Below are 57,671 nucleotides of genomic sequence, written 5' to 3' on the forward strand. Positions count from 1 at the left end.
CCTCCGCCAGAGCAGACAACACGGCACAATAACCACCACCACGTGGCCTACTTTTCACCGTCGCTTCTGGCCTAGTTTTCGACCGTCGTCAACAGGCACGGTCAGCTCGCCAATGTATACCTCCTTCCTGGGCCTGTGCTGAGGGGTTGTGTTGGGTCATACCCAGTTGGCGCATGAACATGGCTTTGGCGCTGCGGATCATGCGGCGAGGGCGCCGATCTTGATGAGCGTGTGGCCGGTGCAGATTCGGGTTCCTTCGGTGCCGTCGATGCACCGGTTCGGAGCGCATCGGCCCAATTCGCGGTGGCGTTCTAGAGCTGCCAGCTGGACGGCCATTGAAGCTGCCAGATACCGCCCAACACTGCTTGCCTGAGAGGCCGCCTAGACCTTCTGCAGCACCTTCGACGCGTCGTAGGAATACCTCGGCTTGCGCTGCCGGCCAGGCCCTTTGGCAACCGGCCTTCCTCGGCGGCCGGGCCACAACCGTCAACCGCCGCCGAGCATTGTCACGCGACCAGCCGGCTACCTTTCCCCCCTGCCAGACCCTGATCCTTATCCGCCTTCGAGGCCTTCACATACGCCTGGGTGTAACGAGACATCAGGTCGGTTGCAGTCGGCTGATCGGTGGGAAGCCACCGAGTGCGCTTGTGACGGCGTCGAGTGTTGTAGTTGTCGAGCCAGGGTTGCGAGGGCGTTGGTGCGCGGTGTTGGTGGTGAAGGCCTGTCGGTGGGCCCGTTCGGTTGTCAGGGTGCGGTTGAGGCGCTCTACCTTGCCGTTCTGCCATGGGCAGTGTGGTTTGACCCAGCGTTCCGGTCTGGGCCACTACGGACTAACCGCATCAAAGATCCGTTGGGCCAATCCGAGCCCGCCAAACGCGCCGCCAATAGGTCAACGTCGTGGCACGAACCGCCCCCGTCGTGACCGGAAATCCGCAGGCCTTCCACCGCAGATCAAAGGTGACCGCATCGACGGTCTCGCTATCGGACAGGCTCTGCAACGCCTACAGCGTGATCGCCGCCGCCATCACATCGGCCAGCACGCTGGGCCGGCCCCGACCGGTGGGGAACAGATCGGTGAACATCTCATCAGGGAACAGCTCCTGACGATGCGCCGCCAAGAACGCAAAAAACACTGTCCACCTTCAGACGATGACCCGCCACCGACTCCGCATCCGGCAGCTCCCGCTGACACTCCGAGCGACCCTGCACATCAAAATCATCGCGGACGATCACGGCCTACGGCCGACCGCCTCGCCGCTTTATTCAGGAGGCCCCTAGGCGAACTTGACGCTGTTCTCGGCACGACAATACATCGACAGCCCACTCGCCTTGCCCGGCAAGGATCGCCGCTTTTGCGGGCATTCTTACGTGATGCTTGCCACAGTATTGACACCGGAGCGAGATCAGTTTAGCCTCTCCACAGCGGAGCAGGTATCTGCCGAGCAGAACTTTTGCCTTGACGGTCAGCCCTTAATTCAAGGGGAGACGAGCTACACGAGGGGGATTCGATGAGCTGTACCGCCAACGCCGATCGTGTCACTCGTGGGTCGGCGAGGAGTTCACCGGCAACGAGTTGCTTAGTTGGATAACGCTTTATGGCGCTTCGTATTACGGCTATGAAAGTGCCGGCAGCAATCCGGGCCGGCGCAGCAGCGCTGAAACCGCTGCACGGCATCGGTGCATTTTTTGCGATGACGCTGGACACGTTCGTCGCGCTGTTCACACCCCCATTCGCATGGCGTGAGTTCCTCGAGCAGAGCTGGTTCGTGGCACGGGTTTCACTGGTCCCGACACTGATGTTGTCGATCCCTCTGGTGGTTATGACTTCCTTTACCTTCAACTCGTTGCTCGTCGAATTCGGTGCTGCCGACTTCTCCGGCACCGGGACTGCGCTCGGAGCGGTCAATCAGATCGGCCCTTTCGTGACGGTCCTTGTCGTCGCGGGAGCGGGCGCTTCGGCGATGTGCGCAGATCTGGGATCGCGCACCATCCGTGAAGAGATCGACGCCATGCGCGTCCTGGGCCTTGATCCAATTCGTGTACTCGTAGCACCCAGGGTGCTGGCAACCACTGTGGTCGCGGTGTTGCTCTCGTCATTGGTGACCTTGACGGGTCTCACTGGCGGTTTCCTGTTCTCGGTGTACTTCCAGCACGTGACAGCTGGTGCGTTTGTGGCGAGCATGACGCTCATCACGGGGCTGAGCGACGTCTTGGTGTCCCTGGTCAAAGCAACCCTGTTCGGTTTGATAGCTGGCCTGATCGCCTGCTACCGGGGCCTTAACGTGAAAATGGGACCGGCGGGGGTCGGTAACGCGGTCAACGAGACGGTTGTAATCGCCTTTCTGCTTCTGTTCGTCATCAATGTTTTCGTCACAGCCGTCGGATTTGAGGTGACGAAGTGAGCGCGAGTCTCGTTTTTCGACAAAGGTTTCCCTGGACAGCGCGCTTCCTGCGTTGGTGGCGGACCGGCTGGCAGCATCTCGGCGAGCAGGCTCGCTTCTACGGTCAAACAGTCGGCTCAATCGCCGACGCCGTAATTAATTACAGAGCCGAGGTGCTGCGGCAGATTGCAGTGATAAGCCTCGGCGCTGGATCGCTAGCGGTGATTGGCGGGACCGTCGCGGTGGTCGCTTTTCTGAATTTATCGACGAGCGGCGCCCTGGCGAGTCAGGCCTTCAACCAGATGTCTGAAGTCGGGGTGGAAGCGCTGGCGGGCTTTACCTCCGCATTCGTCAACGTTCGGCTTGTAACCCCGGCCAGCTCCGCGTTCGCGTTCGCCGCCACGATCGGCGCCGGCACCACCGCGCAGCTCGGCGCGATGAGAATCAACGAGGAAATCGACGCACTTGAGGTCATGGGCATTCGCTCTATTGCCTATCTGACCTCCACCCGGGTGGTGGCCGGCATGGTCGTGGTTGTCCCCTTGTATTGTGTCGCGTTGCTAATGTCGTTCTTCGTCGTCCGGTTTGTCACCACTGTCTTCTACGGGCAAGCCTATGGAGTTTTCGACCATTATTTCGACACATTCCTGGACCCGTTGGCTGTGTTTTTCTCATTCGTCGTCACGATTGCCGAAGTGATAGTGATCATGCTGATCCACACATATTACGGATTCACTGCGACCGGTGGACCGGCGGGTGTGGGTGAGGCGGTCGGACGTGCCACCCGAACGTCATTAATCGCCGCGGAGTCTGTGATTCTTTTCGTCACGTTGGCGCTCTACGGTCAGACCGGCAACTTTAACTTCGGAGGATAAAGCGGTGTCGGCCAAACAGGGTACTCGCCGGATCCCCTCCGAGGTATGGGCGGTGTTATTGATCGCGGTAATTGTAGTTGCGGTGCTAGTGAGTCTGGGTTCATTCACTCGAGCCTTCACGCCGATAGTTCCGGTGACACTGATTTCTGACCGTTCTGGTCTGGTGCTGGAACCGAACGCGAGGGTCAAGTTGCGCGGGGTGCAGGTCGGCAGGGTCAGCACAATTAAAAGAGGCGCCGATAGGGTGGACATAAAACTGGCAATCGACCCCTCCCAGATCAGTTACATCCCGGCCAACGTGGAGGCGCGTATCCAGTCCACGTCGCTGTTCGGCTCGAAATTCATCGACCTTGTGTATCCCAGCGATCCCAGCCCGCAGCGGCTGTCGGCTGGGGCGGTGTTGAAATCACGGAACGTCGGCGTCGAGGTCAACACGGTGTTCCAAAACGTGGTGGAGTTGATCAAGCAGATCGACCCGTTCAAACTCAACGCGGTGTTGGCCGCCCTCGCCGAGGGTGTACGGGGTCAGGGTGAGAGAATCGGTGAGGCGATCACCGCTAGTAACGAGGTTCTGCTCGCGCTGAATTCGCGCAGCGACACCATCCGCGGCGACGTGCGCGCGCTGAAAAGCGTCAGTGACGCCTACAGCACCGCGGCGCACAACATACTTGACACCCTGGATGCCGCGACCACGACCAGCGTGACGGTCACCACCCACAGCAAGCAACTCGACGCGCTGCTGCTCAACGTCGCGAGTGTTTCTCGCAGCGGAATCGGCTTACTAGGCCCCAGCAAAGACAACTTGGTGAAATCGGCCAAGTTGCTGGAACCTACAGCGAACTTGTTGATGAAGTACAACCCCGAACTCACCTGCCTGTTTGTAGGAGCCAAGGTAACCCTGGATACCGGTTACGCCGACATGCTCGGGGGTAACGGCAGGTCGCTCCTCATGGACGCCCAACTGTTGCCGGGTTATGACGCGTACCGGTATCCGGATAATCTGCCAATCGATGCGGCCAAGGGCGGACCAGGTGGCAAGCCCGGATGTGGCTCGCTGCCCGACGTCGGTAAGAACTTCCCGGTGCGGATGCTGATCGCTAACACCGGCTTCGGTACCGGATTGGATTGGCGGCCCAATCCCGGCATTGGGTTCCCCGGATACGCCGACTACTTGCCCGCTACTCGGGCCGTGCCCCAACAACCGAGCATCCGCCATCCGGGCGGACCGGCTCCCGGTCCCGTCCCTTATCCCGGTGCTCCACCCTACGGTGCGCCCCAGTATGGCCCCGATGGCACGCCGCTCTACCCGGGCGTTCCGCCGCCGCAATCGGGACCTACCCCGCCATGATCGGTGCTACCCCAGATCCCCAACAGACAGCAGCACAAGCCCAGGGAGGTAATCGCCGTGCGCGGTAACTTGTCGGCCCTCCTATGGCGTCTCGCAATCTTTGCGGTCGTGGGTTTGCTGGGAATGTTTACTCTCATCACCGCCTTCGCGCAGCTGCGCTTCGGGCGGGAGCAGACCTACAACGCCGTATTCACCACCGTGAGCGGGCTGGAGAATGGGAATTTCGTCCGTATCGCGGGCGTCGAGGTGGGCAAGGTTACAAATATCAAGATCAAAGGTGACTCCTCGGCGCTGGTGGCGTTCGGGGTTGACGACTCGGTCGTACTTACCGAGGGCAGCAAGGCTGTCATCAAGTATGACAACCTCATTGGGGGTCGCTACCTGGCGCTTGAGGAAGGCGCGGGCGGAACCAAGAAACTCCATCCCGGTGACACGATCCAGTTAGATCACACCGCGCCGGCGTTGGATCTGGACGCCGTAATCGGCGGGTTCCGCCCGCTTTTGCGCGCGCTGGACCCCACCCAAGTCAACGCGCTGACCGGTCAGCTCATCGCGGCCTTCCAGGGTGAAGGCGCGGCTGTCGGTTCGATACTTAGCCAGATCGCGGCCCTGACGAGCACTCTGGCCGACCGGGACCAGTTGATCGGGCAGGTCATCGTCAACCTCAACACGGTGCTGGGGTCACTGGGCGATCACAATAACCAGTTCGGCAAGGCGATCGACTCGCTCTCGGAACTGGTGCACGGACTTCAAGCCCGCAAGCAAGACATCAGTAACGGGGTGGCGTACGCCAACGAGGCGGCCCGCTCGATCGCCGACCTGCTGGAGCAAGCACGACCACCGCTGAAAAAAACGGTCCAAGAGACCGAACGCACAGCGGCGACCGTGCTTGCTGATCGCGACTATTTCGACAACCTACTCAACACGCTGCCGGACGCTTACCGGGTACTGCTGCGGCAAGGGCTATACGGAAACTACTTCACTTTTTATTTGTGCGAGTTGGTGCTGAAGGTTAACGGAAAAGGGGGCCAACCGGTGTACATCAGATTGGCCAACCAAGCCACGGGCAGGTGCGCGCCAAAGTGAAAGCCTTCAGCGAACGCAACCTTATCGTCATTGGCGCCATCGGTGTCGTGGCCAGCATCGCGCTCGTATTAGGCGCGTTGAACTACGACAAGCTGCCCTTCTTCTCCTCGGGTAATAGCTATTCGGCGTACTTCGATGAGGCCGGCGGACTCACCACCGGTGCCCCGGTGCGCGTGTCTGGTTTTCGAGCCGGGAAAGTGCAAAGCATCACCCTAGACGGGCAGTGGGTGTTGGTGACATTCACAGTGGACGACAGCATTCGGCTGGGGGACCGCACCGAGGCCTCGATCAAAACGACAAGCGTGCTCGGGAACAAAGTACTCGACCTCACCCCCCGGGGAGAGGGATCCCTCTCCAGCACCATCCCGGTCGGGCGGACCACCTCGCCGTATCAGCTGCCCGACGCCATCGGGGACCTCACGACGACCATCAGTGGCCTGGACACCGACCAGCTGTCCAAGTCATTGAAAGTCCTCAGCGAGACGATCCAAGGTACGCCCGCCAACCTGAGGATCGCCGTCGCGGGTGTCACTCGTTTCTCTGAAACCCTGAACAAGCGCGATGCCCAATTGCGCGATCTGCTGTCGAACGCCTCCAAAGCCACCACTGTCCTGGCCCAACGTACCAACGAAATCGTTCGGCTGATCACCGACACCAACTCGGTATTGGCTCAGCTGCGCACCCAAAGCGCTGCCCTGGACGCAATCTTGACGAATATCTCCCGCCTCAGTCAGCAAATCGCCGGTTTCATCGCAGACAATAGGGCGGCCCTTAAACCCACGCTCGACAAGCTCAACGAGGTCCTCGCGATCCTCGACAACCGGAAGGTCCAGATCCAACAGTCCATCAAAGGCCTCGCGGCCTACGCGATGCAGTTCGGCGAGACGATCTCGGCTGGCCCGTTCTTCAACGCCTACCTCGCCAACCTGCTGCCCGGTCAGTTCGTCCAACCGTTCGTCGACGCCGCATTCTCCGATCTAGGGTTGGATCCGCATGTGCTCCTGCCCTCCCAGCGCACCGACCCCCAGGTAGGCCAGCCCGGCACTCCCCCACTGCCGGTTCCGTACCCCCGAACCGGCCAGGGCGGCGAGCCTAGATTGACTTTGCCCGATGCAATCACCGGGAACCCTGGCGATGCTCGGTACCCCTACCGCGAACCGCCACTGCCACCTGCGCCTGGTGGCCCTCCACCCGGGCCGCCAGCGCAGCTACAGCCGAGCCCGACCGATTCCCCGCTCCCAGCAGGCGGACGATGATGAACTCCCGGACCATTCGAATCGCCCTGGCAGTCACCTTGGTGAGCCTCACCGCTGGAGGATCACTTGCCGCGGCGCGCGCCGCGGAAGAGACAAAGCGCACCCACGTCGTCGCGTACTTCGACAACAGCAACGGCATATTCGTCGGTGATGACATCCGAATCAAGGGCGTACCCGTCGGGAGGATCGAAAGTATCGAACCGCAGCCCAAGCGAGTCAAGATCACCTTCTGGTTTGACGACAAGTACAAGGTGCCGGCCGCGGCTAAGGCCGTGATCCTGTCACCGACACTGGTGGCCACCCGCGCGATCCAGTTGACCCCCGCCTACACCGGCGGCCCGACCCTACAGAACAACGCGATCATACCGGAGGACCGCACCGCCGTGCCGGTGGAGTTCGATGCCTTCCGCCAACAGCTCGAACGGCTCACCGCATTGCTGCAGCCGACTGAGCCCCAAGGAGTCAGCGCGCTGGGAGCCTTGGTCGACACCGCCGCCGATAATTTGCGCGGCCAAGGCCCGGCAATTCGCGAGGCCGTCGTCAAATTGTCACAGGCAGTTTCCGCGCTTGCCGACCACAGTTCGGACATATTCAGCAGCGTCAAAAACATCTCGACTCTGGTGTCGGCGTTGCGGGACAGCACAGAGCTGATCCGTCGGCTAAACCAGAACCTCGCGTCGGTCACCGGGCTGCTGACAAACAATCCCACGGAAGTGGCTGACGCCGCCAAGAATCTGAACGACGTCGTCGGTGACCTGAAGAGCTTCGTCGCCGAAAATCGGGAGGCTCTTGGTACAACGTCGGACAAGCTGGCATCGGTGTCGCAAGCACTGACGGACAGCACCGATGACATCAAACAGCTGTTGCATATCGCGCCGACGACGCTTTCCAATGCCCAGTACCTCTACAAGCCCGCCCAGGGCACACTGACCGGAGTGCTCAACATCGGCAACTTCTCGGATCCGATTACATTCCTTTGCGGCGGAATACAAGCCGCATCGCGATTGAACGCAGAACAATCGGCAAAGTTGTGCGTGCAGTATTTGGCGCCCATCATCAAGAACCGGCAGTACAACTTTCCTCCGCTCGGCGTCAATCCTTTCGTCCAGGCGAGCGCTCGGCCCAATGAGGTCACTTACAGTGAGGACTGGATGCGACCGGACTACATCCCGCCGCAACCACCTTCGGCGGCCGGCGCACCGGCGCCCACCCAGAACGCGCCGCCTGCCGCCGAAGCTCCCGCTCCGATCGCCGGCCCGACCTACCAGCAGACCGACCCGGCCGCCGGCCTGTCTGGAATGATGATTCCGCCCGGGGGCGGGGCATGACGGGGACTCGATGCAGCCGCGCCGCCGCGGCCGTCATGCTAGCTCTCACAGTCGCCGCGCTGCCGGGATGCGAATTTCGCGGCCTGAACTCCCTTCCGCTACCCGGGACACAAGGCCACGGCCCCGGCTCGTTCATGATCCAGGCCGAGATGCCAGACGTCGAGAACCTCCAGCCGAATTCACGGGTCCGAGTGGGCGACGTCAACGTTGGCACCGTAACCAAGGTCGAGCGTCGAGGCTGGCATGCGCTTCTCACGATCGCGCTCGACGGCGACGTCGACCTGCCCGCCAACTCCACCGTCTCGCTGGGTCAAACCAGCCTGCTGGGGTCGCTGCATATTGAATTGGCACCTCCGACCAAGGTTCGGCCTGCTGGAAAACTCCATGCCGGTTCATTGATGCCGCTCTCGTCAGCTCAGATGTACCCGTCTACCGAACAGACCCTGGCCTCGGTCTCCCTGCTGGTGAACGGCGGTGGAATCGGACAAGTCCACGACATCACCAAAGTGCTCACCACCGCATTCGGCGGGCGGGAGGACGAACTACGCAGCCTGATCACACAGGTAGACACCTTCATCGCCAACGTCAACGACCAAATCGATGACATCATCGCGGCCAGCGACAGCCTCAACAAACTGGTCGCGCAGTTCGCGGCCCAAAAACCGGTCATCGACAAAGCACTCGAAACAATTCCTGAGGCGTTAGCTGTGATCAGCGACGAGCGGCAGCACCTTGTGGACGCTGTCGACCAGCTTGGTAAATTCAGCGCACTCGCTGCCGACGCTGTCCGGCAATCCCAAGAGCCTTTGATTCAGATCCTGAACGACCTGGGACCGGTGCTGGAATCTCTTGCAAATGCAGGTCCCGCGCTGACCCGGTCACTGAATCTATTCACGACAATTCCATTCGTTAAGGATAACTTGACTAAATGGTGGCGCGGTGACTACGCGAACATCACCACTATCGTCGACCTAACACTGAGCCGGATTGACGCGTCGCTGTTTACCGGCACTCGGTTCGAAGGCAATCTCACTGAACTGGAAATGCAGTGGGGCCGCACTATTGGCCAGCTGCCCAGCCCATACACTGCCAGAAATCCGCTGATTGCGCCCTACCGGCTAGACCAAGGACCGTGAGATGCACTTGAGCAGGCGAATCCGGTTGCAGCTAGCGATCTTTGGGGTGGTCACGCTGTTGGCTGGGGGACTCATGGCCTTTGGCTACCTTCGGTTGCCAGGTCTCCTATTCGGAGTCGGGCATTACCAGGTCACTATCAGTTTGCACGAAGCGGCAGGACTTTACAGAAACGCCAACGTCACCTATCGGGGTGCTCAAGCGGGTCGGGTCGAAGACGTCCGCCTGAGTAACAGCGGCGTCGACGCAGTACTGTCTCTGCAATCAAGCGTCAAGATCCCGGCAGACCTTGATGCGCAGATTCACAGCCAAACCGCGGTCGGCGAGTTGTTCGTTGAGCTCGTGCCGCGAACCGGCGACAGTCCACCGCTGAAGAACGGCGACGTGATATCCGCCGACCGCACCTCAGTCCCCCCCGACATCAACACATTGCTCAGCGCCCTCAACACCGGCCTAAAAGCGATACCGCGCGACAGCCTGAAGACGGTGATCGACGAGTCATACACCGCTTTCGGCGGTCTTGGCCCCGAGCTCTCACGTCTCACACAGGGAACCACGACCCTGGCCATAGACGCCCGCGACAATCTGCCGGCCCTTACCACCCTGATCGATCAGTCCAAACCGATCTTGGACACACAAACCGACACATCCAGCTCAATCCAGAGCTGGGCGGCACACGTCGCGCAAATTACCGCTCAGCTCCGCGACCAGGACCGAGCGGTCCGCGGCATCCTGGACACGGGCCCGGGAGCTGCGGATGAAGCGCGTCAGTTGTTGGAACGAGTGCGACCGACGTTACCCATCGTGCTGACCAATTTGGTCAGCCTGGGTCAAGTGGCGATCACCTACCAACCCAATCTTGAGCAAATCCTTGCTCTGTATCCGAACGAGATTGAAGGACTCCAGGGTGCCACACTGGCCAACCGGAACACCAAGCAAGGCTACAAGGGGCTGTTTTTGTCCTTCAACCTGAACTTGAATCTGCCCCCGCCGTGCCGAACGGGATACTTGCCGGCCCAACAGCAACGCGCTCCCGGCGAGCTGGATTACCCGGATAAGCCGCCCGGCGACTTGTACTGCCGGATACCACAGGATTCTTCGCTCACAAACGTTCGCGGTGCCCGCAACCTGCCCTGCGAAACGCGACCGGGAAAGCGCGCGCCGACGGTGAAGATGTGCGAGAGCGACGAAAACTATGTGCCGCTCAACGACGGCTACAACTGGAAAGGTGACCCGAACGCGACGCTGTCCGGCCAACCGGTTCCACAGCTACCGCCAGGAACATCACCTGCGCTCCTTGCTCCTGCGGCTCCGCCGATCGCGATCGCCCAGTACGACCCCAGCAACGGAACCTATATCGGACCCGACGGTCAGCAGTACACGCAGGCGAACTTGGGCCAAGACGCGACTACGGGGCAAGCCTGGCAGGACATGCTGCTTCCACCGAAAGGACACTGAACCTTGTCAGACGAAACCGCCAGTAGTACAGAATTTTCTAGGCACGACGAGCCCGCGCCGCCGTCGACTGCTCTCGACGACGCCGTAGAGGTTTCGCTGGACACGAGCGCCAATCAATCTGACGTTGACACCGACGGAGGTGACTCTAGCGAGGGCGTCGACGACGAACTGGATGAGGTCAATGCAGACACCTCAGCCAAGCCGGTACACCGACTAGCGCTGGTGATGGGGCTGGTGACGGTCATCGCTATAAGCGCGCTGGCAGGTTGGCTTGGCTACCGAACGTACCAGTCGCACCAAGCCTCCGAACAACGCCACCTGTTTGTGCAGATTGCCCGCCAAGGCGCGCTGAATCTGACCACGATCAATTGGCAGCATGCCGACGGCGATGTGCAGCGCATCCTCGACTCGGCCACCGGAACCTTCTACGACGACTTCTCCAAGCGGTCACAGCCGTTCGTCGATGTAGTTAAGAAAGTGAAATCAAAATCGGTGGGCACCATCACGCAGGCCGGTCTGGAGTCCGAATCCCGTGACGCGGGCCAGGTGTTGGTCGCTATCAGCGTGAAGACAGCGCTCGCAGATGCGCCAGAACAAAATCCGCGAGCGTGGCGAATGCGAATCACTGTGCGGAAAGTCGGCAGCGACGTGAAGATCTCTGACGTGGAGTTTGTGATATGACCAATTCAACGACGGAAGTCGCGTTCGACGACATTGACCACCCGCCGTCCGCCGAGACCGACAACCAATCCGCATCACCGGCGGAAACTTCGGCCAACTCAACAGGATGCGAGGCCAATGTTGCGCAGGAAAGCACAAGCGCCGACGATAACGTCTCCACAGGCAGACATACGCGCACGTGGGTTCGGGTCCTCGGATTGTGGATTTTACCGCCTATCGCGCTCCTGCTGGGGCTCGGCGCGGCATACCTGAAGTATCAAGGAGCGACCGCCAGCGCCGCGGACCGCGCTCGCATCGAAACCGTTCAGGTCGCCACAGAAAGCACCATCACGATGCTTTCATACACTCCTGACAAAGCAGACGCTCAGCTCACGGCTGCGCGCGAACGACTGACGGGAACTTTCCGCGATTCATACACAGAACTGACCAAGGAAGTCGTGGTTCCCGGGGCACAGCAGAGACACATTTCGGCCGCTGCGAGGGTGCCAGCCGCCGCCTCCGTGTCCGCGAGCTCGAACCATTCCGTTGTCATGGTATTCGTCGACCAGGTCATCACTGTAGGAAACGACGCGCCTACAGACACTGCCTCGGTTGTTCAAGTCACCCTCGACAAAATCGGGAACCGTTGGCTAATCTCTGGTTTCGAGCCAAAATGAGTCTTAGCCCAACTTCCTTGGTGGCGGGCGCGTCAGCGCCTTTGGCACTCTCGGCGCTGGTAGGCCCATCCGACGGGCGCGCCGACACGGTAACTGTATGGCCATCGTCACTGCCTGGCCGGATTACAACGTCCCTAATGCTGACGATGCGGTCCAGCACGTGCAGGGAATCTACGAGAAGATCCGCTTCGGACGTGCCTACGCACAATCCGTCAGCAGTATCGAGGCAGACTCCGGCATCTCTGACGAACGCCGGGCGTCATGCTCGATCCCTCAACCGTTGGACCAACTGTGTTCCGGGCGTCTCTGGCGGCTGCAGAATCGCAGCGGGAGAACAAGGGTAAAGAATTGAAGACTAACATGCTGTATCCTCCGGTGACCCTGACTGCACTGGCCTCCATGGCTATCGGCGGGGTGCTCGGCACGCCCGCCGCACATGGCGACAACAAGCGACTCAACGACGGTGTCGTGGCCAACATCTATACCATTCAGCATCAAGCAGGCTGCGCCAACGACGTAAAGATCAGCCCTCAGCTGCAGCTAGCGGCTCAACGGCACGCACTCGATGTGCTGAACAACCGCAACCTTGATAGCGACATCGGGACGGACGGGTCAACACCTCAGGATCGCGCCACGGCGGCCGGATTTCACGGCAAGGTAGCCGAAACCGTGGCGATCAATCCCGCCCTGGCGATCAATGGCATTGAGATCCTGGACCAGTGGTATTACAACCCGGCCGACCGCGCCATCATGTCCGACTGCGCCAACAGCCAAATCGGGGTGTGGTCGGAAAACAGTCTGAATCGCACCGTGGTAGTGGCCGTTTACGGGCAACCACAACTACCAGCCGACACTCGCACAGGTGCAGGGGAAAACATTCCGATCGACCCGAGCCCCGATTATGACGCCAGCGACGAGATCGAGTTCGGCATCAACTGGTTGCCCTGGATCCTAAGGGGGGTGTATCCGCCGCCCGCCTATCCGCCGCAATAGGCGATTGTACGTCAATCAATACAGACTGGGCTCGAATTTACCTTTCGGCCCTGCTTCGCTCGCCTCCATGCAGCAGACCCGAGGCCTCGCGCCACGATAGGCGTGCCCACAGCAGACCAATCGAAGAAGGCTTCACGCCAGATTTCTCCACACGTAACCGTGCGACCGTTGGGCATGGTAGTTGGTCGATTCGACCCCCCGATCGACTGCATCCCCGAATCTGGGAACAGTGCAGGGCCTCAAAACAGCCGGCAGTCTCAACCAAAACATGGAGCGGCTACACCAAATACTGGGAGCTTCGCATCGCATCGCCAGGCGACTCCGCAGTTCGACCACGTCCCTGTCGCTGAGATCAGCCGTACCAACATGCCACAGCTCGTTGACGTTCCCACCGTTGGTCCTTTCTCCACACGCCGGTTTCTTCGCTCAGTCTTAGAGATGGCCCGCGAGGACGGCCGCATCCACACACTCGTCCCGGCCGGATCTGATTAATCGCCGACGGATAGCCCGTATCGGTTTCGCGACATCTCAACAGTGCGCTTGAGCTGCATCAAGGCATGTTTGATCGGCGGGTGGGGAACCAGCCGGGTTACGAAACCTCAGCCGCGAACACAGCTATTTGCCGCCCAACGGGAACATACTCAATCAGCCGCTTAACGATTGCGCGACTGATCCATGCGTCCTCGCTCGGTTCTCTCCAACCAGTGCAAACCGCAACAATCACGGCGCGTTTGTCGGCGGCGGCTGAAAATTGACCCCTGGCGGCGCCGGGGTCAGAATTCACGTGCCGCCGACACGCGTTGACCATCCAGCACAGCGCCGTACACGAACATGTCTCTGGGATGGGCGGCCGACCTAATCGCTATCGCCGCGACTTAGCTATCCCTGTGCTCGCACTACCTCGAAATCATGGACATCCTCCGTTATCCATGAACAATGTCGCTCATCCTCGAGACGCCCGCCATAGTGGGCGCTCCCTGGCTAATGGCGAATCGTCGGCCAGAGTATGGGGATAACAGGGAGTGTTCCGAGGCGACACTTCGAGTCAGCGCCTAGGCCGGGCTTTTTGGCGCGCTGAGCCTTCGCGGCACACAACCCGTCGACTTTCTGTTCGGGTCACCAACGGCCGGATGCCGCAACTACTTGCCCACCGCGACACCGGAGCAAGGCGCGCGGGTTGCGCACCGATTGCTTGTCGGTACGGCGTGCGATGCTGATGCTTCAACGGAGGAGGCAATGTGTGGGATGACGCCGACCGCGACCTCGAATACGAGCGCGCCCGACAAGCCCTCAGCCAGCTGCTCAGCGCGCGCGATGAACAGAACGCCGCCGCCCTGGTCGCGGTGTCGGCGTATCGCGATGAGTACGTCGACGGCCTTGACGGCGGCCAGTACGAAGCCATCCTGGCCGTTCCGCCGGAGCTCTACGATCACGCGCGCGGCGAGTTTCGCGAGGTCATCGACTCCGCCTGCGCGGATATCATCGGCCCGGACCATTACGCAGGGTTGCGGATTTCCGTGCGACGACCGCCTTACGACCCGGACTGGGTTGCCAAGGTTGTTGGGGCGCTGAGCCCGCGGTGGGTTCCGTCCGAGCGGGCAGGCGGGCCGTCACTGGATCAACAAGGGGCCTAACCTGCCGGACTGCGACACGCGTTCGGTCGCAGCAAGTCGTGGACGATGGTTGCTGTGTTGCGGTAAAGAATGTCTATGCGCATCCAGCGGTTACGTGTCCGAAATTTCCGAAACCTCGCCGACATCGATCTTCAGCTCGATCCCGGTTCGGTGATCGTCGGTGAGAACCGTTCGGGCAAGTCTAATCTCATTCATGCGCTTCGCCTCGTGCTGGACACGTCGCTGTCGATCGCTGACCGCCAGCTTGATCGCGATGACTTCTGGGATGGACTCAACGACGGATCGGAGGACTGGGATCCGCTTGCTGACGGGCACGTCATCGAGGTAGCGATCGACATCGTCGGTTTCGCCGACAACCCACGCGTGCTGGCCGCGCTAGCCGATGCCCTGCTGGCCGAGGATCCGCCGCGGGCGCGGATGACGTATCGGTTCGGGCCGGTCGACATGGGCGATGATGCGATCCCGGTCGCCTCCCGATATCAGGGCCGAGTGTATGGCGGAGACAACTACACCCGCGACATCTCGACCTCGGTGCGCCGACAACTGCACTTTCATCTGCTGCCAGCCCTCCGTGATGTAGAAAGCGAGATCGCACGCTGGCGCGGCTCCCCGCTGCGCGAGCTCCTGGAACGCGTCGCGCGGGAGGTTCCCGAGGTAGATCTCACTCGGGTGCGCGAGGCGATGCGCTCAACCAACGATCGGGTCAACGACCTCGACCAGATCAGAGATCTCAGCGGGCGCATCACGACTCGTGTGACCGAGATGGTTGGGCCGTACCAATCCGTCGACACCGACCTCGCCGTTGCCCCCGATGATCCGATGCGGCTGATCCGCAGCATGCGGATCTTCGTTGACGGGCCGGTCCGGCGCCGGTTGTCCAGCGCGAGTCTCGGCACGTTGAACATCATCTATCTGGCGTTGCTTGATCTTGGTCTGCAAGACCGGTTGTTCGAGCAAACCATCGCCCACACCCTAGTGGCCATCGAGGAGCCCGAAGCTCACCTGCACCCTCACTTGCAACGCGTCATCTTTCGTCAAGTCCTGGCCGAGGCCAATGACGAACGCACCGTCACCGTGACCACGCAGTCGCCGCACATCGTCAGTGTTACCGAGCCGAGAAAGCTCATCATGCTGCGATCGGTCGACGGGCAGACCAAAGCCAGCGCCGCTGCTGGCGCCGAGTTGAATAGCAGTGAGTGGAACGACATCGCCCGTTATCTTGATGCCACCCGCGCCGAAATCGTATTCGCGCGAAAGGTGTTGCTGGTCGAGGGATTTGCCGAACAGGTGCTCGTCCCGATCATGGCCGCCCAGCTGGGAATGAATCTCGACAAGCTGGGCATCTCAGTCTGCGCCATCCACGGCACGCATTTCGGATCGTATGTGCAGTTCTGTGCAGCGTTGTCGATCCCGTGGGCGGTGCTCACTGACGCTGACGGGACATCGCAGGGCGACAAGCGCGCCGGCCAGCTGATCGCCGCGCTCGGGCTGGCTGGCACGCCGGCATCGCACGGATGCTTTGTGGGACAAACCACCTTCGAATACGACCTGGTGACATCCGAACCCCTTAATGTCGCGGCCGCGTTCGATGCCTTATCCGAACTATCGGCCGCACCGTCGAAAACAGTGATCGCGGGATGGGGCGGTCACGTGCCGGACCAGGACACGTTTCTGCGGGCGGTCAAGAACGCCGGCGGAAAAGGCCGCTACGCTCAGCGGCTGGCGGAATCCACGATTCACCCGCCGCAATATGTGGCAGAGGCGCTGCGGTATATGGCGGAGAACTAGATGGCCTCGTTGTCGGAGTCGATCGCGCGGCTGCGCACCAACGACAAGCAGTGGCAGGCATTCGGCACCCAGGGCCATTGTGTGGTGATCGCACCACCGGGCAGCGGCAAAACCGAAGTCCTGACAACACGATTGGCCTTCGATTTACTGCACCACACTCCCCAGCCATGCGGTGCGGCCTGCATCACGCTGACTGTCGCTGCGGCAGAACAACTGCGCACCCGAGTGCACGATTTACACAGTTTCCGTCGGCCGAACATCTTTATCGGCACCGTGCACAGTTTCCTGCTCAATGAGATCGTCATACCATTCGCCCCGCTGGCCGGCAGAGACGACCTGGACACCATCACGATCGTCGGACAGGGCCAGGCCAAGGCAATGCTCGAAAGCATTGTTTACGACGTCTACGGCCCTACGGCCGACATCTGGAACGTCCCCTCGACGGTCGAGATCAACCGCCGACGCATGGCCACCGACGAGCAGTGGGCCCGTCACGACCCGCGGATGAAGATGATCGCCGACAGGTATGTGGCCCAACTGCACGCCGAGGACCTGATCGACTTTACCGAGCTGGTCGCGCTGGCCATCGACCTGACCGAGCGCACCGACGTTGTCCGAAAAGCCTTGACCGCCAAATACCCCCGCCTCTACGTCGATGAATACCAGGACCTCGAGCCCGGCCTTGACCACGTTGTGCGAGCGCTGTGTCTAGACCCTGGTGCCGCAAGTCAACTGTTCGCCGTCGGCGACCCCGACCAGGCGATCTACGGATTCACTGGCACCATGCCCGAACTGCTCGAGCGCTTGGCCACCCATCCCCTGGTCACGCCGGTCGTCCTGGAAACGAATTATCGGTGCGGACGCCAGATCATCGCCATGGCCCAAGCGTTCAAGGAAAGCGCAGCGGTCGTCAGCGGCCACCGTGCCGGCGGCACGGTCAACACATTGTTCTGCCCCAACGGATTCTCTCAACAATGCACCGATGCTGCCCAGTGGATCGTTGACGCCCGCGACCGCTACCCGTTGCACGAGATCGCGGTGCTCTGCCCGACCAACGAACAGTGCGAACAGGCCGCCGACACCCTGCGGCAAGCCGGCATACCAGCGTTATACCGCAGCAACGACGACTACCGACCCACCCGGGTGACATTGTTCATCGAAGCCTGCGCGGCTTGGTGCTGTTTCGGCAAGGAGACCAGCCATTATCGATTAGCTGACCTGCTGCGCACGTGGCGGTACATGTTGGGCGATCAGTGGACCGCGCAAGCCGATGCGACGCTGGTCGCGGTCTTGCTTGAACAGGCGCGCGTAGCGGCGTCGACATCGGCGCTCGACTTCGTCGAGGCCCTCAACAGCGCCGGAATGCAATCGGCACTGACCCGTCCGGCGATGGCGATTGACGAGCTCGAGATACCCAAGCTGCTAATGGTCTTCGGCGGTGATGCCAACGGAGCTTCTCCGCTGACGGACCTTGCCGAGCGGGCGCGCCTGACCGATCGGGTGGAAGTCCGCACGATGGTCACTGGCAAAGGACTGGAATACGATGCGATCGTTGTGCTCGGGCTCGACGAGGACCGAGTGCCCCATTTCGCAGCCGACAAAAGCTCCAGCCAAATGCGTGAGGAGCGGCGAAAGTTCTACGTTACGTTGACCCGCGCTCGAGACGAACTTCTGCTGGTGTACTCCGGGTTTGTCGAGTGGAAGTCCGGCAAGACCAACTACTCGGGACCCAGCCGCTTCCTCGACGAGCTGGGCCTCACCGACCGCACCGACTACTGGTAACGACGCCGCGACCATACTCCGTTTGCATCTGCGCAACATCCGCCTCGCACAGCGCTTTCGGATGCGTGTCTGGTCTGCACAGGATGACGCTGGCTCGCCCCAAACCGCCTGGCGGACATCATTTGTGAGTATCAGCTCCGAAGCTCACCGTCGCGTCGCTAGCCCGTTTGTCCGGCGTTGTTTTCTCGTTGTTTCCGAGACGCGGCCAGTTCGCGTAGGGATATTCGGTGACTCGAACAAACTATCCATGGGCCGGGGCACGGTTGTGGATAACCGTTGTGATCCATCGGGATGCGTCTATGCCTCCGCTCCCCCCGCGCCGTCGTTAGCAATGGCGCGACACGCTGGGGGGCAGTTCATGCATAACTGCTGTTATCCATGATTGTGCGACCATTGCACCATGACGCCGGTGCCACGTGCCCTCAGTGACGATGAATCGCGGTACCCTGGTTGGTTTTTGGCGTTTCTGGCGGACCGGGCTGTGCGCAAGCCTTCACCGCACACCGTGAAGGCCTACCGACAGGACTTCGTCGCGATCGCCACACAGCTCGCTGGTGCCGGCGACCGGGTTGTGCATTTGGCGCCGGACGCAATTACCAGGGAGGCGATGCAGGCCGCCTTCGCCGCCTATGCCGACACCCACGAGGCCGCATCGATCCGGCGGTGCTGGTCAAACTGGAACACGCTGTGCGACTTCCTCTACACCGGAGAACTCATCACAGGCAACCCGATGCCGCTAGTCGGCCGGCCCAAAGTCGCGAAGACACTCCCGAAAGGGCTTGGCGCCGACACGATCTCGGAACTGCTGACGGTGATCGAGGAAGACCGCGGTTCGGTGCGCCGCTCCGACTGGGCCGAACGCGACCGGGTCATCGTGCTGACGGGGGTGCTCGCCGGCCTTCGCGCGGACGAACTTGTGCGCGCCGATGTCGGGGACATCCGACCGACGAATGAAGGCGGTGTCGTTCACGTGCACGGCAAGGGCAACAAGGACCGCCGGATACCGGTGGAACAGCCCCTGATTCACGAACTCGAGGCCTACCTGGACTCCCGCGCGGCCCGCTTCCCCGGGAGCACCAAACGCCGACCCATTACCGGTGGCCTGGCCGCGTGGCCGGCCAGTTCCCCACTGTTCGTCGGCAGTGACGGTCACCGCATCACCCGCGGCGCGCTGCAGTACCGGGTGCTACGTGCCTTCAAGAAGGCCGGGCTGGACAGCCAGCGCGCGCGAGGAGTCCTACTGCACGGCTTCAGGCACAGCTTCGCCACCGAATTGGCCAATGCGGATGTCAGCGTGTATGCGCTGATGAAGCTTCTCGGGCACGAGTCGATGGTGACCTCGCAGCGCTACGTCGATGGCGCCGGGACCCAGAACCGCGCGGCAGCTGCCCAAAACCCGCTGTACCGCCTGATCGAACAGTCGCGGGAACCGTAGCGAGCACACGCGGGTCACGCCGCGCGCCCTTCTCAGTAAAGGATCCAACGTGAGACGGCGTGATCAGCTCGGATGCGTTGCGTGCGCCGGTTGTCGTGTTGCCTGGTCGATGACCTTGGCGATTTCCTGGGGGTGAGCGACGTGGGTGTTGTGTCCGCCGGGGACCTCGACCGGTTCGACGCCGAGGCGCTCGCGGGCCATGTGGAGCATTGCCGCGCGGGTCAGGATGCGGTCGCTGACCGGCAGGAGGTAGGTCGAGGGCCGCGCGGCGGGATCGACCGGCGGGGTTTCGGCGTAGATCGCGGTTAGGTCGCAGCGGGCCACGGTGGGGAGGGCCTGCCGCAGGGTGGCCAGGTCGGCGTCGTGGAACAGGAAGTAGGTGGCCAGCACCGGATCACTGGAGGGGTCCACACCGATCCATTCCTCGTGAAAGATCGCGGTCGGGTCGGCGTGGATCTCGGCGAGCAGGCTGCGCCCGCCGGCGTAGTCGGCCACGGCGGCGGCCAGCCACACCAGGTGAGCGGCGTCGAGCCGCTCCGCCAGGGCGGGCACAAGCAGCCCCGCCGCCGAATGCGCCGCGATCACCGGTCGGTGCAGATCTGCGGGCAGCTGTGCGGCCAGCAGCTCGGCGTAGTCGGTGCTGGTGGCCGCGGCCGCGCCGGGCACCTGGACGGTCAGCGCCCGGTGCCCGCGCCGGGCCAGGGCCTCGATCAGCCACCAGAACCCGGCTGCGGACTGGGTGCTACCGTGCACCAGCACCACGTCGCTCACCGCCGGCCCCCACGACTGGCGGTGACCAGCTCGATCGGCCGGACATAGCCGGTGATGCTATTGATCGTGCGATGCGGAGCATGGTTGAGCGCATCGATGTCGCAGCGGGCCAGACCGCCACCGGCGGCGATGACATGCTCGGCGGTGACCGCCAAATCATTCATGGTGCCCAAAATGCGGCGGTCGGCAGTCTTGGCCACGGTGACCTGGTGGGCATCAAGGGCGCCGAGCGCATCGACAGCCAGCCCTTCGGCTCGCAGCGCGGCCTCGATCGCCGAGACGACGGGCGGACCGATCGGACGTAGCGCGGCGGCCGTGACATTCGGCACGAACACCGAAAGCAACGTCCCGGCGTGGGTCACCAGTAAGCACTTGCGCCGATCGACCCAGACCAGGTGGGCATACCAGTCCTGCTCGCAGGCCTCGCCGACGACCGGCGTAGACACCCCCAACAGCGCCAACACCTTGCCGGTGCACCGCAGCATCACGCTCACGATCGTAGGAAGCTAACGAACAGGCACAACGCAAAGGGGCCAATCAGCGATCCCGCTGCGGACAGCTGGGCCGCAGATACTCGCGGCCGTGGCGCGGATTGGCAGCCCTGTGCCTACGCGAAGCGATTCGCGTCAGACGATGTCTAAATCCAAACGTGGATCGCTCATATCGACGGCGATCCGCACATCCTCGACGTTGTGGAGCTCGTCGCGTGCGTTAGGGAGCGCAGTGTATGCCGTTGACTGGCCCAGGAATCCAGGGTGCTCGTCAAGTGGAACGAGACCGGCCTTGCGCCAGTACCGGTTGAGCGCATCGATCGCCTGGATCTCTGAAACATCTTCGGGAGTTTCGCCGGCCGGGTGCGGATAGAGCAGAACCAGCGTGTCCGATACGCTCGCCATTCGCGCGATCACCTCTGCGGCGAGCCACGCCCCGAGGTCGTGGCCCCGTAGGGGTTCCGCGACGAAGACGGTGAGCAGGATGAGGATGGTGTTGAAAGGCTCTGGGAACTGCTCCTGAACGGAATCGGCGACGTACTTTCCGTCGAACAGGCCAGCGAAGTTCTCAGCGTCTTGCGACAGCGAGTCCAACATCTCCGCGATGGGGTGCTCGCCCAACCGTATCGTCAGAAAATCGGCGTACCCGCCAAGGACGTCCGGCTCGTCGACGACGTCGACGTGTCCAAGCCGCAGCTCGGCGCGCCAGTCCATGCAGGGGTCGAACGGGCTCTCGTTGGTGCTCGCAAATCGGACCGTCGGCGCACACAGTGTCGTCGTGGGGGAGTCGGATCTGGTCATCCGCTTACTCGGGCCATCCATGGTCGCTGGCATGCTCTTCATCGTGCCTTCGCGACGGCTTGAAAGAGACGACTCGACTGCAGGCGCATCGGGTGCCTTGATGCAAGTCCAACCATGCAGGAAAACCACCGTCGCCCCCAGGATCGCTGCCGCGGATGTCGTCCCACAGGTAGAATCGAGTTTATGGGTGAGTTGAGGGAGAAGTACCCGCAGCATTTCGGAATGCTTGGTGAAGTGCGAGCGCAGGCCCTCGAGTTCGCCATCGCCAACAACGTTCTGGAGGGCTGGGAGCCCAACGAGGACGACATTCGCGATCTGTGTGAAGCGACCGCTGGACATCTCAGTGACGATGAAGTGCTCAGGCGCGGACTGGACCGGCTGCAGGGCAATCGCGCCGATGCCCGACCGTCCTGACTGACGACCTCACGCCCGAGAGTGCCGGTGCCGCAATGGGAATCGTACTTCTGGCCAAATACGCAGGTCCTGAAAAACAAATTGGGGCTCAAAGACCAGGCCACCCTGACCGCGATGGAACGCCTGCACACCACGCTGCAAGCCGAGCGGATCACGTCAGGTCTCGTCCCGATCGATCGGACCTTTGACGCCGCGCACCTCAAAGCCATTCACGCCGCGCTGTTTTCGCGGATCTACACCTGGGCAGGCGAATACAGGACGGTGAACATGCGCCGCGGCGTCAATGAGTTCGCCAGCGTCATTGACATTCCAAGGGTCGTCGACGAGATGCACCGCCAAATCGGCGAAACCGACTGGCACATCGATGATCGTGATGTGTTCGCGGCCAATGTGTCGACTACTGCGGCAATCGGGAACTTCGCGCACCCTTTCCGCGACGGAAACGGCAGGGTGATGCGAATCCTGCTCAACCATGTCTGCGAACGTAGCCCGTACCGGCTTGATTTCACCGATTTGGATCCGGCGGTGTGGAACCAGCGCTCGGCGCTGACGATGCCGGACCGGGGCAGCACCCAGGTTCATCCTGAAGAGTTCATCGTCGTTTTCAAGGCGATCACTGTCGACGCGGGTCGACATATCGAGATCGAGCGTGGTGAGGATGGGCACGGGCTGGAGGAGTCCGGCCACGACGGCGGTGACGACTTAAGTCTGTGACGCCCCGCCCACCTTCGGTTCCGCGTCGAACCGCGGTCAAGACTTCATCGACCGGCTTGCGGAGATGCCTGCCTGAGGCGCTCGGACGCTACGCGGCCCAGACCAAGAAGCCTCTGTATGGGCTGATCGAACAGTCGCGGGAAGCCGTAGCTCTTACGGTTGGCACCAGGCCACGGCCACCCGCAATGCCAGATAATAGAGATTACGTCAGGTAATCTTGATGCGGGCGAGCCTTCGGCATCAGGAGCACTTGATATATGTGTTACCCTATCCGCCGTGGGATGGGAATACACCACCGGCGATGGCGGCAGCGAGTGGCACGAGGGTTACCTTGCGGCTGAGTTTGAAGACGGCCTACGGGCCCTCGGAATCAGCGGCACTGGCGTTCCTCCTGGATACCTCGCCGTCGACCAGTACGGCGACGGCACGTTCGGGCAAGAGGCAGTCAGACGCCACGGCGGCCGGCCTGAGTTTGCAACCAGGCCGGCCGGGGAAGTCATCGGCTGGCGGGTTACCTGCAACTGCTACGGCCCGGGTGACACAATGCCCTCCAAACGCTGGTTCAGTCAACAACTTTGGAAACGAGTTCCCTCACCTGTCCGGCATGCCCCCGAAGCCTTTCGCATCTACGCGGCCGACGAGGACGTACTCGACGTCATCATCGGTGATGCCTACACAGCCGCGCATGACGCCTGGTGGAACGAACACATCAAGGACGTCGACGCCGAAGCCGCTATCAAAGCAGCGCTCGCTGCGATACGTGCCGGCGAAGAACAACTCGACCAGGCAGTAGTCGGAGCTCGTCGGAAAGGGCTGTCTTGGGCCAAAATCGGTGGTGCCGCGCAGATGTCGGCCCAAGCAGCCCATGAGCGCTGGGCAAAACGGGACAGCCCCGCGATATGAGCACGGCGAGCCGGGATCCAGCCGTTCGCAGAAGGCCCCGAGCGCCGCGATGGTGAATAGACGCCCTCCACTGGGCGAATCGGCACGCCCTGTACCCCACTGGCTCCACGAGTGCGCGGCCGGACCCTGAACACCCTTCGCGACGTGGCATGTAGAACAATGCCGTAGTACATTGTGGGAGTGAGTGAAGTATCCGTTCGAACGCTTAACCAGGAGACATCCAAGGTCTTGGCCCGCGTCAAGCGCGGCGAGGAGATCACCCTTACTGAACGCGGCGAGGTCATCGCTCGCATAGTTCCGGCTTCTTCTGGCCCTCTCGACTCACTCATCAGTGCCGGAAGGGTGCAACCGGCGACTACGCATGGCCGGGCACCTCGACCTACGATTCCGATGCGGGGCGGCCTCGACGCCGGAAACCTCTTGGAGCGCATGCGTGCCGAGGAACGGTACTAGCGCGTGATCTATCTGGAAACCTCGGCGCTGGTCAAGTTGATTCGGATCGAAGTCGAGTCTGCCGCTTTGGGTAATTGGCTCGACGAACAGACCGAACTACCTTGGATTACATCGGTTTTGACCGAAGTCGAATTATCCAGGGCGATCCGCGCAGTCGCCCCCGAAGGGCTTCCGGCTGTCCCTTCCGTCCTAGCCAGGCTGGACCGTTTTGAAATCGACTCGGTCATACGCTCCACTGCGGCGGCCTACCCTAACGCAGGGCTGCGCTCGCTCGACGCGATCCACCTAGCCACTGCTCAAACGGCTGCAGCCGCCGCACCGTTGACCGCTCTGGTTACTTACGACAATCGGCTCAGGGAGGCCGCCGAGTCCCTCGCAATAGTGGTCGTCGCGCCAGGCAAAGTGCATTGATACCGTCGAATACTGGGAAGCTACTGCGCGAATCTTCGAGGGTGGAGATATGACCGTTGCGCGACTGCAGCATATCTGCGGGATCGGCGTAAACGAGGTCGGTGATCGAGCCGACGCACTCAACGATCCCGAAATGCTTCGGTTGGAAAACCTGGACACCGATGTACCTCCCCCAGACATCGCGGTTGAACTAACCCGCCGCGCAGTCAATGACGACGCTGCCAACAGTTACCTGCCGTTGGAGGGCCACCACGACCTGCGCCAGGCGGCCGCGACGCACGTATCTCGCCTCAGCGGCATCCCCTACGATCCGATCCACGAATGCGTCAGCGTCGCAGGCGGTCTAAACGGCGTATTGAACACGCTATTGGCTGTGGTCGAACCCGGTCAGGAAGTCGTCATCACCGACCCGGCCTACGCAGGATTGATCAACCGCATCCGGCTCGTCGGCGGTGTCCCACGCCACGTTGCCGCACACCCGAGCGTGGACGGCTGGCGCACCGATCCCGCCGAGCTCGCCGCTGCGATCGGCCCCAACACGGCGGCCGTGCTGCTGATGGACCCCGCTATGCCCACCGGCGCACTGCTATCAAATGAACACCTCGACGCGATCGCCGAACCCGTCACCCGACATGGGGCGTGGGTGATCTACGACGCCGCTATGGAACGTATCCGCTTTGATCACCAGCCGCCGCTGCACCCGGCGAGCCACCCCGCCCTGACCGATCGCACCATCACGATCGGATCGGCATCTAAGGAACTGCGAATGATCGGATGGCGGGTCGGCTGGGTCGTCGGACCCCGTCCGATCATGAGCGACATCGCCCTGGTGGGTATCACCAACGTTGTTTGTCCAGTGGGCATCTCGCAACGAGCGGTCGCCGCGGCCCTGTCGGCGCCGGATGCCGACGATGACGTTGCCGCCGCGACCAACACCTGGCGGCAACGCTGCGAACTGATCATCGACCAACTGGCCACCTACCCCGTCCTGCGGCCGCAAGGCGGCTGGTCGCTGCTGATCGACACCGCCGCGATGAGCCTTACCCCCGAAGAGGCCTCGCTGCGACTCTTCGACAAGGGCCTCCTCGCAGCCACCCCCATGCGCGGCTGGGGACCCACTGGCGCCAACTACCTACGATTGGTCTTCGCCAACGAACCACTCGAGCGCCTCACCGACCTGCGTCGCCGCTTCGATGCAGCCTTCTAGGTGGACAGGGCCCCTAAGAAGCGCGTCGGCTCCGCCGGTGAACCTGTCACCAGCCCCATCCGGTCCGGTATTAGCAGTCCTTGGGTGATCGCTGAGCCGCTTTGATCGAGCTGGCTTGCCGGGGAGCGGTCGCCGAGACAGAAGGGACCAGGGAACCCCTTGGGCCCGGGGTGCAGCCGGCGTGGATGGCGAAAGAGGCAGCAAGACAACAACTCCCCCGAGCTGGGATGCACGGCGTGTAGCCTCGTCTTGATCGTCGTCGGCGTACACCCACGCCGCGCCCAGGTGGCCGCAACGGTTGAGCGTGTCCGGAAAATGCGGTTCGGCCGCGTGCCCGCGCCCCTATGTCAATTCCTCGTAGGTGCGCCGGCCGCGCCAGGATCGAGCCGGCGTTACGCGATGATCCGGTGCAGGGCGCTGGCTACGGCGCATGCGGTGATGATGGCGGTGACGATTCCCGCCGAGAGATACCCCACCCCTCCGGCGGCGATGGCGAGTAGCGCGATCACGACCCATCGCAGGGGCAGGGGTTGAGCCGGCTGCTGGTTCTGGCCCTGCGAAGGGCGCGAGGACGGTACCGTTGACACTGTGTTGTTCCTCCATTCTCGTGGGATGACGCACCGCGGCCTTCGGGGATTCAGCCCCCGAGGGCCGCTTCGTTGGTTGCTGTCCTCCCCTGTGCGGCGGAGGTTCCGCAAGCCGCTGACGTGCATCTATGACCGTTGTACGCGACTTTCGCCGGGCCCGTGCTACCCTGGGTGAAACGGCTTAACCCGCCTAAAAGAACTTCCGCCAATGACGGTCGCCCGTATTTTTAGGAGGGTTAAGCCGTTGCGGGAAGGCCGTTGCGGATAGAACGCGGTGTGAGATAAATCACGTAAGAATGGAGGGTGGCGGCCGATGCAGTTTCTTTTCGAGCTGAGCATCGCTCGGCCACCGAATGCGCGGGAGCGTGCTGTTCTCAAGACACGGCTGAACAGACTTGTCCAGATGGAACAGTCCGCGGCGCACGCAGGAGCCCGCCTAGAGGAACTGCTGCTAGGTCGCGCGACTTCGCCTGGGGACGTTCGGATTCGGCATGGCTTCGTGCGGCTATTCGTCCCCGACTCGGCGGCAAACACCACGGACCGCAACGCGACCAGGCGAGACCTGCGGCCACCGAGCACCCGGTTGATGTCGCCGCGGGGCCGGGCCTTGTCTTTTTTCCTGATCGCGCTATTCGAAGCTCAGATGCGATTGGCGCCCGGACAGGCCGCAGCGCGCAACGAGCTGCCGCTGAAAGCCGAGAATGACCGGATGGGCTGGACGGACTACATTGCCACCGACGCCCAGGACGCGACCGAAGGTCGGATCTTCGTCGACGTGCCCACCAAGAAGGCCCGCCAGATCCAGTCCAGCCTGGTCAGGCTGCACACCGAGAACTTGATCAGCGTCCCGGCGGCCAAAGGCCGACACCGCCGCTACCAGGACTTCGTACTCAAGCGTGAAGACGCCCGACCCCGTGGCGACAACAGTGTCTACCGAGTGCCCGAGCATGGCAGCGAGTTCTTCACCGTCCCCGTGTCCCTTTTCACCAATGGTTGGATCCACGTCCTCGAGGACAGCGAATTGGTGCTGCTGCTCATCGCCGCGCGGATGCGTGCCGGACACGGCGACGTACCCCAGCCCCTCCCCTCTGGTCCACGCAAGTTGAATTACGGGTTGAGCCGAGATTCCTTCGAGGCCGGTCACCGCGTGCTCGACTACCTCGGCCTCCTCGACGTCATCTCCGACTACGAGCGCAATAACGACGGCAAGGTGGATGGATTCGCCGACCGCGGCGCGAAACCTCACCTCCTGCGCTTCCACCCCGAGACACTCGATAGGCCGGCCTTCCCCACGATCGTCGACACCATCACCGAACAGATCGCCAAATCCGAGGGCTCATAGCCTTGTCCACACGTCACGTCGTCGACCGGCGACGGTGCGAATTGCCATAGCCGACAGGGAGAATGGGCACTAACCCCGCTCAGCGAGCCCTCGCGGAGGGCATGTCGAGAAGATTCGCAGCGAGACTCAGCGCCGGCTGATTACGGCGGCCAAGACCACCACGGAGCGGGCCTGGCTGGGCGAGGTGTCCAGCGTGGCGCTGGTGCAGTCGGTCAACGACTCCCAGCGGGCCTGGCGCAACTTCTTCGACTCGGGCAGCGGGAAACGCAAGGACCGCAAAGTGGGTCGCCCACGGTACAACACGGCGCAAGGATCACCGGCAGTCGTTTCGGCTCACCCGCAATGGTTTCAGCCTGACAGGGGTGAGTTGCCAATTGTCCGCCAGGAGCCGCAGCAGCCGAGCTGAGCCGGTTGGCTTCTTGGTCGGGCCTGTCGGCGGCCAGCGCTACTGTTGATCGACGTTGCGCCCATGTTGCTCGCCGGGCCGCCACCGACTCGACGGGCCCGGCCGAAGAGGAGATTGGGCCATGTGGCCGCTGTTGACCAATGAGCCGATCGACGGTGAGACCGTGGTTCACCGGCAACTGCGGCCGGCCGGATGCGCAGTAGCGGTCGATCGCACGGACCTGTCAGCCGCCGCGCGAGCCGTGGCCGAGCTGTGCAATTCCTGGGCCGGCAGCGCGATGCCGCTGATACCGGTGACACCGCAGTCACCCATCGACAGCCGGTGGCACCGAATCTTGCTGCAAAGCAACATCGACGGCATCGCCAAGACGGACCTGATCGACGAACACGAACGGAGCAGATTCTGCGACATCCAGGGTGGGGACTACCGGCAACTGCTGCTGCGCATCCTGATCGACCTCGACGACCCGAGGCCGACCGTGCAGACATGCCGCGGCGTGCGCACCGACGATGACTGGTACCTCGCCTACCTGAGCATGCTCGGCGACCTGCCCGCCCATCCAGACCCGATGAACACGTGGAACGATTTGCGGCCCGACTTGACCTACGAAGACGTCGTCACGATCCGGGGCGTCGAGTCCGAAGTCGGTGCGCGCGGACTGGCAGCGCTGATCCGCGACCCCTCGGTGCTGTCTGCGGTCGACCTCACCCGGAGCAAGCTCAGCGTCGGAGTTCCCGCCGCGACCGATCGCGGCCTGCTTCCGGAGCGTTCGCGGTTCGAGTGGGACGACGACCGGATCTCGCGGCGCTACGGCCCGAACGTGATCGTCGTCTACCGCCCAGGCAGTGTCGAGGACCTCGCACTGATCTGGAACATACGCGCACGATTCGCACACCCTCGCGGCCTGCCGCTCGCCGTCCCGATGACCGACACCATCGACGAAGACATCGCGACCTTGCAGCGGGCCGGCGTCGAGCACCACTTCGGTGGTGGCCACAACGTGGCCCTGACGTCGTTCTCCGTGGCCGCTACCGACCTCGAAGCCCTCGCCACGCACAACCGGTTCGATGTCGTCGATGCGTGGACCCTTCTCGGCCCCATCGGCGGGTACTGCGTGCCGTCCACGGAGACAACGCATTTCACGGACGGCGCGGCGACGATCCCAGACTTCACGGCCACCGACATCGAGGCACTGGGACTTCCGCTGCTCGGCAGCCACCAAGGGACCTGGATGCGACTCAAGACGACGGTCGCCGACGACGCGCTGCCGTTGAGCGCCACCATGCGCCGCCCGCACTACTACGGCGAACTGAGATACCTCGACGGCCCGATCACCACCGGTGGGCACCTCAATCAGACGACCCGCATCACCCAACCATCCGGGTTGGAGGTGCTGGCCGCCCTGGCCACCGACGCTCGCCTGGTGGCGACCGAAAGCGCCCCCGGCAGAGCCGCCGAATACCTCATCCGGGCCGCCGCGCCGGAGCTGTCGATGCTGGCCGCCCCCGGGGTGGTCGCCGCCATCGATGAACTGACCCGTGGGCGCCACGTCAGCCTGGTCAAGCGACGTCTCAACCAGTTCTTAGGCCAGGACGACCTCGACGAGTCCTCCGACCGCTACGAAGTGCTCTTTGAGCGTCTCGATCGGGCTGTCGGCGACCCAGACGCCGCAGAGGCCGGATCGCTGACCTTCAACCAGCTGCGGGTGCAGCTTCGCATGTCTGTGGCCGGAGCGCAGCGGTGGGTGCGGTGGGCCACGGCCAGCGGATTGGTCCTGCGCGGCGTGGAAGCCAAATGCGACCGGTGCGGTCACAGACAGTGGCGCCCGTTCGTCGAGATCGTTCCGGCTCTGATCTGCCACGGCTGCGGGGAGCACATCCCCAATGCCTACGGGTTCAACCACATAGAGTACCGCTACCGTGCCAGCGAGTCGCTGCTGCGCGCCATGAGTCACGATGTCCTGCCGTCGGTTCTGGCCATCCGCTACATCAGCTCCGTGATGGGCGGTCGGGGCGGCGTGGTGTTCGGTGCCTATCCAGGCATCGAGTTTCGCCGCGACGCGGCCTCGCCGGTCGAGGCGGAAGTCGACGTTCTGGTCGTCCTGCGCACCGGCGGGATGATCATCGGAGAGTGCAAGACCAACGCGCGGGGGCTGACCAGCGGAGAACTGGACAAGCTGTGGAAGGCCGCTGATGAGGCCGGTGCCCGCGCAACGTTCACCGCGACGCTGGACCGGGCGCAGGCGTGCGGGCCCCTCTGGCGGGCGCGCGCCGCCCCCAATGGGCGGCCGCACTTCGCGTTGACAGCCGAGCATCTCTTCGACCTGCAGATCCGAGGTCCCGCTTACAACGAGGATGTCTTCGACTGGCGTGATGATCCGCCGGGGACGCGCGGACCGAGTGGGAAGCCGGTGGAATGGGCGGCCGTCGACGAGGCGTTCAGTCGCTACACCGAGGGCTCTGCGACCGACTACCTGCAGCTGCGGCGCGCGCCGTGGATGTCCTCGGAGTTCATCGATCCCATGCGCCTGCCGCCGCCCGCCATCGACGACGGTCCACCAGCCGGCGCGGGTCCGCCCACAACAGTGCCGCCGCCACGCTGATCATCTTGCCCGGCGGCGGCAGTTTAGAACGTGCCGGATCGGGTTATTAAGGATCGTCGTCTCCAAAGATCGGCTCTTTGCCTGCGGTCAGCCAGCTTGGCTCCAAGTACTCATCGACCGACAGCACGAGTGTGGACGCCGGACTGGACATGTCATCGACATAGTGGTGACCAGCGCGGCCTCCACTGCTTGTCAATACCTGGGCCTTGTCGAGGATTTCATTGGCTTTGGCGTCATCTAGTCGCCACACCACTCGCTCGTCCGACAGTTCGATAGCTGCCGCGCCTGCCTGGATGATGAATTCGTGAACCCGTCGGCCATGTGTTAAGTGGGACAACCCAATCCGCTGTGCCAGCGCAAGAGCTTCGGCGAAGGCGGCAAGCCCGGCGCTGTCAGCGGCCACCAGCACTACATCCTCGCCTCTGAACTCCGCGACGCTCTTAACACGAATCACCGTCATGAACGACCAGTGTGGCACAACCGAAGTCCGCCGATCACGCGAAATAGTGCGATGCAAGCGCTACAGGGCGCCGCTGCATATCAACCGTCCGATCCACAGAATTTTGACAATCCTCGAATGTTGTGCGAAAGCCCGCGCTACGCCCCGACTGCCAGCCGACTCAACGGCGCGGCCTAGGTAATGCCTTTGAGTAAGGCGCCTGGCGGTACTCCGAAGTGGTCAGCGATGTCGAAGAGACGCTCCACCGAGATATTGCGTTCCCCTGCCTCGACACCAGTGAAAAACCACCGGTTCATGCCGGTCGCCTCGGCGGCTGCGCTTTTGCTTTCACCGGCCGCCTCGCGGAGCTTGGTGATGTTCGCGCCCAGAATCGCCATGCGCCGTTGGTTGACGTCCGATCGCCCCGTCCTCATGATGCCTACTATAGGCGCCACTACTCAATAGGACATAGGGGCCCAGGATGCTCAAAGTGCCTTGTGCACAAAGCGTGTGGATTGTACACACGAGTGCCCGGATGACTTGCTCTAGGTCAACCTCATACTAGAGTGACTACTATAGTAGTCGTTCCTTCGAAAGGGGTTTCCCAGCATGGACACATCAACACCCGACGTCACCACCGCCGAGCGCGGCGTGCTCGAACACATCGACCCAAAGGCACTAGAAATCGCCGACAATGTGCGCGACAACGCGACGGAAGGCAAGCACTACGCGGACCTTGTCGCGAGCGTGGGTGAAGTAGGTGTCGTGGTACCGGTGTGCGCGACCCGAGACGCTGACGGCAAGACCGTGGTTCGCGATGGGCAGCGTCGAACCCTGGCCGCCCGCGCGGTTGGGCTTGACACCGTGCCGGTATACGTGGTGAGCGAGGTCGCCGAAGACGACAAGAGCCGCACCGTGGCGCGGATCACTGGGCAAATGGTCGCCAACGACCACCGTGCGGCCCTAACCGAAACCCAGCGCGCCAAGGCTATCCAGCAGCTACTGCTGGAGGGAGTGTCCCCGGCGAAGGTAGCCAAGTCGCTTACCGTCCCGAAGGCGTTGGTGCACGCTGCAGCTGCTGCCGCGCAATCACCGCAGGCTATGGATGCTCTGTCGACTACGCAGCTGACCATCGAACAGGCAGCGGTCCTCGCCGAATTCGACGCCGAACCCGATGCCATTCAATACCTCTGCGATGCGGCGACATTGGGTGAATTTGACCATCGTGTGAGCGAATTGCGCTCCAAAGCGCAAAGCGAAGCAGCGTGGGAGGCGGCGGCACAGCCGCTTCGTGATCAGGGGTATACCGTCCTCGGGCAGCAGCCGTCCTGGTCGTCAGACTTAAGCCGGGCAAGGTTGGACCGGCTCTGCGACGCACAGGGCAACTCCCCGGCCGAGGACATTGTCGCCCAGCGCCCGCAGCTGTGGGCGGTGTGGCTCGAAGAAGCTCCCCACTACGTCGACACTCGCACCGGCAATCAGCTCAGCGAAGACGACATCGACTGGGACCTCGAGCCCACCGATGTCGACGCGGAAGCCGAACAGGGCTATGTCCACCCGTGCTATGTCGAAGAATCGACGACATATCAGGCCGAGTTCTACTGCCTAGACTTGGATCAGGTGTCGCTGTTTGCGCGAGCTGATTACTACCGGAACAGGGACCGCGGGATCGGTGACGCGAACACCGAAGACTTAGCGGCACGCAAGGAGGCCGAACGGCGCGAGAAGCGGAAGGTGGTCGCGCTCAACAGGCTTGGGCATGCGGCCATTGAGGTCCGTCGAGCTTGGGTCAAAGAACGTTTGCTGGCACACAAAACCCCCGAAAAGGGGGCAGCACTGTTTATCGCCGAGCAGCTGTCTGCAGAGCCTCACCTGCTGGCGACCCCTAACGGAATATCGACCGCCGCCGTACTTCTCGGACTGTCAAGCGATGCCTCGGTGAGCGCTGCGGTGAGCGCGCTGCCGACGACCGCCGATGCGCGCGCAAGTGTCATCACCCTCGGGCTGGTGCTAGGGGCGCTGGAAGCGCAGACCCCCAAGGACGCGTGGCGACGTACTTATAGCAGCAACAGCAAGAGCTACTTGTCATTTTTATCGGACCACGGCTATGAGCTCTCCGATATCGAGAGGGTGATCGTAGGCAGACTCAAGGCCGACACTCTGTATGACCGACTAGATGCCGCAAAGAAGGCGCAGGCGGCCGGCTGAGGCGGAAGGGTGCTGGGGCACGCGGCGTCACGAGCCACTGCCCCAGCACCCATCAACTTCTCCGCGAGGGCGGACATCTCACCCGGGAGATTGCTGACACGGGCCCCAGAGCGCCATGCTACTTGGCGCTAATACGTTGGCACACAAAGTGCTACACAACGCCGCGGCGCAGCGACGCATGCCGGAGAATGGGTTGCTGTGCTGACATTGGCGCGATAGAATGACTACTATAGTAGTCATCAACTCGAAGGAGCGATTATGGTTTCCCTGCCCAGCACCGACCCCGCCCGCAGTACACCCGCAGCCATCGTCACCCATACCCTGGTCCGTATTCAGGGCGCCCAGGACGGCGACATCACCGTCTTCCATGCCTGCACGCCCACCGCCCGTCTGACGATGGCCTGGGGCGGCATCTTGATGACGTTCTGGTCAGCCCAGGCCACCCAGAGCGTCTTGGAGGCCCTTGCCGCGGCCCGCCCCCTAGTCGCACCCTTGCTGCGCCGCATACCGGCTCTACCGCAACCGCCGCTGGAGCCATTCGCTCAGCAGACCATCGCCCTGGACTGGACTCGCCGAGCTACCTACGCCGTCGTCGCCCGCGACGAACTCGCCCGTGACCGGCGGCGCACGCTGCGCTGGATCGACATTCACTGCGGCCCGTGCACCTGGCAGATCCTTGACCAGGAGGGCTATCACAGCGCGCTTGAACTTCTGCGGCGAGCTCACGCGACAGCAACACATGTGTTCCCCGATGGAGCGGAACACAGTGCTGATCCCACGCTCGACAGTTACCGCCCAGCGCAATAATCCACAGCCCGTCGCCCCGGGGCCGCACTTATCCACAATGGACAGTGCGGCCCTTGGCGATCAGCTGGCCCAGCGCCGACCATCAACAGCAGCGCATGCCGAAACGAAAGAGGTCGTTTTCTCATGATCACCTGGACTGTGACTGTCAATCACGCCGCCGGCCTTAGCAGCTACGACGGGCAGGCGCCGAACGCCCCCGCCGCGCGAGCAGCCGCTATCGCCACGGCCCGCCGGTGGGCACGTCGAGCCACCCCCATCTCGGGTTACCCGCATTACATTCTCGCTGTCGACGGACAATCGGTGGCGATCATCGCCACCGGCGTGGATGACGCTGGCGGGCCCGCCCACGAACAAGTAGACCGGCTGCTCGCCGACTTCGACGGCGCCCCAATGCCGGAAGCCTTGCAGGCCGCTCCCCCTACCAAGCTCTACGATCATGCAGCGCCGGCCGGGCACTGCGGACTCCCCCAACCGCCCCGAACCCACTGACTCTAATTTGCCGAGAACGAAGGAGAATCATGGGACTTCTGGACACGCCAGGCCCCATCAGACCGCGCACATTCACGGTCTGGCTGGCCGACGGCACCACCTGGATAGCACCGCAAGATCAGCGATACAGCTACTCCATCGACTCAGGCGTGCTCACCGTCCAACCGGTTGACGCCGATGGCGGGCCGCTACCCGGAGCGCAGCACTACAGCCCAACGGGCTGGACCAAGGTGATCGAACATGACACGGCGCTACCGACCGATCTGATCACCGCAGCATTTCCCTCTAAGAGCTGACCCCACGGTCTTGGCGGTCGCGGTCGTCTCATAGACGAGGTCCCTAAGCAGGCCGGATCACCCGCCGCACGATAACGCTCTGGCGCCGTGAAATGCGATCGCTAAGGGGCAGATTCGCCCGAAGGCAACAACCCATGCCGACGTTTCGGGGTCGGCACGCTCTCGATGTCGAGTTGGTCTTCATGTTGGGGGCTAGAGGTCGTGGCCGGGGTGGTCGATGCTGTGTTGGCGGTGTTCGAGGGTCAGGCGTTCGCGGGCCCGCAGGGTTTTGCGTAGGGCGTCGGCGTTGGGGAAGCCGAGTTCTTCGAGCAGGGCCGGGGTGGGGTTGAGCAGCAGGCTCCAACCGGGTTTGCGGCCGCGAGCCTTTAGGCGTTGTTCGGCCGCTGCTGCTTTGGCTTTGGCTTCTGGGCTTTCGGCGGCCATGCGCAGTTCGAGGGTGAGCGCCTTGAGTTCTGCGTCTTTGGCGGCCAGTTCGTCGGTGTGCTCGAACGGCTCTGGGGGGTTGGCCAGGAAGTCGTCGAGGGCGCCTTGATCGCGGTCGCGGTCGTGTTGCAGTCGGGCGTGGTGTTCGGGCAGTCCGTGGTAGAGGTTTTCCACGCGGCGTAGCAGGCCGAGTTGTTTGGGGCCGTTGAGGTCAGCCCCGAGTCGTGCGCCTGTTGAGAGCAGCTCAAGGGCGTCGATGTCGATGGTGCGTGACGGTACAGCCAGGCGCAGCAGGAGTTGGTCGTGGGTGAGGTCGCGGGCGGCGAGGATGTCGATGCCATGAATGTTGGCGCCGATGGGCTCAAATCGGCTGGCACCGCGGTCTTTTCCGGCGGTGTAGGCGCACCGTAGCACGTTGGCGAGCGCTTGGGCGGCGGGGACGCGTTCGGTGTAGGTGGTCTCGGCGATGGTCAGCCGTGGCGGGCCGCCGGCGGCGACGTGAGCGGCGGCGGCCCGGGCGACGGGCGCGAGCTGATCGATGTCGCGTTGCTTGTTGGGGATGGCGCGTTCGAGGATGTTGACCTGCCAGTCGCGGTTGCGGACCGATTGTTGGTGCGCGCGTTGCAGCGCGGTGAGGCGTTTGACGGTGTCGTCGAGTTCGACTTGGCGTAGGTAGCGGGGGTCGCCGGTGGCGATGGCTTTGGTTTCGGCGGCCGCGGCGCCGATGTCGCCGCCGGATAGGTCTTCGATCTCGGTGTCCTTGATTTCGTTGCGGTGCATTTGTTCGATGAACAGGGCTTTGGCTTGTACTTTTTGCCACATGACGGTGTCGTAGGAGCCTTCGGTGACGTAGTTGAAGATGTGGATGCCGTCGAGGTTTTGGTTGCCCTGGCGCAGGATTCGGCCTTCGCGCTGTTCAAGGTCGCATGGTCGCCAGGGCACGTCGACGTGATGCAGGGCCGCGGCTCTGGCTTGCACGTTGACTCCGGTGCCCATCTTTTCGGTGCTACCTATCAGCACCGACACCTCGCCTCTATTGCATTGGGCGAAGAGGTGTTTGAGTTCTTGGAGGTTCTTGGCCTCGTGGACGAAGCGGATCGCGGGTTCGGGCATGCCGCGTTGTGTCAGTTCGTCTTTGAGGGCTTGATAGATGCTGAACTGGCGAGGATTTTTCGACGGGGTGCCGCGGTCACAGAAGACGATCTGCAGCGCGCCGGTGCCGGCCGGGGCGCCGGTGTCGGGGTGGGTGTAGGGGCGGTCGCGGTATTGGTGGTGCACGCTCATGATGCGTTCGGCGACGGCGGCCGCTCGGCTGTGTGGTGGTGCGGGCAGGTGAGCAAGGCGTGGATCGAGGGAGACGTTGCGTCCGTCGGTGCTGATCTTGAGTTGGTTGTCGCGCTGCGGTTGGCGGGCATCGAGATGATCGAGCCTGTAACCGAGGTCGGTGATGAAGTCAACGACTTCGATGTCGGGTTGCAGACTGATGATTTGGCGTTGCCCGGTGTGCAGGGCCGGCAGTGCGACGGGGACCTGATCGCGGGTGACGACGTCGGTGTAAATCGATGACAGGGCGAGCAGCTCGGGCAGGTTGGTGAATTTGCCGACGCGGGTGACGGGGCGCAGTTTGGTTCCGGTGGAGTTGACTTCGATGGTGGTAGTGGTGGCGGTAAAGGCTGCGCCCCAGTCTCCCAGATCGGCGACTCCTGCTTGTTCGAGAAGGTCTGGGCGCAAGTAGGTTTGCATGACCCACAGTTCGCCGAGTGAGTTCGCGATGGGTGTTCCGGTGGCAAAGGTGGCGACGCGTTCGACGGCGCGGTGGGCGGGAATGCCTTTGGCTTGGGCTTCGTCGCGACGCCGCTGGCGCAGGACACGGGGCTTGAGGGCGAGGTCTTCTGCGCGTTGTGAGGCATTCGCGCAGGACAGTTCCTCGATGTTGCAGGTGCGGCCGAGGTTTTTGTAGGTGTGAGCCTCGTCGATCATGAGGTAATCACAGCCTGATTCTTCAAAGCGCAGACCGGCGTCTTTGGTGTTGGCGGCCAACAGCTTTTCGAGCCGGTTTTGAGCAGATTTGATCGCCAGTTCGATGCGTTTCTTGCTGCGGTCAGCTTCGGCGGCTGCGAGCTGTTCACGTAACGTGTCGAGTTGTTCTTCGATGTAGTTGACTCGCATGTCATTGGACACGTTGATCGCGGTGAACGCCGACTGCGGGATGACGACCAGATCCCAGTCGCTAGAGGCGGTTTGAGCGATGAAGCGCCGGCGACCTTCGGCGGTGGTCGCGGCTGACCCGAGTAGCACTTTGGCTGCCGGGTACCACTGTTTGGCTTCGCGTCCGACTTGCTCGGTGATCGAGTTGGGCACGACGAGCCAGGGTTGGCGCACCAGCCCCAAGCGTCGCAGTTCAAGCGCTCCTGCCACGCAGGTGCCCGTCTTGCCTGCTCCGACAACGTGATCCAGCAAAACGGTCGGCTCGGCGATGATGCGCGCGACCGCATTCCGCTGGTAGAAGTGCGGAGTGAAGTGATCAGACATCCCTGGGAAGCGCATATGTGAGCCGTCGTAGGCGGGTGCGCGCAGGGAGTTGAAGCGGCGGTTGTATTCGGCCACCAGGTTGTCGCGGCGATTGTCGTCAGACCACAGCCAGCGGGTGAATTCCTCGCTGATCTTGGCCATTTTGGCTTGCGCGGCGAATGTGGCCTGGGCGTCGAGGACACCTTCGTCGGTGTTGACCAGGACGGCTTTGGAGTTGCAGGCCGCCTCGAGCAGGCTGACGGCGTCGCAGCCGCGCCGGTCGGTGCCCCATTCGTCGGTCATCAGCCGGCCGTGGCGTTTGTAAGAGGGGATGTCGACGATCCAGCGTCCGCCGAGGTGTTCGACGGTGACGCCGGTGATACCGAACGTTTTTTCGGCGAACGCTGCGATGACGGGGGCGGGGATCCAGGGTGCGCCCGGGCGCACTTTGATGTCTTGGGCCTCGCGCTGGGCCGGCAGCACCTGTTGGAGGGCGGCCGCGTAGTCGTTGTAGATCGGATTGGTCTGGGTGGCTTCGAGAGCGCGGGCAAGTTTGGCGCGGACGTTGCCTGAGAGCGCGGTGACCGCGGGGATGAGTTCGTCGGGGTCATCGAGGCTGGGATAGACCAGGCCGGCGATGAGGTCGCGGGCGTCGGCGCTGTCGACCTCGAGGAGCCGGGCGATGAGGTCGACGTCGACGCGTTGGGCGCGATCAAGGCACATCGCCAGCGCTTCTTCGGGAGTGTCAGCGGTGGCCCGTTCGAGGGGGGCGGTGAGCAGGTCGGTGGAGAAGATGGGTGCCTTTTGGGCGGTGCCGGTGTCTTCGTCGAAGATTTCGAGGGCGGCGACCAGCGCCCAGCCGGGGTCGTGGCGCATTCCGCCGTCGAGGTGCCGGCGCTTCTTGTAGGGGGCGGGCGCTTCGGAGGCTTCGATGTCCCAGTGGGCGGCGAGCTCGTCGGGTATCGGCCCGTTGTAGGGGTGTTCGGGGGTGCCTTCCGCGGTGCGCCAGGCGGTTTCGGCGGCGGCGAGGCGCTGGGCGCGGCGTTCTGGGGTGACACTGGGGTAGACCCAGGTGAACCGGTTCACCGGGCCGTGGCGGCTCACGTAGTTGTCGTAGAGAGTGTTGAGGTGACCGCGGAGCTGATCGCGTTCGGACGGTGGGCGGCCGTCGCGTTGCGAGGCGATCAGGCTGGCTGCGACGTCGCGCAAGCTGATGAGTTCGCGGGTCTCTGCCAGAAGGGTTTTGGGGGTTTTGTGAGGCTCCCATTGGTGTCCGGCCCAGTATTCGATGCCGCGAGTGTTCTGGTTGTAGCGCAGGGTGTAGAGGGGGGTGTCGGCGCCGCGGTCGGTGGCGGTGATGAGTCCTGGATCGAATAGGTTTGCCGAGACGTCGGTGAGGTCTGCGGTGGTGGCGGTCAGTCCCAGGCCGCGTTGGCGTGCGGAGTCGATCAGGGAGTGCAGCCGCTGGCTGAGCTGATCGGCGAGCTCGGTGCCGCTGGCGCCGCGCACGGTGAGTTGAGGGGAGCCGTTGAGCCCGTGTCCGAGCTCTAGTTGGCCGAGCACGTTATGCGGGTTTGCGGCGAAATACGAGTTGAGAGTCAGTGTTTCGGCGCCGCCGGTGTCGGGGTCGGTGAGTTCGACAGCCTCGGTGTTGACCCAGTCGGGCAGCTCGTCGGCGGTAGGTGTGCGCGCGTCACGGCGGCGAAGGATCAGAAGGTCGGTGACGACCTCGGTGCCGGCGACGCGGGCGAAGGCTTTGGAGGGAAGCCGGATGGCGCCGATGAGATCGGCTTTGGCGGCGATTTCACGCCGGGCCGAGGATTTCGCGGCGTCCAGGGTGTAGCGGCTGGTCAAGACGGCCACGTAGCCGCCCGGTGCGGTGAGGGCCAGGGATTTGAGGATGAAGTGGTTGTGGATGCTGTGTCGGGCCGGGTTGTAGGCGGGGTCGGTGACCGCGTAGCGGCCAAAGGGAACGTTGCCGATGGCGGCGGTGAAACTGTTCTCCGGAACGCGGGTGGTCTCAAAACCTTCGTGGCGGATTTGCGCTGAGGGGTAGAGCAAGGCGGCGATGGCGGCGGTGGTGGCGTCGCTTTCGACGCCAACCATGACAGCATTGGCGGGGGCGTGGGCGATGAATGTCCCTGATCCGCAACCTGGTTCCAGGACGCGGCCGCCGGAAAATCCGGCCCGCCCTAGTGCGTCCCACACCGCGGCAGCGATGGCGGGATCGGTGTAGTGGGCGTTGAGGATGGAGGCTTCGGCTTGGCGGTATTGCTCGCGGTCGAGCAGCTCGGCCAGAGTGTTGCGTTCGTCGTCGAGGTCGTGGTGGCGGGTGTCGAAGACCTGGGGTACGGCACCCCATCCCGACCAGGCGGCCAGGGTGCGTTGTTCGGCCGGGGTGGCGGGGCGTTGGGCGTCGTGCAGGGTGCGCAGCAAGTGGAGGGCGGCGATGTTGGCACGGATGCGGGCCTTGGCGCCCGACGGCACGAGGGTGTCGAGGCTGGCGGGAAAATCGGTGGGGGTGGTGAAGGCTTGTGCGGCCGGGTCTGCGGCTGGCGGTGCGGGCGCAGCAGCAGCCGGTTCCGCATCGTCTGGATCTGTTGGCGGCTCAGCTGACTCGCGTGCTGGTGCTTGCTGGCGCGGGACGGTGGGTGCTGGCGGTGGTAGGGGCGTGCCCCCGGGGTCGATCGCGCGCGGATCGGTGGGTTGATCGAGCTGGTCGAAGAGGGACGGTTGGGCGTTTACCGCTCGGGCAGGCCGTCGCGGCGCAGGTCGGTGTGGACCATCTGCGCTAGCTGGGCGGTCAGCGGGTCCTGCGGGCCGTCCGGTAGCGGGAGACCCTCCTCGGCGCGGGCCGCGAGGAGGTATCCGGCTTTGATCCGAAACACCGCCGAGAAGTGCGGGTCTGGCCACAGGTGGGTGATCAGTTCCTCGTGGTCCTGGCTCGGTTCGCTGCGGTACTGCGGTCGAGTCCAGCGTTGATCCCAGGGCACTTGGCTGCGGTCGGGCATCGGCTGGTCCTCGCCCCACAGGGTGCTGGGCTGGTCGTCTTCGGTCGGGCTCTGCTCGTAGAGCTCGTTGGCCAGCACGATTTCCATCGCCTGGCTGCGGGCGGTGTTGAGCAGTCCCACCTTGGTCTGGTAGTCCGGGTGCTGGCCGTGGACTTTCGTCCACTCCCCTACCGCCTGGGCGCCCATCTCGGCTGCCAGTTCGGCTACTTGATGGCTGATCCTGCTCGCCTCGTCGTCCAGAAAGGCTTGGCGTTGCTCGGGGCTCCACTGCTGCAGCTGCACGGTCTGTGCGTAGGCTTGCGCCACGATCTGACGAATCTCTGGGCTCGTCACTGTCACCGTCCCGGCCGAAGATGTCGAACAGACCCGGCTGGTGTGGGTCTGGCCGTGTGCTCCGTGCCATATTGTGCGCTCCGCTCGTAGTGTGTCGGGGTCGGGGTAACCGTGCTCGGCCATGAATCGGCGTAGCCGGCGCTCAGCGAGCTTTTGTCGCCGTGCTGCCGCACTGGCGGTCATTACCTGGCGACTTTCACGAAATCGAGCCGGGTTGGGACGTTGATGTCCCGGGCGGCACGAATTGACCAGCCGCAGCGCAGCATGTGTTCGCGCCGGGCGGCGTCAGGCTCGACGATAGCCATGGCGGTGTCGGCGTCATGGGCCAAAGTAGAGCCACACCAGGCATAGGGCCGATCGGCCGGATCGCGCACAACCCATCCTGAGTTGTCCTGGGGCTGGGCGCTCGCGCGTGCAGTCGTATCGGTGGTATCACTGGCGGTGAACATGGCACAGACTTCCTTTCCAGAGCCGGGTTTTGCGGTTGTGTGAGTCGACGTGGCGCTGGGCATGACCGGCCGGTATGAGCAGCGCGGAAGCGGAAATCGTTGTGGCGCCGCGGTTTCGAAAGGGATGCTCGCTGTTGTGCGGCAAGCCTCGGTCGGGTCAGCCATGGTTGCCTGCGGGCTCGCAGCGTTTGGTGCAAGAACAGGTTGGGCCTGGCAGGTCTCCGGAGCTCGACAAGGAGGCATCGGAGTCGGGTTCGCCGGCGGCGATGGCTAGGGCTTGCGCGAGCAGCCGATGAGCGCGGCGGGCGGTGGGGATGTCCCAAGGGGTAAACCTGGGGACGTCGAAGAGGATGTCGCGTTGACGGGTGGGCCCTTGGCTGGTGAATTGCTCGATTTCCTCGACGGTCACGACTTGATGCGTGGTGATTTGGCGTCGCCAGGTGTGAAAACGCACCGGCCCGGCTTGCCAGGCGTCATCCCATTCGTGCCCGGGGGGTTTGTCACACCACGCAGGGCATTGCCCGAGCGGGGGTCCGCTGCGGTCGGCGTCGGCGAAGTCGTCGTGATGTCGTCGCTGCGGGACGGGGTCGAGCTTCATGACGGTGACCCTGCTGTTTTCAGGGGTATGGCTGCTGGTGGGCTGCTGCGGGCATTTGGTGCCACTTCCTGAGGGGGCCATGGGGGCAGCGCGTCGGTGATGGCGCGGCCGATGATGGCCGAAGCTTGTTGCGGCAACATGTGGCCCGCACCGGGCACGTTGACGCAGCGGGCGCCGGGGATGGCGGCCGCGATGTCGCGGCTGTGGGCCGGCGGTGTGAGGGGATCAGCCGCGCCGCAGATGATGGTGGTTTGTGCCTCAATGGCGCGCAGGGTCGGGTAGACGTCGTAGGTGCGCAGTGTGGGAAGAAATCCCAACGCGGTGCTCGGCGCTGACATGCTCAGCGCCGTCAGTGTCATGGCGGCCAAGGTCGCAGCCGGTAGACGGCTGCCGAGATGCGCTGCCGTCAGGCATACCGGCTTGAGGATTCCGCATAACAGGTGTTCGGGGGCGTGGGTGCCCAGGGCGAGCAGCTTGCCGATTCCCGGAGTGGCAAGCAGCCGGCCAAGACCGCGTTCGGTGAGCTTGCCCGCTGCGGTGGCAACCAGGACGAGACCGGTGGGTTCCACGGGCCGTTGACTCTTAGGGCGCCGCAGGTAGGCCAAGGCAGTCATTCCGCCCATCGAGTGGGCGACAACGGTCAGGGAACCGGTGACGCTGAGTGCGCGCAGCACCTGGGCGAGGTCATCGCTGAGCTGGTCGATGGTGTAGCTGCTCAGTGGAGCACTTGCCGATCGGCCGTGGCCGCGGTGGTCATAGCTGATTAGCCGCAGCGAGGGTCCGTATTGGTGGCGAAGGGTTTGGATGTGGACATCCCAGGTGCTGCTGTTGAGACAGAGCCCGTGCAGGAACACGATGGTGTGTCGAGGGTGTTGAGAGCCAAAGTCGTTGACTGCCAGCTGGACACCATCGCTGGTGAGGACCATCCGCAGGGTCGGTGCGGATGCGGGTGCCGGTGTGGTAGCAGGGTGCGGCCGCACCGAGGGCCACACAACGAGGGTTGCTCGATGACGTTGGCTGCTGTCCGGTTTGGCCAGTGTGGGGCTAGACATCAGCTGCTCGTCGGCTCGACGGATGGGCTGGGAGCCCGTGGCGTTCGTGTTGCGGGTGGCGCATTGCGCTGTGCTCATCAGGTGTGCCTTGTCTAGTGGATGAGCGCTAAGCGCGGGCTGTGATGTAGAGGGGATTCGCCGTTGGTATCGCGGCTGGGCTGGATTTCGATGCTCCAGCCGGTCAGTTCGCGGGCAAGGCTGATGTTGCTTCCCGCCTTGCCCAGTGCGCGCCGGTAGTCGTCGGGGTGGACGATGACGCGGATCCGGCGCTGCTCGGTGCTGATGACCTCTGCGTGCGCGCACGGTAGACCGAGGGCGTTTGTCGCGTAGGTGGTGGGATCGCTGTCGTGGGCGACGATGCTGACACGTTCGCCGTGGAGTCGTTTTTCGACGTCGGCGATGCGAAGCCCGCACCAGCCGATGCACACGCCGACAGGGTTAATACCCGGAATACGGCCTCGGACAGCGACTTTGGCTCGCACGCCGGGGTGGCGGGCGATGGCAACGACTTCGACGAGGCGGTTCGCGATTTCGGGTATCCGCTCATTGAGCGCCGCGTAGAGGGGATCGGTGATCATTGGTGCGGGCCCCGTTTCGGGGTTGTGTTCAAGCGGATCGCTGCATCACAGCCGCCGAGGCCGAACAGCTGCCAGGGGATGAATCGGGCGGGACCACCATGAGGTGTTGGACACCAGAACCCCCAGGGGCGCCGCCGTGGGCCCGTCAACACGATGCTCCAGCAGTGCTGGGGTATGCCGTCGGAATTGGTTATAAGCTCGATGCGGTGCCGGTGCTCTGCGCGGCGGATCGCCACGGCGCCGGGGCGCCGCAGAACTGCAGCCGATTCTGTGATCTCACGGTAGGAACCGGCGAGCATGAGCGATACGAAATCCCATGGGTGATCGTGAAAGCCCCGCGGATCATCGGAACGGGTGAAGTGGTGCAAGTAGAGGTTCAGTCCCCGATTCGGTGGTATGAGGAACCAGCGCAGCAAGTAGGGGGCGTCAGGCTCGCCGATGATCTGGTGCGGTTTGCCGCTCAACAGTCGCGGTAGCCAGCGTTGCGGGACCGGGACACTGATGCTCGCACTCATTGGTGGCGCTCCCCTACCGCTGGCCCGGTGTGGTGTGCCCGAGCAGCCCGGCGCAACGGATCAGTACACGAGACAGGGCAGCCGCTGCGGTGTCCGCGTCGCCATCGAGGGCGATCCGGTGCGCGCATCGGGCGCCGGCGATGAGATGTTCGCTGGCGCGCGCGATGTCGTGCCGGCCGTTGTGCGGTGCTGTGGTGGCGTCGGTGAAAGCGGCTTCTAGAGACGCGATTTCGCGGTCTGCCGGATTCGGCGCCGGCAGCCAGGTGATTTCGCGGCCTTGAGTGGCTCCTCGCTGAACGAGGCCTTGACGTTGCAGAGTGCAAAGCACGCGGTATACCTGCTCCTGGATGGGAGGCCGGGCCGCCGCTACCCCGGTGATGGGAACCGCCGGGGCGCGTTCGCGCAGCTGTGCTGTGGTCAGGGGGCGTTGGGCACTGCGTAGCTGCGCGAGCAGATCGTCGCGCAGGATGCGGGTTGCCGCGGTGATGTTAGGCACTGGCCCGCTCCGTGAAGGCGGGTGCGGCCACGGGCGGCGTACGACGCGCGATCGCGGCGGCGCGGCGCCGGCGTTGTTCTCGTTGGCTGGCCGCGAAGTGCACCGCCTGGCGGATTTCTAGGGAACGGCGCCGCCATTCCGGGGATTGGTGTTGGTAGCGGTCGATTACCTCGCGGAGCCGAGAACGTGCCGCCCCTAGAGCAGCGTCGTGGCGAGCGCCTGGGAGCGCGACCGATGCCCACACTCCGTCGGTGACCTTGAGTCTTAGAGCCCGTTCGGCGCAGCTGACGATGACGGGACAGTTCCTGCAGATGGCGGCGGCCCTTTGTGCGCCGCTATAGGCGCGGAACCAGTCGTCACCGTCGTCGTATGCGCACAAGCCGGTGTCTGCTTTCAAGGGCCGGATGTTCGTCATGACGCTCTCCATTCTTGCCTAAACCTGCGTACGCACCTGCGCATGTTTCCTGTTGTAGACGTTTATAGCTGCTTACGCAATGTTAGGCAACACCTCGGAGGACAAAGGTTGCCAACCACATCGAATTCGCAGGTCAAATGCGTGACTTGTGGGCGACAGGTTCGACCGCGAGGCAGCGGCGCGGCCCTTGTTTCTGCTTATTCCTGCGTAATCTTGGTGGGCGAGTCGACAGCTGGTTCTGGTTCTTGACGTGTCCAGACGTGCGTGACCGTGGTCAACTTCTATAGTTGACTGGGAGGTAGCTGAAGGTCGTCGATGGGACGATCCGCGATCGTGAAGGGATGCGGTGAGCGAGGAGGAGACCCCGTTCGACCGGGTGGGTAAGGCTGTTGCCGAGCGCCGCATCGAAGTCGGGTTCGAAACTCAGCGAGAATTGGCTGAGGCCGCGGGTGTGGCGCTGAACACCGCCGCGCTCCTGGAGCGTGGGAAATCGTGGCCCCAGGCCGCCAACCGCACCAAGTTTGAAGATGCACTGCAATGGCCGCGTGGGACTCTCAATGCGCTGCGCCGCGGACAGCCCATCCCGGAATCGGCGCCGCGATCCGCTGTTGCGCCCTCTGCGCCTGTGGCGCCGACTGATCCCCGTGCAAATTTACAGGCGTTGGGCATCGCGACCGCTGTGGCGGCTATCGCGGCGACATGTACGCGAATTCTGGTGCGGGACAACAACAATCCGGATGCCAAGGCGGCGCTGCGTGAGCTGGATAATCAACTGTTGCAGCTAGAGTCGCTGATCGCTGCGAGCTTGCCCCACGTGGCGGGATCGTCGTTTAGTGAGACCATGTCGGCGCTGGCGCAATTGCATGAGTACCGCGACGTCATCCGTGACGCCGCCGAGGCACCGCCCCAGAGCGCTACGCCGTCGGCCGGCGCGCCACGTACGAGGATGGCATCGGCGAGATTTTGACCGGGACGCCGGATTGTTGGGCTTCCACGACCTGGGTGGGGCTGATCGCGAGCATGACGTGGCCGGCCTCGGGGAAGATGAGGTCTCCGCCTTCGACCTGACCGTGAGGCACCGCCGCACCTTGGTGGATTTGGGTGTAGGTATCTGGCCCCAAGGTGATGCCGGCTTGCGCGTATGCCCAGTGGGTCAGGCCCGAACAGTCAAATTGACTGGGGCCCTTGGCTCCCCAGACATAGGGGCACCCTAAGCGGGTCAGTGCTTCTTTGACCGCGATGCGCGCTAATGGGCTGCCGCCGCTGATGGCGGCGTCGTGACTGCCGGCAAGTTCGGGGTGATCGCCGCGGTGGCCTCGGTTCAGCGTGGAAAGGGCGGTACTGAGGCCGGGGATTGACCCCAGTCCCCCGCTGCCCATGCCCATGCCCATGGGTGCGCCGCCCATCATGGGGCTCGCGCCTGCCATCGGGCTGCCACCGCCCATCCCGCCGTACCCAGCGGAGCCCTGCTGAATCAGCCGGGCGAGCTCGACGTTGCGGCGCTCAGAGACCCGCAAGAGCGCCTTGGCCCGGTCAAGCTGGCTTTGCAGATGGGTGACCAATTCGCGCTTGCCCGCCGGCGTGCCAGTCGCCGGGGCGATCGCGGCCACCCCTGAACGGGCGTCGGTGATCACCCCGTCCATGCGCCCACCACCATTGACAGCGGCCTGACCGGTGCCATTCAACGGCGGTCCTGTGCCGTTATCTGCGCCGATCGCGCCGTCGAGCGCGAACTGCTGACCCTGATTGGCCACCCCGTAGGTTGTGGCCGCTCCCCCACTCCAGCCCGCGGCGGCGGCCTGGCCAGTCTGGGCCACACCGTCACGAGCAGTCACCAACGCCGGCGTCGAGGACCACCCAGAATTGGTCACCGGTGCGGATCCAAACAACCTGCGACCATCGCCGAGCGCACGGCCAGCCGCGGCCACCAGCTCATCGAGCGAGGTCATAGCAGGCAGTATCACCCAAACCGGCCCCAGGCGGCTATCACCACCACCAACTTCGGTGTTAATACCCCTTGGGGGGGCGGGTTGGGTCGGCCTGTTGGATGTTGGCCGCCAGGTTCGAGGCGTCACCGGCGACGTGGTAGCGGCGACGGGCGTAGTTGATGAACGCGCATGCTTCGGCGACGTCGTCAGATCGGCTGCCGGAGGTGCCTGGCTGATGGTACTGGCGGAAGGTTGCCCCGGTGAACTGGAACGATCCGTCGCTGGGGTCGCCCTTTGCGGCGTTGGAGTCACTGTGGTTGACGGCACCGTTATTGAAACCGGACTCACGCTTGGCCACGACCATCATTCCGGCTTCCCAGCGGGCTCGAGCGGTCGGGTCGTATATGCCTTCGATGTCGAGGGCCTTGCGGATGGCAGCGCGTACACGATCTGCTCCTGGACCCGTGGGTTCGGCTGCCAGCGAGAGCTTGTCACTGCGCTGTCCGCGGTGGCTTCGGTTAAGAGCGGATAGGGCAGCGCTTAGACGCGGAAGCATCAGCGGGCTACCCAGTCCCCCGCTGCCCATGCCCATGCCCATGGGTGCGCCGCCCATCATGGGGCTCGCGCCTGCCATCGGGCTGCCACCGCCCATCCCGCCGTACCCAGCGGAGCCCTGCTGAATCAGCCGGGCGAGCTCGACGTTGCGGCGCTCAGAGACCCGCAAGAGCGCCTTGGCCCGGTCAAGCTGGCTTTGCAGATGGGTGACCAATTCGCGCTTGCCCGCCGGCGTGCCAGTCGCCGGGGCGATCGCGGCCACCCCTGAACGGGCGTCGGTGATCACCCCGTCCATGCGCCCACCACCATTGACAGCGGCCTGACCGGTGCCATTCAACGGCGGTCCTGTGCCGTTATCTGCGCCGATCGCGCCGTCGAGCGCGAACTGCTGACCCTGATTGGCCACCCCGTAGGTTGTGGCCGCTCCCCCACTCCAGCCCGCGGCGGCGGCCTGGCCAGTCTGGGCCACACCGTCACGAGCAGTCACCAACGCCGGCGTCGAGGACCACCCAGAATTGGTCACCGGTGCGGATCCAAACAACCTGCGACCATCGCCGAGCGCACGGCCAGCCGCGGCCACCAGCTCATCGAGCGAGGTCATAGCAGGCAGTATCACCCAAACCGGCCCCAGGCGGCTATCACCACCACCAACTTCCCGCACCAGACCCCCGGACCGCCGGGGCCCCCCGGCGGGGTATGAAGCCCACCCAAGTGCGGGATCAATCAGCCTTGAAATAGAACCGCAACGCCTGCTCCACCAGAGCACTACGCGACGGCGCGTTCCACTCGGCCACCAGTCCATCAAGGACCTTGCCATCGGCCTGATTCAATCCCGTCAAGGGAATACGTGCAGGCGGTTGAGCATGGCGTCGCCTTCGCGATGATGTCGCAGGCCGTCGGGAGAACAATCCCCCTCCCCCAGCCGCCTCGCTGATCGCTTCGGTACGCCAATATGTCGCGAGCTGCTCTTGATGGGCTTCGATCGCATCGAGGACGACTTGCGCATACGTGCGGGCGCTAATGGGATCACGACTGCGCTCCTTGGTCGTTAGCTGGCGCAGTAGCCGGTGAATTTGGGGCGCCACTTCAGCGGTGGGGACGCTCACAGCGGCGCGGGACCTCCGCGATCGGACTGTGCGCTGCTCCGAGGCCGAGCCAGCTAATGGCGCCGAAAGGTCATCCTCGGCTTCCCGAGCCAAGTAATCGCCGTCGGTATCCTCGTTGGAGTCCACCGCCGCGGCCTCATTACGCGCGGGCACCGCAGGCCGCTGAGGCATGAGGTCATCGATGTCATCGAGTTGTTCGGCGAAAACGCCCTTCTTTGTCACGTGCTCGGCCCCTTCTTTCGGTCACACGTCAGGTTTGCGGGAGCTGGGCAAATACCCGCTGCAGGATCTCGCGGGTCAGGTTTTGGTAGTCATTTGCCAGCGACACAGGATCGCTCGAACGCAAACGGGGAATATCTTCACTTCGCCCTTCACGCAGCGCTGCCAACAACGCCGTCTGACTTTCCTTACTGGCTTGCACCAGCTCCTGAGCAGTGAGGTGGCGTTCACGTGTCTCAAGGGCCGGCCCCGACGCGTGACGAATCGTCGCGGTAAATGGCTCCGCACTGGAACCCTCAAGCAGATCGCGCACCCGATTCGAGATGAATTCATTGCGGGCTGTGGCCCGAGGGTTGACCTGGAACAATACGACGCCGAGCAACGTGATGGCCGAGCCGCGGCGCCTGGCCCGTAAGTAGCTGGTCGCCAACTGCTCAACTCCGCGCATGGACCCACTGTCTTCGCGCGCCGGCACGACAAGATGCGAACACACTTCGAGCAGGGCCAACAATAGCGTGACGTCACCGTGACCCGAGTCGACAAGAACAAGATCGTACTTCTCGCGCTCACAAAGGTCGTTTAGCGCGCGTCGGAAATTGTCAGCGATGTCGATCCCGGCATCGGCGGCCCGGTCTGCCGAGGTAGACACCAAGCCAAGGCTCGGTCCCCCCATGACGATGTCTAGATTCGGGCGAATATCTTTGAACGGCTTCAGGTCAGCGCCGTACTGCATGACCGATGCCAGATGACGGCCCTTATCCCATTGGGTGGGCGGTACGCCCAGGTCTTCGGTAGTGAGATTTCCCTGCTGGTCAACGTCAAATACCACTACGCGACGGCCGCGGCGCGCGACAGCGACGGCGACGTTGGCGACGATCGAAGACTTCCCCACCCCGCCCTTTTGGTTCCCAACCAGAACGGCGGGCGTGCCCGCTGCTGCTGCCATGGCGGCCACTATACCTGACCATCCGCGTTTTGGTACACATGCACAAGCGCTTTGCAGGGCAACTGCCAACGTGGTTGGTCAGCATCATGGTCTGGTGGGGGTCAGCGCGCATCGATGTGCGTCTGGGAACGTCACTAAACAAGGGCTGTTACACCACGGGGTACAGCGACCATGATACCGCCCGGTACACACCCCTTTGCCCTGCCATTGTCCGTAGTTCGTACACGTGATCTGGAACGGTGCGTCGGCGCGCGCGAGCCCACACACCGTGCGACATGGCCCGATGGCCGCGTGGCGCAGCGGTGTGCGATACACCTGTGCAATGGTGTGCGCATGATGAGCACCGCACGGTCGCAAATGTGTGTGTGCATGCGCATGCCACTGCGACTGTGCATGCGCGTTGTCATGCGCTTAGCGCAGCGCTTGACCAGGGAGTCCGCAACGCCGCGTGTACAGTCTCTGCTGAAGGAGTGTGGCATCCACGTGGCCCAGCACGGGGTGAACCATGTTGTCGTGCGTATGTGAACCCAGGTGTACACATCCGTCCGCCGCCACGGGACGAGCCGTCGAGGCAAGTACATGGTCCGACCAATTGGTACGCGCACGACCGCGGGTATGGTGCTACGCATTGCTAGCCATTTCTGGATGCTCCACGTCAGACGCGAGGACCAGGGGAGTGGACTACCCATGGCGAGGGCGATCACCATGAGCGTGCCACCGCGGGTCCTCGTGCAGCTCGTCCCCATGAAGGCGCTGCTCGGCGCGGCTTGCACGCCCCTCACCATAGACGGCCAGCAGGCGTTATGCAGTCACATAGGCATCCGTTTGGTGCGCGCGTGTCGCTGCAACGATGTAATTTCTAGCCGGTCGGCTTACGGCCCGGCGGCTGTATGTCGCGCTCGAATGCGTAGGTCACAGCCCCGAGAAAGTAGTTCGCGGCTCGGACCCCACGCATTGGGAAGTGTAAGCAAGGCGCGATTCCCACGCCCGGATAGATTCGGCTGGGAGACGAGCTGACGAACTCACTCATCCGAAACAGCGCGCGAGCATGTCAGTCCAGTGACACCAGGCAGGTGACCGCGGAGCACGGTCCCAGTCCTATAGGCCCGGACCATTTGGGCTGACTCGCGATCGACCGCCGCCCTTAACCATGAGCCCTGGAAAGTAACCTGTGAACCGGCGTTTCTGGACCGCACGGTGGAAAGTCGCGGGTCGGCGAGCACGATCCAGAGGTGCATATTCGTGCCGACTGCCTTCCCCTACCTCGCGATGTCCGATAGCCGACCGCATAGGCCATGCTTCGCTTGTGGCGTCGTCGGGGGGATCAGTACTGGCGGTATCGGGGCAGTACGTTTAGGCCTGGCTGAGAGGAACCCTGATCGCTGCGAGGTTCGGGAAACGTCCCGGCAAAATACGTCCGTCTGGCGTCGGGCCGGGGATGTTTCGGGTCGAAATCTCTGCCGCATTGATGCTAGCGACCCGCTCCGTGTCGCGCTGGAGGTGTCATGCGCCGCAAGTCCCGTTGCGGAGGACCGCCGGCTATTTGCGGCAACCAGGAATGGGAGCGACTTTGGGCTGTGGTCCCGCCCGCCGGCGCCCGCCATCGAGGCCGCCGGCGGGAACACGAGGACGGGGACTTTTGGGTGGCGTCAGTGTTCGCGTCGAGATTGTGGGTCGAATGCATGCGACACCCGGAGCAGCGAGCGGGGGCGTGTGTGACCAGCGGTTTTACCGCGGCGCGGAAATTTGGGATTAGCCCAGAGAAGCACAAAGGGCCCTAGCTAGCGTGCTCACGAAACAAAGCCCTCGCCGGCCGCAGCCCCCCGGATAAGGCACCGTTTGGCGCCCCAGGACCAAATTAGGGCGTTTCTGCAGGTGGCGACTTGCGGGGCAGGGCGTGGTTTCAGCTAATCCGGATAACACGGCTGTACTACGCTGACACCGCCGCGCCGCTGCGTGGGCACCAGGACACCATGGCAGGACGCGCTTTGGCGGATGATGCCGACATTCTCGGAGTGAGTGAGCGCGATACTGGGCGCATGTCACTCGAGGTGCTGATAACGGAGGCAGCCCGCGCACTAAGCGATGCCCGCAAGCTATTCGGGCCCTCCCCAGTCAACGGGCGATGGCCCTCACCTCAATTCCTGGTCGACGGCCGACAAGCCGTCGCCGAGGCCGGGCGGGCGGCGGCGTCAAGCTGGCGCGGCCAGGCCGAAACGGCGTACCGCTCGGGCAGCAGCAAGCAGCTGCAATGGTTGGACAACACAATCACGGCGGACACCCGAATTGCTTCGCCCTTCGCCAACGCCGGACAAGGCGTCATGGAGGGGGCTCAGAACATGGACGGCTTGATCGCCGAGACCCGCTCCGGAGTCAATGCGCTGGCCCCTCGGGCGCGTACCACTGCCGGCCAGCGGGAGCTGGCCACGTACCTAGAGGGCCAGGTCAACCGGGCCAAAGATCTGGTACAGACCTTTCAGGAACGCAGCACCGACCTCGCGGCACGCATTGATGCCGCCGCTCTCGGTTACCATGCCGACCGCCCGGGCACACCGCAAATTGCACTCAAGCCTCACCAGGGATACATCATTTGGTGCACACCCTCGACTACCGTGGATGGGTACATATGCGAATTCCTCCAGGATGACGGTTCGATCATTTGGAGGCATTCACCCATCGACATCACTGGAGGCATGCCGTAGTGGACGTCGAAACGCAAGCCGACATCGAACGGCTCATGGTGGAGCGCAACGTCTCCTTTGTCTTCAAGCCCTGCATCATCGAGCAGCCAGACGGCAGCTGGCTAGCTCGGTATCCGGGGGCGGATTGGTCAGTCAGCGGCGATAATGAGACCGAGGCACGCCAGCGGCTCCGCGCCGAGCAATTGGCCCGGATGGGCGACTCCACCCATGCGGACTGGAAGATTCAAGCTGTCCGCCAATACCTGGAGAACGGCCATGCCGATGGGGTGTATGCGCTGGATAACGACACTGTCGGCCAGGTGATTGACGCCGGGACGTCGACGGCTCTCGATGCCGCGGTGGCTGCCGTCGACCACCCGCGCTAGGTTCTTAGAGCGGTCCGAGGCTGTCGGGGGCCAGCAGCTGGGTCAAGGCGTCGGAGTAAGCGTCCAGAATGCGCTCGTTGCGCTCGGAATCGGCGGCTAGGTCCTCTTTGAGCATTTCGATCAGTTCTGCTTGCTGAATCGTCACTCGGGCCAGCTTGGACATCAGCTGGCGCGCCGTCCGGCGGTCCTCGCGGGCCTGGTGGCGGGCCAGATCGGCAGCGACTTTAAGTTCGTGCGCGGCCGCATTCACCCGTGCTTCTTGACGTTGCCACCATTGCCCAAATGCTGCGCTATCGGCGACGGCGCCGGGGTGGTGCGGTGCCCGGCGTGGTGGGGGAGAGGTTTGCCGACGTGCCAGCTCTTCATCCAACGACCACTTCCACACACGAACTGCGTGCTTGGGGACGCGTTTTTGCCGATACTGCGGGCCGCTGAGTTTTCCCGAGCTCAGCATCTGACTGACCCGCTGGGCGGTCACGCCGAGCAGCGCTGCGGAGTCGGCCAACGAGTAGCCGTCCGGTTCGCGAGGCGATGACACGCCTCCATTGTGCCCAAAACCGGTTATGTAAGTAAGTCATCGGCCAAATCTTGTGACACGCCCGCGGACGTTCGCTGCCCGTCGACAACGCCGTGTGAAACTTACTTACATGAACGCCAGCTGGTTGGACCGCGGGCGCACGCTCGGTGTCTCCTGTCATAGCAGGTCAGATGCAGTAGTATGGGCGATATACCAACCTAGGCGCCGATTGTCTCTATGGAAGCGAATCTTTACATGAGTGCCCGCGATCCGCGCAGCACCGGGGCTATGGGGACCGTCGCTTACTTACGTGTGCACACGGTGTGCACCGGCGATCACGTTGCGAAGGAGTTGCGATGAACAGCCAAACGGCCCTGAGGCACCGCAGCGCGGCCGACGACGCCGAGGCCATGCGCCGCAAGAAGCGCCAGGGGTCTGAGACTCGGAGCATGGTGGGCCGTCTGCAGGTGCGCTATGACACCGACAAGCTCCAGGAGCTCGAGGCGGTGGCGGGGCGCCACTTGCCGACCCTGATCCGCCAGTATGGCGATTTGCTGACCGAACTGCTGCCGGTGGCTGAGCAGCGCGGATTAGATCCGGTGGAGCTAATCCGCCAGACCGCGACGTCGCTGCTTGACTCAACTGATCGGCTGTCGGCCTAACTCTGCGAGGCAACGCCCGAGCGCTGCGGTGCAGCTCAATGTGTGGGACGTCTCGACGTGGGAGGTCTTCAGCGACGAGACCGAGGGCGTCGAAGAGAAGTACTGGCTGATCGAACCGACGACCGGGCAGCGGTGGCTGTTCAAACCACCCGTGGTCAAGTTCGGTTTCCAACAAGGCGAGGACTGGGCTGAACGGGTCAGCACCGAACTTGCTCGGCTAATCAGCGTGCCATGCGCCGACGTCGAGCTTGCATACCGCGACGGCAGGCGCGGAAGCCTGTCTCGCTACCTCGCCCCACCTGGTTGGGATCTTCAGCCTGGAAAGCTTTTGCTGGCCGAGTTCGACCCCACCTACGTGTCGCAAGCCAAGGGCCGACCAGGGCATTCACTGCAGCGAATCGCCCGTGCGCTACGGGATGGCCGGGTCGATGCACCGTTCGGCGCCCCGGACGGTTTCAGCGCATTCGATGTGTTCGCCGGCTATATGCTGCTCGATGCGTGGATCGCGAACCGGGACCGCCACGACGACAACTGGTCAATCCTTGTTCCGCCGCCTGGTGCGTTCAACTACCGGCTGTGCGGATCCTACGACCAGTCGAGCAGCCTGGGCTACAACGTCAACAGCGCGCGATGCGTTCAGCTGCTCACCGAGCCGGGCGGCATAGTCCGGTGGGCGCGCAAGGGCACGGCGCATCGCTTCGAGTATGGCCCGAACGGGCCGGTGAGCCTGGTCGAGCACGCTTCTGCCGCACTCGCGATCTGCCGACCGGCAGTAAGAACGTTCTGGATCGACAAAATCCGCGCCGTGACACAGGACACGGTCACTGACCTGTTGAATTCGGTTCCGAACTTGTCGGAGCAGTGGCGTACCTTCGCTACAGAACTACTCACTATCAACAAGGGAAGGCTTCTCGATGCGTGCGGGCAGCTCTAACGCCGTGCAAGACCGGGTGTCCGGTGTTGCCGCGGTGCGCCGCCTCGTGGTGACCTGGCAACACCCGATCGAGCGGACAATCTCGCCGGTCGGCATGCTGAGCTTTGATGGTCACAGCTATCGATTCCACTATCTGCGTCGTGCCATGCAGGTCAAAGGATTTCGGCCGTTCTTGGGCTTCCCGGACCTTCACGGGCAGTACACCTCGGACAGGTTGTTTCCGCTGTTCGCCCAGCGTGCTATGACCCCGCGCCGCCCAGACTTCGCGCGCTGGGTCAAACGCCTTGGTCTCGAAGAGGACGCGTCACCCTTCGAACAGATCACTCGATCAGGCGGTCACCGCCCAGGCGACACCATCCAACTATTCCCTGTCCCCACCGTGACCAGCGGGCATTTCGAATGCGACTTCCTCGTCCACGGTATTCGTCATATCGCCGAGCGCCCGACACGCGTAGCCGGCGAGGTCATCACCTTGACCCGCGACGACGTTGAACACCACCTCGCAGCGCTTGCTCCCGGAGACGAATTGCGGCTGCACGACGAACCGACCAATGCCGCCAATCCGTTGGCCATCCTCACCACCACCGCAGACAACTCGCCTCTCGGTTGGGTTCCGGACCTTCTGCTTGAAGAGCTGCACCGGATACCGGATCGCCAGCTCGCACACGTGACAGCGCTGGCAGTCAACGGTCCCGAAGCGGGCTGGCACTTACGGCTCCTGGCCCACCTGTCCGTGCCGGTCCCCGACGGGTTCGTCGCGTTCGCCGACGACCCCTGGCAACCCAACATAGGTTGACTGCCGCCTATCGCCAGAGGTCGTGGCGGCGTGCATCGGGGGTGGGTTTGTCGGTGCGGCGTGCCCGTTCGATGAGCGCTTCGATGCGTGCGTGTTCGGCGGCCGCATCAGTGGTTCTGCGCGCAGCGCTGCGGTGCCGTGCTGCTGAAAGTGCTGCGAACGCTTCAGCGCGACCGGGACCAGATTGTGCGGTCTTGCCGACGGCACGGCCAGCGACGTATGCGCGGTGGGTTGCCGCAGTCTCGGCGTTGCGCCGTTGTTCGGCGGTGAGGCGGGCTTGAGCTTCACGTGCTTGGTCGAGGGCTGCGGGTCGATCGGCGAGGTTGTCAGCACCGTGCCAGGCCAAGATGGCGCCGAGCAACCCGATGGGGCGAGCGGGGGAGTCGGGAATGCGCCGGCCGACGCCGAGCCAGTCGGTGATGAGCTGGTTGAGGTCGCGCGGGGTCCAGCCGGCGGCCGCGGGAGCGGCCAGCATGGCGGCCCAGCTGGTTGGGGTGAATCGTCGGGCCCAGGGTGGCGCATGCGGATCTGCTCGCCAGGCAGCGGCTAGGCGCCGCCCCCCGGAGTCTGGAGCTGGGCGGCGCGTAGCGGCGCCGTGCCGGGCGCCCGTGTGGCGCCCGTGGGTAGTAACCAGTCGTTTCTGAGGTGAGGTGTGAGTGGTTACTGGGGACCGTTCCAGGTGGGGTGACATGTTGTGGATAACCCGGTTGAGCTGCGCGTTATCGTGCAACGCCCACACTGAGGCCCAGCCGCGGTAGCGATCACCCATGCGCCAGGAGGCCATGCGCTCGATGTAGGTCCGTTGGCGGCCGCGGAGGACCTCGGTGGCCACGCCCAGAAGGCGCAGGCATTCCCGGGCCCGCTGAATAGTGCGTTCGGTAAACCCGGTGGCTCGCTGTAATTGTTCGTTGGTGGGGCGGGCGTTGCGGCCGGTGTCGACGTCGGCGGTGCGGGCGAACGCGGCGGCGATCAGGATCAGGGTCTGTTTGGCGATGCCGCCCGAGGTCATCTGGGATCTGATGGCCTTGTAGCGGTGGTCGTAGGCATGCGCGACGGTCACGTGCGCCCAGTAGGTGCCACCACCTGACCAGCAGGGCACTCCCGCGTAGGCGCCCTCCTCGAGTTCGAGGTTGACGAAAAGGCTCGCGGGCGGGAGCTCACCGCCGCGCAGGCGGCGGCCGCGCCGGATATCCATCACCTCGACTACCGGGGTGGTGCGGATGACACCGCGGCGGCGCCGAGCAGCGCTACAGCCGCGATACGTTCGTGGCCGCGACGCCGGCGGCCGGGATCCGTGCCCTCGACGCGGGGGCACGCATAAGTTCACGGATCGGGTGGACAAAATTTGGTCACGAAGCGCGCCGTTGTCTGGAAAGGCAGACGG

Annotated in this window: 55 protein-coding genes and 3 pseudogenes; 35 read left to right on the top strand and 23 right to left on the bottom strand. The window is 63.4% G+C overall.

The annotated features are described in order from the left end of the window. Positions 1–598 precede the first annotated feature (598 nt). Together SKC41_RS29445 and SKC41_RS29450 are read right to left on the bottom strand one after the other, a co-directional pair. A pseudogene (locus SKC41_RS29445) lies at positions 599–805 on the bottom strand (integrase core domain-containing protein); the annotation flags it as partial. Next, positions 792–1,209: pseudogene (locus SKC41_RS29450) on the bottom strand (transposase); the annotation flags it as partial. The pseudogenes SKC41_RS29450 and SKC41_RS29445, both read right to left, overlap by 14 nt. Before the next feature lie 407 nt (positions 1,210–1,616). Here SKC41_RS29450 and SKC41_RS29455 point away from each other — a divergent pair. From SKC41_RS29455 to SKC41_RS29530, 16 genes and pseudogenes are all read left to right on the top strand, one after another. Further along, positions 1,617–2,402: an MlaE family ABC transporter permease gene (locus tag SKC41_RS29455; protein WP_051445820.1), complete on the top strand. Its 786-nt coding sequence runs from the start codon at positions 1,617–1,619 to the stop codon at positions 2,400–2,402. Further along, on the top strand, positions 2,399–3,256 hold the full coding sequence (locus SKC41_RS29460) for an ABC transporter permease (protein ID WP_054585689.1): 858 nt from the start codon (positions 2,399–2,401) through the stop codon (positions 3,254–3,256). The genes SKC41_RS29455 and SKC41_RS29460 overlap by 4 nt, the downstream gene beginning before the upstream one ends. Positions 3,257–3,260: 4 nt before the next feature. Then, positions 3,261–4,604, top strand: a complete 1,344-nt coding sequence (locus tag SKC41_RS29465) for an MCE family protein (protein ID WP_054585688.1) — start codon at positions 3,261–3,263, stop codon at positions 4,602–4,604. Positions 4,605–4,661: 57 nt separating this feature from the next. After that, positions 4,662–5,690: an MCE family protein gene (locus SKC41_RS29470; RefSeq protein ID WP_042910426.1), complete on the top strand. Its 1,029-nt coding sequence runs from the start codon at positions 4,662–4,664 to the stop codon at positions 5,688–5,690. Next, positions 5,687–6,946, top strand: coding sequence for an MCE family protein (locus SKC41_RS29475; protein ID WP_051445822.1), 1,260 nt, complete (start codon positions 5,687–5,689; stop codon positions 6,944–6,946). The genes SKC41_RS29470 and SKC41_RS29475 overlap by 4 nt, the downstream gene beginning before the upstream one ends. Continuing rightward, on the top strand, positions 6,943–8,274 hold the full coding sequence (locus SKC41_RS29480; protein WP_330981233.1) for an MCE family protein: 1,332 nt from the start codon (positions 6,943–6,945) through the stop codon (positions 8,272–8,274). The genes SKC41_RS29475 and SKC41_RS29480 overlap by 4 nt, the downstream gene beginning before the upstream one ends. Next, positions 8,271–9,410, top strand: a complete 1,140-nt coding sequence (locus SKC41_RS29485; protein WP_042910424.1) for an MCE family protein — start codon at positions 8,271–8,273, stop codon at positions 9,408–9,410. Before SKC41_RS29480 ends, SKC41_RS29485 begins: the two co-directional genes overlap by 4 nt. Before the next feature lies 1 nt (position 9,411). Next, positions 9,412–10,866 (top strand): MCE family protein, encoded by a 1,455-nt coding sequence (locus SKC41_RS29490; RefSeq protein WP_054585687.1) that lies wholly within the window; start codon positions 9,412–9,414, stop codon positions 10,864–10,866. Between the two features lie 3 nt (positions 10,867–10,869). Continuing rightward, positions 10,870–11,547 carry an Mce protein gene (locus SKC41_RS29495; protein WP_330981234.1) on the top strand — a complete coding sequence of 226 codons (678 nt, stop codon included), beginning with the start codon at positions 10,870–10,872 and terminating at the stop codon, positions 11,545–11,547. Next, entirely contained in the window at positions 11,544–12,203 is a 660-nt protein-coding gene (locus SKC41_RS29500) for a hypothetical protein (protein WP_330981235.1), read from the top strand. The genes SKC41_RS29495 and SKC41_RS29500 overlap by 4 nt, the downstream gene beginning before the upstream one ends. A gap of 399 nt (positions 12,204–12,602) precedes the next feature. Next, entirely contained in the window at positions 12,603–13,196 is a 594-nt protein-coding gene (locus SKC41_RS29505; protein ID WP_080691130.1) for a CAP domain-containing protein, read from the top strand. Positions 13,197–13,411: 215 nt separating this feature from the next. After that, positions 13,412–13,661, top strand: a pseudogene (locus SKC41_RS29510) (site-specific integrase); the annotation flags it as partial. A 773-nt stretch (positions 13,662–14,434) separates the two neighbouring features. Continuing rightward, on the top strand, positions 14,435–14,830 hold the full coding sequence (locus SKC41_RS29515) for a hypothetical protein (protein ID WP_054585684.1): 396 nt from the start codon (positions 14,435–14,437) through the stop codon (positions 14,828–14,830). A 75-nt stretch (positions 14,831–14,905) separates the two neighbouring features. Next, entirely contained in the window at positions 14,906–16,618 is a 1,713-nt protein-coding gene (locus tag SKC41_RS29520) for an ATP-dependent nuclease (protein WP_330981236.1), read from the top strand. Continuing rightward, the gene (locus tag SKC41_RS29525; protein ID WP_330981237.1) at positions 16,619–18,400 is read left to right on the top strand and encodes an ATP-dependent helicase; all 1,782 of its coding nucleotides are present in this window, start codon (positions 16,619–16,621) and stop codon (positions 18,398–18,400) included. Positions 18,401–18,800: 400 nt separating this feature from the next. After that, positions 18,801–19,835 (top strand): tyrosine-type recombinase/integrase, encoded by a 1,035-nt coding sequence (locus SKC41_RS29530; protein ID WP_330981238.1) that lies wholly within the window; start codon positions 18,801–18,803, stop codon positions 19,833–19,835. A 63-nt stretch (positions 19,836–19,898) separates the two neighbouring features. On the opposite strand, the gene SKC41_RS29535 is transcribed toward SKC41_RS29530, so the two are convergent. The 3 genes from SKC41_RS29535 to SKC41_RS29545 form a co-directional block, all read right to left on the bottom strand. Next, entirely contained in the window at positions 19,899–20,606 is a 708-nt protein-coding gene (locus SKC41_RS29535) for an alpha/beta hydrolase (protein WP_330981239.1), read from the bottom strand. Next, entirely contained in the window at positions 20,603–21,091 is a 489-nt protein-coding gene (locus tag SKC41_RS29540) for a DUF6933 domain-containing protein (protein WP_330981334.1), read from the bottom strand. Before SKC41_RS29540 ends, SKC41_RS29535 begins: the two co-directional genes overlap by 4 nt. Before the next feature lie 141 nt (positions 21,092–21,232). Continuing rightward, on the bottom strand, positions 21,233–21,931 hold the full coding sequence (locus tag SKC41_RS29545; protein ID WP_330981240.1) for a hypothetical protein: 699 nt from the start codon (positions 21,929–21,931) through the stop codon (positions 21,233–21,235). 150 nt (positions 21,932–22,081) lie between these two features. Between SKC41_RS29545 and SKC41_RS29550 the strand changes: the two genes are divergently transcribed. From SKC41_RS29550 to SKC41_RS29575, 6 genes are all read left to right on the top strand, one after another. Further along, positions 22,082–22,312 carry a hypothetical protein gene (locus SKC41_RS29550; protein ID WP_330981241.1) on the top strand — a complete coding sequence of 77 codons (231 nt, stop codon included), beginning with the start codon at positions 22,082–22,084 and terminating at the stop codon, positions 22,310–22,312. Between the two features lie 27 nt (positions 22,313–22,339). Next, on the top strand, positions 22,340–23,026 hold the full coding sequence (locus tag SKC41_RS29555; protein WP_330981242.1) for a Fic/DOC family protein: 687 nt from the start codon (positions 22,340–22,342) through the stop codon (positions 23,024–23,026). A 276-nt stretch (positions 23,027–23,302) separates the two neighbouring features. Beyond that, entirely contained in the window at positions 23,303–23,929 is a 627-nt protein-coding gene (locus SKC41_RS29560; RefSeq protein WP_330981243.1) for a hypothetical protein, read from the top strand. A gap of 180 nt (positions 23,930–24,109) precedes the next feature. Beyond that, positions 24,110–24,382, top strand: a complete 273-nt coding sequence (locus SKC41_RS29565; RefSeq protein ID WP_330981244.1) for a type II toxin-antitoxin system Phd/YefM family antitoxin — start codon at positions 24,110–24,112, stop codon at positions 24,380–24,382. A gap of 3 nt (positions 24,383–24,385) precedes the next feature. Continuing rightward, positions 24,386–24,793: a type II toxin-antitoxin system VapC family toxin gene (locus SKC41_RS29570; protein WP_330981245.1), complete on the top strand. Its 408-nt coding sequence runs from the start codon at positions 24,386–24,388 to the stop codon at positions 24,791–24,793. 49 nt (positions 24,794–24,842) lie between these two features. Beyond that, positions 24,843–26,000 carry a pyridoxal phosphate-dependent aminotransferase gene (locus tag SKC41_RS29575; protein WP_330981246.1) on the top strand — a complete coding sequence of 386 codons (1,158 nt, stop codon included), beginning with the start codon at positions 24,843–24,845 and terminating at the stop codon, positions 25,998–26,000. Positions 26,001–26,392: 392 nt separating this feature from the next. Here the strand turns inward: SKC41_RS29575 and SKC41_RS29580 are convergent, their stop codons facing one another. Continuing rightward, a complete protein-coding gene (locus SKC41_RS29580) occupies positions 26,393–26,587 on the bottom strand; it encodes a hypothetical protein (RefSeq protein ID WP_330981247.1) in 195 nt (64 codons plus the stop codon). A gap of 403 nt (positions 26,588–26,990) precedes the next feature. On the opposite strand from SKC41_RS29580, the gene SKC41_RS29585 reads away from it, so the two are divergent. Next, positions 26,991–27,929, top strand: a complete 939-nt coding sequence (locus tag SKC41_RS29585) for a hypothetical protein (protein WP_330981248.1) — start codon at positions 26,991–26,993, stop codon at positions 27,927–27,929. 126 nt (positions 27,930–28,055) lie between these two features. Here SKC41_RS29585 and SKC41_RS29590 read toward each other — a convergent pair whose 3' ends face one another. After that, positions 28,056–28,199 carry a hypothetical protein gene (locus tag SKC41_RS29590; RefSeq protein WP_330981249.1) on the bottom strand — a complete coding sequence of 48 codons (144 nt, stop codon included), beginning with the start codon at positions 28,197–28,199 and terminating at the stop codon, positions 28,056–28,058. A gap of 257 nt (positions 28,200–28,456) precedes the next feature. Here SKC41_RS29590 and SKC41_RS29595 point away from each other — a divergent pair, with 257 nt between their 5' ends. Next, the gene (locus SKC41_RS29595; RefSeq protein WP_330981250.1) at positions 28,457–30,937 is read left to right on the top strand and encodes a hypothetical protein; all 2,481 of its coding nucleotides are present in this window, start codon (positions 28,457–28,459) and stop codon (positions 30,935–30,937) included. 46 nt (positions 30,938–30,983) lie between these two features. On the opposite strand, the gene SKC41_RS29600 is transcribed toward SKC41_RS29595, so the two are convergent. Together SKC41_RS29600 and SKC41_RS29605 are read right to left on the bottom strand one after the other, a co-directional pair. Further along, positions 30,984–31,397 carry a hypothetical protein gene (locus tag SKC41_RS29600; protein WP_330981251.1) on the bottom strand — a complete coding sequence of 138 codons (414 nt, stop codon included), beginning with the start codon at positions 31,395–31,397 and terminating at the stop codon, positions 30,984–30,986. Between the two features lie 173 nt (positions 31,398–31,570). Next, positions 31,571–31,810 carry a helix-turn-helix domain-containing protein gene (locus tag SKC41_RS29605; RefSeq protein WP_330981252.1) on the bottom strand — a complete coding sequence of 80 codons (240 nt, stop codon included), beginning with the start codon at positions 31,808–31,810 and terminating at the stop codon, positions 31,571–31,573. A 217-nt stretch (positions 31,811–32,027) separates the two neighbouring features. Between SKC41_RS29605 and SKC41_RS29610 the strand changes: the two genes are divergently transcribed. From SKC41_RS29610 to SKC41_RS29625, 4 genes are all read left to right on the top strand, one after another. After that, positions 32,028–33,584, top strand: coding sequence for a ParB/RepB/Spo0J family partition protein (locus SKC41_RS29610; RefSeq protein ID WP_330981253.1), 1,557 nt, complete (start codon positions 32,028–32,030; stop codon positions 33,582–33,584). A gap of 258 nt (positions 33,585–33,842) precedes the next feature. After that, entirely contained in the window at positions 33,843–34,391 is a 549-nt protein-coding gene (locus SKC41_RS29615) for a hypothetical protein (RefSeq protein WP_330981254.1), read from the top strand. Between the two features lie 123 nt (positions 34,392–34,514). After that, positions 34,515–34,880 (top strand): hypothetical protein, encoded by a 366-nt coding sequence (locus SKC41_RS29620; RefSeq protein WP_330981255.1) that lies wholly within the window; start codon positions 34,515–34,517, stop codon positions 34,878–34,880. A 29-nt stretch (positions 34,881–34,909) separates the two neighbouring features. After that, positions 34,910–35,176, top strand: a complete 267-nt coding sequence (locus SKC41_RS29625; protein WP_330981256.1) for a hypothetical protein — start codon at positions 34,910–34,912, stop codon at positions 35,174–35,176. A 192-nt stretch (positions 35,177–35,368) separates the two neighbouring features. Here SKC41_RS29625 and SKC41_RS29630 read toward each other — a convergent pair whose 3' ends face one another. From SKC41_RS29630 to SKC41_RS29655, 6 genes are all read right to left on the bottom strand, one after another. Then, positions 35,369–40,597, bottom strand: a complete 5,229-nt coding sequence (locus SKC41_RS29630; protein ID WP_330981257.1) for a helicase-related protein — start codon at positions 40,595–40,597, stop codon at positions 35,369–35,371. 254 nt (positions 40,598–40,851) lie between these two features. Beyond that, positions 40,852–41,454 (bottom strand): hypothetical protein, encoded by a 603-nt coding sequence (locus SKC41_RS29635; protein ID WP_330981258.1) that lies wholly within the window; start codon positions 41,452–41,454, stop codon positions 40,852–40,854. Positions 41,455–41,636: 182 nt separating this feature from the next. Further along, positions 41,637–41,903, bottom strand: a complete 267-nt coding sequence (locus SKC41_RS29640; RefSeq protein ID WP_330981259.1) for a hypothetical protein — start codon at positions 41,901–41,903, stop codon at positions 41,637–41,639. Between the two features lie 157 nt (positions 41,904–42,060). After that, positions 42,061–42,501 (bottom strand): hypothetical protein, encoded by a 441-nt coding sequence (locus SKC41_RS29645; protein WP_330981260.1) that lies wholly within the window; start codon positions 42,499–42,501, stop codon positions 42,061–42,063. Further along, the gene (locus SKC41_RS29650; protein ID WP_330981261.1) at positions 42,498–43,631 is read right to left on the bottom strand and encodes an alpha/beta fold hydrolase; all 1,134 of its coding nucleotides are present in this window, start codon (positions 43,629–43,631) and stop codon (positions 42,498–42,500) included. The genes SKC41_RS29645 and SKC41_RS29650 overlap by 4 nt, the downstream gene beginning before the upstream one ends. Before the next feature lie 14 nt (positions 43,632–43,645). After that, positions 43,646–44,131 (bottom strand): nucleic acid-binding protein, encoded by a 486-nt coding sequence (locus tag SKC41_RS29655; protein WP_330981262.1) that lies wholly within the window; start codon positions 44,129–44,131, stop codon positions 43,646–43,648. 164 nt (positions 44,132–44,295) lie between these two features. On the opposite strand from SKC41_RS29655, the gene SKC41_RS29660 reads away from it, so the two are divergent. After that, the gene (locus SKC41_RS29660) at positions 44,296–44,607 is read left to right on the top strand and encodes a hypothetical protein (protein WP_330981263.1); all 312 of its coding nucleotides are present in this window, start codon (positions 44,296–44,298) and stop codon (positions 44,605–44,607) included. A gap of 52 nt (positions 44,608–44,659) precedes the next feature. On the opposite strand, the gene SKC41_RS29665 is transcribed toward SKC41_RS29660, so the two are convergent. Together SKC41_RS29665 and SKC41_RS29670 are read right to left on the bottom strand one after the other, a co-directional pair. Further along, entirely contained in the window at positions 44,660–45,142 is a 483-nt protein-coding gene (locus tag SKC41_RS29665; protein WP_330981264.1) for a hypothetical protein, read from the bottom strand. After that, complete coding sequence (locus tag SKC41_RS29670) at positions 45,135–45,557, bottom strand: WhiB family transcriptional regulator (protein WP_330981265.1); 423 nt, start codon at positions 45,555–45,557, stop codon at positions 45,135–45,137. Before SKC41_RS29670 ends, SKC41_RS29665 begins: the two co-directional genes overlap by 8 nt. 346 nt (positions 45,558–45,903) lie before the next feature. On the opposite strand from SKC41_RS29670, the gene SKC41_RS29675 reads away from it, so the two are divergent. Further along, entirely contained in the window at positions 45,904–46,524 is a 621-nt protein-coding gene (locus SKC41_RS29675; RefSeq protein WP_330981266.1) for a helix-turn-helix domain-containing protein, read from the top strand. Here SKC41_RS29675 and SKC41_RS29680 read toward each other — a convergent pair. From SKC41_RS29680 to SKC41_RS29695, 4 genes are all read right to left on the bottom strand, one after another. Beyond that, positions 46,472–47,506 (bottom strand): C40 family peptidase, encoded by a 1,035-nt coding sequence (locus SKC41_RS29680; protein ID WP_330981267.1) that lies wholly within the window; start codon positions 47,504–47,506, stop codon positions 46,472–46,474. The two genes, SKC41_RS29675 and SKC41_RS29680, sit on opposite strands and share 53 nt — an antisense overlap. 58 nt (positions 47,507–47,564) lie before the next feature. Beyond that, positions 47,565–48,641 carry a hypothetical protein gene (locus tag SKC41_RS29685; RefSeq protein WP_330981268.1) on the bottom strand — a complete coding sequence of 359 codons (1,077 nt, stop codon included), beginning with the start codon at positions 48,639–48,641 and terminating at the stop codon, positions 47,565–47,567. 118 nt (positions 48,642–48,759) lie between these two features. Then, complete coding sequence (locus tag SKC41_RS29690) at positions 48,760–49,368, bottom strand: hypothetical protein (protein WP_330981269.1); 609 nt, start codon at positions 49,366–49,368, stop codon at positions 48,760–48,762. Between the two features lie 28 nt (positions 49,369–49,396). Next, positions 49,397–50,311: a ParA family protein gene (locus SKC41_RS29695; protein WP_330981270.1), complete on the bottom strand. Its 915-nt coding sequence runs from the start codon at positions 50,309–50,311 to the stop codon at positions 49,397–49,399. Positions 50,312–52,350: 2,039 nt separating this feature from the next. Here SKC41_RS29695 and SKC41_RS29700 point away from each other — a divergent pair. After that, complete coding sequence (locus tag SKC41_RS29700) at positions 52,351–53,013, top strand: DUF4226 domain-containing protein (protein ID WP_330981271.1); 663 nt, start codon at positions 52,351–52,353, stop codon at positions 53,011–53,013. Beyond that, positions 53,013–53,378, top strand: coding sequence for a hypothetical protein (locus tag SKC41_RS29705; protein WP_330981272.1), 366 nt, complete (start codon positions 53,013–53,015; stop codon positions 53,376–53,378). Before SKC41_RS29700 ends, SKC41_RS29705 begins: the two co-directional genes overlap by 1 nt. Positions 53,379–53,382: 4 nt before the next feature. Here SKC41_RS29705 and SKC41_RS29710 read toward each other — a convergent pair whose 3' ends face one another. Then, complete coding sequence (locus SKC41_RS29710; protein ID WP_330981273.1) at positions 53,383–53,916, bottom strand: hypothetical protein; 534 nt, start codon at positions 53,914–53,916, stop codon at positions 53,383–53,385. A gap of 335 nt (positions 53,917–54,251) precedes the next feature. Here SKC41_RS29710 and SKC41_RS29715 point away from each other — a divergent pair, with 335 nt between their 5' ends. From SKC41_RS29715 to SKC41_RS29725, 3 genes are read left to right on the top strand one after another with little or no spacing between them, the layout of a single operon-like run. Further along, on the top strand, positions 54,252–54,557 hold the full coding sequence (locus tag SKC41_RS29715; RefSeq protein WP_330981274.1) for a hypothetical protein: 306 nt from the start codon (positions 54,252–54,254) through the stop codon (positions 54,555–54,557). A gap of 28 nt (positions 54,558–54,585) precedes the next feature. Continuing rightward, entirely contained in the window at positions 54,586–55,491 is a 906-nt protein-coding gene (locus SKC41_RS29720) for a hypothetical protein (RefSeq protein WP_330981275.1), read from the top strand. Next, entirely contained in the window at positions 55,472–56,287 is an 816-nt protein-coding gene (locus SKC41_RS29725) for a hypothetical protein (protein ID WP_330981276.1), read from the top strand. The genes SKC41_RS29720 and SKC41_RS29725 overlap by 20 nt, the downstream gene beginning before the upstream one ends. A gap of 7 nt (positions 56,288–56,294) precedes the next feature. Here the strand turns inward: SKC41_RS29725 and SKC41_RS29730 are convergent, their stop codons facing one another. Then, positions 56,295–57,485, bottom strand: a complete 1,191-nt coding sequence (locus SKC41_RS29730; protein ID WP_330981277.1) for a helix-turn-helix domain-containing protein — start codon at positions 57,483–57,485, stop codon at positions 56,295–56,297. Between the last annotated feature and the right edge of the window lie 186 nt (positions 57,486–57,671).

The organism is Mycobacterium sp. 050128 (assembly GCF_036409155.1).
Taxonomy (GTDB): Bacteria; Actinomycetota; Actinomycetes; order Mycobacteriales; family Mycobacteriaceae; genus Mycobacterium.

Coding starts and splice junctions, on each gene's coding strand:
- SKC41_RS29545 (WP_330981240.1), bottom strand. CDS start 21,931: ATGCCAGCGACCATGGATGGCCCGAGTAAGCGGATGACCAGATCCGAC.
- SKC41_RS29725 (WP_330981276.1), top strand. CDS start 55,472: ATGCGTGCGGGCAGCTCTAACGCCGTGCAAGACCGGGTGTCCGGTGTT.
- SKC41_RS29605 (WP_330981252.1), bottom strand. CDS start 31,810: ATGAGGACGGGGCGATCGGACGTCAACCAACGGCGCATGGCGATTCTG.
- SKC41_RS29585 (WP_330981248.1), top strand. CDS start 26,991: ATGGAACAGTCCGCGGCGCACGCAGGAGCCCGCCTAGAGGAACTGCTG.
- SKC41_RS29695 (WP_330981270.1), bottom strand. CDS start 50,311: ATGGCAGCAGCAGCGGGCACGCCCGCCGTTCTGGTTGGGAACCAAAAG.
- SKC41_RS29530 (WP_330981238.1), top strand. CDS start 18,801: ATGACGCCGGTGCCACGTGCCCTCAGTGACGATGAATCGCGGTACCCT.
- SKC41_RS29600 (WP_330981251.1), bottom strand. CDS start 31,397: ATGACGGTGATTCGTGTTAAGAGCGTCGCGGAGTTCAGAGGCGAGGAT.
- SKC41_RS29640 (WP_330981259.1), bottom strand. CDS start 41,903: ATGTTCACCGCCAGTGATACCACCGATACGACTGCACGCGCGAGCGCC.
- SKC41_RS29670 (WP_330981265.1), bottom strand. CDS start 45,557: ATGACGAACATCCGGCCCTTGAAAGCAGACACCGGCTTGTGCGCATAC.
- SKC41_RS29625 (WP_330981256.1), top strand. CDS start 34,910: ATGGGACTTCTGGACACGCCAGGCCCCATCAGACCGCGCACATTCACG.
- SKC41_RS29525 (WP_330981237.1), top strand. CDS start 16,619: ATGGCCTCGTTGTCGGAGTCGATCGCGCGGCTGCGCACCAACGACAAG.
- SKC41_RS29505 (WP_080691130.1), top strand. CDS start 12,603: ATGGCTATCGGCGGGGTGCTCGGCACGCCCGCCGCACATGGCGACAAC.
- SKC41_RS29685 (WP_330981268.1), bottom strand. CDS start 48,641: ATGACCTCGCTCGATGAGCTGGTGGCCGCGGCTGGCCGTGCGCTCGGC.
- SKC41_RS29550 (WP_330981241.1), top strand. CDS start 22,082: ATGGGTGAGTTGAGGGAGAAGTACCCGCAGCATTTCGGAATGCTTGGT.
- SKC41_RS29620 (WP_330981255.1), top strand. CDS start 34,515: ATGATCACCTGGACTGTGACTGTCAATCACGCCGCCGGCCTTAGCAGC.
- SKC41_RS29520 (WP_330981236.1), top strand. CDS start 14,906: ATGCGCATCCAGCGGTTACGTGTCCGAAATTTCCGAAACCTCGCCGAC.
- SKC41_RS29490 (WP_054585687.1), top strand. CDS start 9,412: ATGCACTTGAGCAGGCGAATCCGGTTGCAGCTAGCGATCTTTGGGGTG.
- SKC41_RS29500 (WP_330981235.1), top strand. CDS start 11,544: ATGACCAATTCAACGACGGAAGTCGCGTTCGACGACATTGACCACCCG.
- SKC41_RS29485 (WP_042910424.1), top strand. CDS start 8,271: ATGACGGGGACTCGATGCAGCCGCGCCGCCGCGGCCGTCATGCTAGCT.
- SKC41_RS29650 (WP_330981261.1), bottom strand. CDS start 43,631: ATGAGCACAGCGCAATGCGCCACCCGCAACACGAACGCCACGGGCTCC.
- SKC41_RS29680 (WP_330981267.1), bottom strand. CDS start 47,506: ATGACCTCGCTCGATGAGCTGGTGGCCGCGGCTGGCCGTGCGCTCGGC.
- SKC41_RS29645 (WP_330981260.1), bottom strand. CDS start 42,501: ATGAAGCTCGACCCCGTCCCGCAGCGACGACATCACGACGACTTCGCC.
- SKC41_RS29700 (WP_330981271.1), top strand. CDS start 52,351: ATGTCACTCGAGGTGCTGATAACGGAGGCAGCCCGCGCACTAAGCGAT.
- SKC41_RS29540 (WP_330981334.1), bottom strand. CDS start 21,091: ATGCTGCGGTGCACCGGCAAGGTGTTGGCGCTGTTGGGGGTGTCTACG.
- SKC41_RS29575 (WP_330981246.1), top strand. CDS start 24,843: ATGACCGTTGCGCGACTGCAGCATATCTGCGGGATCGGCGTAAACGAG.
- SKC41_RS29480 (WP_330981233.1), top strand. CDS start 6,943: ATGATGAACTCCCGGACCATTCGAATCGCCCTGGCAGTCACCTTGGTG.
- SKC41_RS29455 (WP_051445820.1), top strand. CDS start 1,617: ATGAAAGTGCCGGCAGCAATCCGGGCCGGCGCAGCAGCGCTGAAACCG.
- SKC41_RS29615 (WP_330981254.1), top strand. CDS start 33,843: ATGGTTTCCCTGCCCAGCACCGACCCCGCCCGCAGTACACCCGCAGCC.
- SKC41_RS29715 (WP_330981274.1), top strand. CDS start 54,252: ATGAACAGCCAAACGGCCCTGAGGCACCGCAGCGCGGCCGACGACGCC.
- SKC41_RS29595 (WP_330981250.1), top strand. CDS start 28,457: ATGTGGCCGCTGTTGACCAATGAGCCGATCGACGGTGAGACCGTGGTT.
- SKC41_RS29655 (WP_330981262.1), bottom strand. CDS start 44,131: ATGATCACCGATCCCCTCTACGCGGCGCTCAATGAGCGGATACCCGAA.